The 43,374-nt window shown below is 67.8% G+C and carries 59 protein-coding genes and 1 tRNA gene (1 of these 60 only partly in view); 10 read left to right on the forward strand and 50 right to left on the reverse strand.

The window, feature by feature from the left end; genetic code table 11:
• Positions 1-467: the 5' portion of a YdcF family protein gene (locus ACT541_RS16295; protein ID WP_476138149.1), read on the reverse strand. The gene continues 337 nt to the left of window position 1, outside the view; the window shows 467 of its 804 coding nt (coding positions 1-467); its start codon is at positions 465-467; the stop codon falls past the left edge of the window.
• Between the two features lie 90 nt (positions 468-557).
• Positions 558-1,181 carry an ATP-dependent Clp protease proteolytic subunit gene (locus ACT541_RS16300; RefSeq protein ID WP_476138150.1) on the reverse strand — a complete coding sequence of 208 codons (624 nt, stop codon included), beginning with the start codon at positions 1,179-1,181 and terminating at the stop codon, positions 558-560.
• Positions 1,182-1,371: 190 nt separating this feature from the next.
• On the opposite strand from ACT541_RS16300, the gene ACT541_RS16305 reads away from it, so the two are divergent.
• Positions 1,372-2,319 carry a hypothetical protein gene (locus ACT541_RS16305; protein WP_476138151.1) on the forward strand — a complete coding sequence of 316 codons (948 nt, stop codon included), beginning with the start codon at positions 1,372-1,374 and terminating at the stop codon, positions 2,317-2,319.
• Positions 2,320-2,547: 228 nt separating this feature from the next.
• Here ACT541_RS16305 and ACT541_RS16310 read toward each other — a convergent pair whose 3' ends face one another.
• The gene (locus ACT541_RS16310; RefSeq protein ID WP_476138152.1) at positions 2,548-3,720 is read right to left on the reverse strand and encodes an isovaleryl-CoA dehydrogenase; all 1,173 of its coding nucleotides are present in this window, start codon (positions 3,718-3,720) and stop codon (positions 2,548-2,550) included.
• 167 nt (positions 3,721-3,887) lie between these two features.
• A complete protein-coding gene (mgtE, locus tag ACT541_RS16315) occupies positions 3,888-5,390 on the reverse strand; it encodes a magnesium transporter (RefSeq protein ID WP_476138153.1) in 1,503 nt (500 codons plus the stop codon).
• Positions 5,391-5,803: 413 nt separating this feature from the next.
• Here mgtE and ACT541_RS16320 point away from each other — a divergent pair, with 413 nt between their 5' ends.
• Together ACT541_RS16320 and ACT541_RS16325 are read left to right on the forward strand one after the other, a co-directional pair.
• Positions 5,804-7,276, forward strand: coding sequence for a polysaccharide deacetylase family protein (locus ACT541_RS16320; protein WP_476138154.1), 1,473 nt, complete (start codon positions 5,804-5,806; stop codon positions 7,274-7,276).
• Positions 7,277-7,364: 88 nt separating this feature from the next.
• Positions 7,365-8,141 (forward strand): polysaccharide deacetylase family protein, encoded by a 777-nt coding sequence (locus ACT541_RS16325; protein ID WP_476138155.1) that lies wholly within the window; start codon positions 7,365-7,367, stop codon positions 8,139-8,141.
• 60 nt (positions 8,142-8,201) lie between these two features.
• Here the strand turns inward: ACT541_RS16325 and ACT541_RS16330 are convergent, their stop codons facing one another.
• The 4 genes from ACT541_RS16330 to ACT541_RS16345 form a co-directional block, all read right to left on the reverse strand.
• Positions 8,202-8,723, reverse strand: a complete 522-nt coding sequence (locus ACT541_RS16330; RefSeq protein WP_476138156.1) for a hypothetical protein — start codon at positions 8,721-8,723, stop codon at positions 8,202-8,204.
• A gap of 155 nt (positions 8,724-8,878) precedes the next feature.
• Positions 8,879-9,388 carry a hypothetical protein gene (locus tag ACT541_RS16335; protein ID WP_476138157.1) on the reverse strand — a complete coding sequence of 170 codons (510 nt, stop codon included), beginning with the start codon at positions 9,386-9,388 and terminating at the stop codon, positions 8,879-8,881.
• 255 nt (positions 9,389-9,643) lie between these two features.
• A tRNA-Leu gene (locus ACT541_RS16340) sits at positions 9,644-9,728 on the reverse strand.
• A gap of 128 nt (positions 9,729-9,856) precedes the next feature.
• Complete coding sequence (locus ACT541_RS16345) at positions 9,857-10,123, reverse strand: FliM/FliN family flagellar motor switch protein (protein WP_476138158.1); 267 nt, start codon at positions 10,121-10,123, stop codon at positions 9,857-9,859.
• A 97-nt stretch (positions 10,124-10,220) separates the two neighbouring features.
• Between ACT541_RS16345 and lipB the strand changes: the two genes are divergently transcribed.
• Positions 10,221-10,979 carry a lipoyl(octanoyl) transferase LipB gene (gene lipB, locus ACT541_RS16350; protein WP_476138159.1) on the forward strand — a complete coding sequence of 253 codons (759 nt, stop codon included), beginning with the start codon at positions 10,221-10,223 and terminating at the stop codon, positions 10,977-10,979.
• Between the two features lie 19 nt (positions 10,980-10,998).
• On the opposite strand, the gene ACT541_RS16355 is transcribed toward lipB, so the two are convergent.
• From ACT541_RS16355 to ACT541_RS16385, 7 genes are all read right to left on the reverse strand, one after another.
• Positions 10,999-11,274 (reverse strand): acylphosphatase, encoded by a 276-nt coding sequence (locus ACT541_RS16355; protein ID WP_476138160.1) that lies wholly within the window; start codon positions 11,272-11,274, stop codon positions 10,999-11,001.
• 218 nt (positions 11,275-11,492) lie between these two features.
• The gene (locus ACT541_RS16360; protein WP_476138161.1) at positions 11,493-12,176 is read right to left on the reverse strand and encodes an HAD hydrolase-like protein; all 684 of its coding nucleotides are present in this window, start codon (positions 12,174-12,176) and stop codon (positions 11,493-11,495) included.
• Complete coding sequence (locus ACT541_RS16365; RefSeq protein WP_476138162.1) at positions 12,176-14,191, reverse strand: acetyl-CoA carboxylase biotin carboxylase subunit; 2,016 nt, start codon at positions 14,189-14,191, stop codon at positions 12,176-12,178. The genes ACT541_RS16360 and ACT541_RS16365 overlap by 1 nt, the downstream gene beginning before the upstream one ends.
• Before the next feature lie 90 nt (positions 14,192-14,281).
• A complete protein-coding gene (locus tag ACT541_RS16370; RefSeq protein WP_476138163.1) occupies positions 14,282-15,814 on the reverse strand; it encodes an acyl-CoA carboxylase subunit beta in 1,533 nt (510 codons plus the stop codon).
• 124 nt (positions 15,815-15,938) lie between these two features.
• A complete protein-coding gene (locus ACT541_RS16375) occupies positions 15,939-16,736 on the reverse strand; it encodes an ATP12 family chaperone protein (protein ID WP_476138164.1) in 798 nt (265 codons plus the stop codon).
• Between the two features lie 57 nt (positions 16,737-16,793).
• Positions 16,794-17,468, reverse strand: a complete 675-nt coding sequence (locus tag ACT541_RS16380; protein ID WP_476138165.1) for an HAD-IA family hydrolase — start codon at positions 17,466-17,468, stop codon at positions 16,794-16,796.
• Between the two features lie 186 nt (positions 17,469-17,654).
• Positions 17,655-18,575: an RluA family pseudouridine synthase gene (locus tag ACT541_RS16385; protein ID WP_476138166.1), complete on the reverse strand. Its 921-nt coding sequence runs from the start codon at positions 18,573-18,575 to the stop codon at positions 17,655-17,657.
• 108 nt (positions 18,576-18,683) lie between these two features.
• Here ACT541_RS16385 and ACT541_RS16390 point away from each other — a divergent pair, with 108 nt between their 5' ends.
• Both ACT541_RS16390 and ACT541_RS16395 read left to right on the forward strand, forming a co-directional pair.
• Positions 18,684-18,932 (forward strand): type II toxin-antitoxin system Phd/YefM family antitoxin, encoded by a 249-nt coding sequence (locus ACT541_RS16390; protein WP_476138167.1) that lies wholly within the window; start codon positions 18,684-18,686, stop codon positions 18,930-18,932.
• A complete protein-coding gene (locus ACT541_RS16395; protein WP_476138168.1) occupies positions 18,922-19,203 on the forward strand; it encodes a type II toxin-antitoxin system RelE family toxin in 282 nt (93 codons plus the stop codon). Before ACT541_RS16390 ends, ACT541_RS16395 begins: the two co-directional genes overlap by 11 nt.
• Before the next feature lie 12 nt (positions 19,204-19,215).
• Here ACT541_RS16395 and ACT541_RS16400 read toward each other — a convergent pair whose 3' ends face one another.
• Positions 19,216-20,217 (reverse strand): RluA family pseudouridine synthase, encoded by a 1,002-nt coding sequence (locus ACT541_RS16400; RefSeq protein WP_476138169.1) that lies wholly within the window; start codon positions 20,215-20,217, stop codon positions 19,216-19,218.
• Positions 20,218-20,619: 402 nt separating this feature from the next.
• Positions 20,620-21,021: a fluoride efflux transporter CrcB gene (gene crcB / locus ACT541_RS16405; protein ID WP_476138170.1), complete on the reverse strand. Its 402-nt coding sequence runs from the start codon at positions 21,019-21,021 to the stop codon at positions 20,620-20,622.
• A 72-nt stretch (positions 21,022-21,093) separates the two neighbouring features.
• On the opposite strand from crcB, the gene ACT541_RS16410 reads away from it, so the two are divergent.
• Genes ACT541_RS16410 through ACT541_RS16420 form a run of 3 tightly spaced genes read left to right on the forward strand, consistent with a single transcriptional unit; the run spans position 21,094 to position 23,125 of the window.
• Positions 21,094-21,903 carry an energy-coupling factor ABC transporter ATP-binding protein gene (locus ACT541_RS16410; protein ID WP_476138171.1) on the forward strand — a complete coding sequence of 270 codons (810 nt, stop codon included), beginning with the start codon at positions 21,094-21,096 and terminating at the stop codon, positions 21,901-21,903.
• Positions 21,900-22,526: a CbiQ family ECF transporter T component gene (locus ACT541_RS16415; RefSeq protein ID WP_476138172.1), complete on the forward strand. Its 627-nt coding sequence runs from the start codon at positions 21,900-21,902 to the stop codon at positions 22,524-22,526. Before ACT541_RS16410 ends, ACT541_RS16415 begins: the two co-directional genes overlap by 4 nt.
• Positions 22,527-22,570: 44 nt before the next feature.
• Positions 22,571-23,125: a biotin transporter BioY gene (locus ACT541_RS16420; RefSeq protein WP_476138173.1), complete on the forward strand. Its 555-nt coding sequence runs from the start codon at positions 22,571-22,573 to the stop codon at positions 23,123-23,125.
• 245 nt (positions 23,126-23,370) lie between these two features.
• Here ACT541_RS16420 and ACT541_RS16425 read toward each other — a convergent pair whose 3' ends face one another.
• From ACT541_RS16425 to ACT541_RS16440, 4 genes are all read right to left on the reverse strand, one after another.
• Positions 23,371-24,681 (reverse strand): replication-associated recombination protein A, encoded by a 1,311-nt coding sequence (locus ACT541_RS16425; RefSeq protein WP_476138174.1) that lies wholly within the window; start codon positions 24,679-24,681, stop codon positions 23,371-23,373.
• A gap of 10 nt (positions 24,682-24,691) precedes the next feature.
• Positions 24,692-26,086, reverse strand: coding sequence for a Do family serine endopeptidase (locus ACT541_RS16430; RefSeq protein WP_476138175.1), 1,395 nt, complete (start codon positions 26,084-26,086; stop codon positions 24,692-24,694).
• A 74-nt stretch (positions 26,087-26,160) separates the two neighbouring features.
• Positions 26,161-26,598, reverse strand: coding sequence for a hypothetical protein (locus ACT541_RS16435; RefSeq protein ID WP_476138176.1), 438 nt, complete (start codon positions 26,596-26,598; stop codon positions 26,161-26,163).
• Between the two features lie 106 nt (positions 26,599-26,704).
• On the reverse strand, positions 26,705-27,454 hold the full coding sequence (locus ACT541_RS16440) for an SDR family oxidoreductase (protein ID WP_476138177.1): 750 nt from the start codon (positions 27,452-27,454) through the stop codon (positions 26,705-26,707).
• Positions 27,455-27,556: 102 nt separating this feature from the next.
• On the opposite strand from ACT541_RS16440, the gene ACT541_RS16445 reads away from it, so the two are divergent.
• Positions 27,557-27,979: a winged helix-turn-helix transcriptional regulator gene (locus ACT541_RS16445; protein ID WP_476138178.1), complete on the forward strand. Its 423-nt coding sequence runs from the start codon at positions 27,557-27,559 to the stop codon at positions 27,977-27,979.
• A 43-nt stretch (positions 27,980-28,022) separates the two neighbouring features.
• On the opposite strand, the gene ACT541_RS16450 is transcribed toward ACT541_RS16445, so the two are convergent.
• The 29 genes from ACT541_RS16450 to ACT541_RS16590 form a co-directional block, all read right to left on the reverse strand.
• A complete protein-coding gene (locus tag ACT541_RS16450; protein WP_476138179.1) occupies positions 28,023-28,619 on the reverse strand; it encodes a thioesterase domain-containing protein in 597 nt (198 codons plus the stop codon).
• Complete coding sequence (gene rplQ / locus ACT541_RS16455) at positions 28,616-29,032, reverse strand: 50S ribosomal protein L17 (protein WP_476138180.1); 417 nt, start codon at positions 29,030-29,032, stop codon at positions 28,616-28,618. Before rplQ ends, ACT541_RS16450 begins: the two co-directional genes overlap by 4 nt.
• A 310-nt stretch (positions 29,033-29,342) precedes the next feature.
• The gene (locus tag ACT541_RS16460; RefSeq protein ID WP_476138181.1) at positions 29,343-30,386 is read right to left on the reverse strand and encodes a DNA-directed RNA polymerase subunit alpha; all 1,044 of its coding nucleotides are present in this window, start codon (positions 30,384-30,386) and stop codon (positions 29,343-29,345) included.
• Between the two features lie 147 nt (positions 30,387-30,533).
• Entirely contained in the window at positions 30,534-30,923 is a 390-nt protein-coding gene (gene rpsK / locus ACT541_RS16465) for a 30S ribosomal protein S11 (protein ID WP_476138182.1), read from the reverse strand.
• 87 nt (positions 30,924-31,010) lie between these two features.
• On the reverse strand, positions 31,011-31,379 hold the full coding sequence (gene rpsM, locus ACT541_RS16470; protein ID WP_476138183.1) for a 30S ribosomal protein S13: 369 nt from the start codon (positions 31,377-31,379) through the stop codon (positions 31,011-31,013).
• A 254-nt stretch (positions 31,380-31,633) separates the two neighbouring features.
• The gene (locus ACT541_RS16475; protein WP_476138184.1) at positions 31,634-32,215 is read right to left on the reverse strand and encodes an adenylate kinase; all 582 of its coding nucleotides are present in this window, start codon (positions 32,213-32,215) and stop codon (positions 31,634-31,636) included.
• Positions 32,212-33,543 (reverse strand): preprotein translocase subunit SecY, encoded by a 1,332-nt coding sequence (gene secY, locus ACT541_RS16480; RefSeq protein WP_476138185.1) that lies wholly within the window; start codon positions 33,541-33,543, stop codon positions 32,212-32,214. Before secY ends, ACT541_RS16475 begins: the two co-directional genes overlap by 4 nt.
• A 94-nt stretch (positions 33,544-33,637) precedes the next feature.
• Entirely contained in the window at positions 33,638-34,120 is a 483-nt protein-coding gene (rplO, locus tag ACT541_RS16485; protein WP_476138186.1) for a 50S ribosomal protein L15, read from the reverse strand.
• Positions 34,121-34,134: 14 nt separating this feature from the next.
• Entirely contained in the window at positions 34,135-34,335 is a 201-nt protein-coding gene (gene rpmD / locus ACT541_RS16490) for a 50S ribosomal protein L30 (protein WP_476138187.1), read from the reverse strand.
• A 69-nt stretch (positions 34,336-34,404) separates the two neighbouring features.
• Positions 34,405-34,953, reverse strand: coding sequence for a 30S ribosomal protein S5 (gene rpsE, locus ACT541_RS16495; protein WP_476138188.1), 549 nt, complete (start codon positions 34,951-34,953; stop codon positions 34,405-34,407).
• A 49-nt stretch (positions 34,954-35,002) separates the two neighbouring features.
• Positions 35,003-35,362 carry a 50S ribosomal protein L18 gene (rplR, locus tag ACT541_RS16500; protein WP_476138189.1) on the reverse strand — a complete coding sequence of 120 codons (360 nt, stop codon included), beginning with the start codon at positions 35,360-35,362 and terminating at the stop codon, positions 35,003-35,005.
• Positions 35,363-35,374: 12 nt separating this feature from the next.
• Positions 35,375-35,914: a 50S ribosomal protein L6 gene (gene rplF, locus ACT541_RS16505; RefSeq protein ID WP_476138190.1), complete on the reverse strand. Its 540-nt coding sequence runs from the start codon at positions 35,912-35,914 to the stop codon at positions 35,375-35,377.
• A gap of 26 nt (positions 35,915-35,940) precedes the next feature.
• A complete protein-coding gene (rpsH, locus tag ACT541_RS16510; protein WP_476138191.1) occupies positions 35,941-36,339 on the reverse strand; it encodes a 30S ribosomal protein S8 in 399 nt (132 codons plus the stop codon).
• Positions 36,340-36,349: 10 nt separating this feature from the next.
• Complete coding sequence (gene rpsN, locus ACT541_RS16515) at positions 36,350-36,655, reverse strand: 30S ribosomal protein S14 (RefSeq protein ID WP_476138192.1); 306 nt, start codon at positions 36,653-36,655, stop codon at positions 36,350-36,352.
• A 27-nt stretch (positions 36,656-36,682) separates the two neighbouring features.
• Positions 36,683-37,240 carry a 50S ribosomal protein L5 gene (gene rplE / locus ACT541_RS16520; RefSeq protein ID WP_476138193.1) on the reverse strand — a complete coding sequence of 186 codons (558 nt, stop codon included), beginning with the start codon at positions 37,238-37,240 and terminating at the stop codon, positions 36,683-36,685.
• A complete protein-coding gene (gene rplX / locus ACT541_RS16525) occupies positions 37,233-37,547 on the reverse strand; it encodes a 50S ribosomal protein L24 (RefSeq protein ID WP_476138194.1) in 315 nt (104 codons plus the stop codon). The genes rplE and rplX overlap by 8 nt, the downstream gene beginning before the upstream one ends.
• On the reverse strand, positions 37,547-37,915 hold the full coding sequence (gene rplN, locus ACT541_RS16530; protein ID WP_476138195.1) for a 50S ribosomal protein L14: 369 nt from the start codon (positions 37,913-37,915) through the stop codon (positions 37,547-37,549). Before rplN ends, rplX begins: the two co-directional genes overlap by 1 nt.
• Before the next feature lie 35 nt (positions 37,916-37,950).
• The gene (gene rpsQ, locus ACT541_RS16535) at positions 37,951-38,193 is read right to left on the reverse strand and encodes a 30S ribosomal protein S17 (protein WP_476138196.1); all 243 of its coding nucleotides are present in this window, start codon (positions 38,191-38,193) and stop codon (positions 37,951-37,953) included.
• 11 nt (positions 38,194-38,204) lie between these two features.
• Entirely contained in the window at positions 38,205-38,396 is a 192-nt protein-coding gene (rpmC, locus tag ACT541_RS16540; protein ID WP_476138197.1) for a 50S ribosomal protein L29, read from the reverse strand.
• 12 nt (positions 38,397-38,408) lie between these two features.
• Entirely contained in the window at positions 38,409-38,822 is a 414-nt protein-coding gene (rplP, locus tag ACT541_RS16545; protein ID WP_476138198.1) for a 50S ribosomal protein L16, read from the reverse strand.
• A gap of 40 nt (positions 38,823-38,862) precedes the next feature.
• A complete protein-coding gene (rpsC, locus tag ACT541_RS16550; protein ID WP_476138199.1) occupies positions 38,863-39,639 on the reverse strand; it encodes a 30S ribosomal protein S3 in 777 nt (258 codons plus the stop codon).
• Positions 39,639-40,016, reverse strand: coding sequence for a 50S ribosomal protein L22 (gene rplV, locus ACT541_RS16555; RefSeq protein ID WP_476138200.1), 378 nt, complete (start codon positions 40,014-40,016; stop codon positions 39,639-39,641). The genes rpsC and rplV overlap by 1 nt, the downstream gene beginning before the upstream one ends.
• Positions 40,017-40,021: 5 nt before the next feature.
• Positions 40,022-40,300: a 30S ribosomal protein S19 gene (gene rpsS, locus ACT541_RS16560; protein ID WP_476138201.1), complete on the reverse strand. Its 279-nt coding sequence runs from the start codon at positions 40,298-40,300 to the stop codon at positions 40,022-40,024.
• Positions 40,301-40,303: 3 nt separating this feature from the next.
• Positions 40,304-41,140: a 50S ribosomal protein L2 gene (gene rplB / locus ACT541_RS16565; protein ID WP_476138202.1), complete on the reverse strand. Its 837-nt coding sequence runs from the start codon at positions 41,138-41,140 to the stop codon at positions 40,304-40,306.
• Positions 41,141-41,159: 19 nt separating this feature from the next.
• Entirely contained in the window at positions 41,160-41,456 is a 297-nt protein-coding gene (locus ACT541_RS16570; protein ID WP_476138203.1) for a 50S ribosomal protein L23, read from the reverse strand.
• A gap of 2 nt (positions 41,457-41,458) precedes the next feature.
• The gene (rplD, locus tag ACT541_RS16575) at positions 41,459-42,088 is read right to left on the reverse strand and encodes a 50S ribosomal protein L4 (protein WP_476138210.1); all 630 of its coding nucleotides are present in this window, start codon (positions 42,086-42,088) and stop codon (positions 41,459-41,461) included.
• Positions 42,088-42,804 (reverse strand): 50S ribosomal protein L3, encoded by a 717-nt coding sequence (gene rplC / locus ACT541_RS16580; protein WP_476138204.1) that lies wholly within the window; start codon positions 42,802-42,804, stop codon positions 42,088-42,090. The genes rplD and rplC overlap by 1 nt, the downstream gene beginning before the upstream one ends.
• A 123-nt stretch (positions 42,805-42,927) precedes the next feature.
• Positions 42,928-43,236 carry a 30S ribosomal protein S10 gene (rpsJ, locus tag ACT541_RS16585; RefSeq protein WP_217927055.1) on the reverse strand — a complete coding sequence of 103 codons (309 nt, stop codon included), beginning with the start codon at positions 43,234-43,236 and terminating at the stop codon, positions 42,928-42,930.
• Positions 43,237-43,293: 57 nt separating this feature from the next.
• The coding region (locus ACT541_RS16590) for an EF-Tu C-terminal domain-related protein (RefSeq protein WP_369796697.1) at positions 43,294-43,374 on the reverse strand (81 nt) is incomplete at its 5' end.

Raw genomic sequence — 43,374 nt, forward strand, 5'->3', positions numbered from 1 at the left:
GCCTCCTCGAGCAGGCGGGCGAGCGAGGCGGCAGAGGAATAGTCCCCGCCGTCGGCGCCGACCGGACCGTCGCCGGTCGCCATCACCGGCACGTTCGGGAAGCGCTTCGCCAGACGCGCCGCCTCGACCACCGCCTCGGCGCCGATGTGATACTTGGTGCCGCCGGTGCGCATCTCGGCGATGGAATCGACGCCGCCACCGAGCAGGACGATGCCCTCTGGCGGCGGGGCGTCCGCCGCAGGCCTCGGGAAGCGCAGCTCGAGCGGGCGGGCGATCCAGGTGCCGAAGGGCGTCAGCGTCATCGTGACCAGCGCCGCGACGCCGACGGCGGCCATGATCCGCCCGGTGCGGACGAGGCCCGGCCGACGGGCGACGATCGGCAGCACGACGCCGAGGGTCGCCAAGACGAGCGCGATCATCGAGGGAAACAGCAGCCAGCCGACGAGCTTGCCGAGTTGGTAGGCCATGCGTCTCGCCCCCCGATACGGCCCCGCGCGGGGCCGGACGTGCGAAGGGGCCCGGAAGGGCCCCTTCTCATCATGCCATGGCGACGTCGATCAGGCGACTTCGCCGATCGTCTTCACGATCTTCTCGACCAGACCGTAGGCGATCGCCTCGTCCGGGCCCATCCAGAAGTCGCGGTCGGTGTCCTTGGCGATGCGCTCCAGCGACTGGCCGGTGGCATCGGCGAAGATCTGGTTCAGGCGGTCGCGCATCTTGATGATCTCGCGCGCCTGGATCTCGATGTCGGTGGCCGGGCCACCGGCGCCGCCGGACGGTTGATGCAGCAGGAAGCGGGTGTTGGGCAGGCAGAAGCGACGCTCCTTCGGCACCGACACGTAGATCAGCGCACCGGCCGAGGCGACCCAGCCGACGCCGATCATGTTCACCGGCACGCCGATGAAGGCGATCATGTCGTGGATCATGTCGCCGGACTCGACGTGACCGCCGGGCGAGCAGACGATGACGTTGATCGGGTCCTTCGACACCTGCGACAGAGCCAGCAGGCGGGCGGTGACGTCGCGGGCCAGCTCCTGGGTGATCGAACCGGTGATCAGAACGGTACGGCTGTCGAAGAGGTGCTTGTCGACCGGGACGGACTGAGGCGTCTTGGTCTTCTCTTCCTCTTCCTCTTCCTCGTCGAGGCGCGTGTACCAGTAGGTCTTGGGGGTCTTGATCATGGCGCTTCCCGAATGAGAGCGTTGCGAGTGGGTTGCCCCTAGATGTAGTCACCGGCGTGCCCCCTGTCGAGGCCGCTTTCCCGGCGAAGGGCTTCCGCGCACTTCGTGGTGAACGCATCGACGCCGTCGCGCGACCAAGGAACGACGGGCGTCGGACCGATGGGTGGCGCGCGCCCGAGGAGGTCGTCTCATGTGGGATTTCTCGGTTCTTCGCGCGGTCGGTCTGGTCCTGAGGACCTGGCCCTTCACCGTTCTGCGGCTGATCGTCTGGGGCGCGGTGACGGGCGCGATCGTCGCGTCGATGGGGGTCGGCGCCGGTCTCGGCTGGGGCGTCGGCCATGTCGGCGATGCCGACTTCCGCCATGCCGCGACCTTCTGGGGCGGTCTCGCCGGTCTCGGCGCGGCGTCGATCACCATCTGGGGCTTGCGCGAATATCTCCTCTACCTGACCACCGCCGGCCACGTCGCGGCGCTGGCGACCGCGTCCGCCGGTCGACCGATGCCGTCCGGCGTCGATCAGGTGCGATTCGCGCTGGCCGAGACCAGGGCGCGATTCGGCGAGATCCATCTCCTCTTCGTGCTCGATCAGGCGGTGAAGGGAGCGGTCGGCGCGGTGACCAGCCTCGTCTCGGGCATCGCCGCCTTCACCGGCGCACCCGGCCTCGACGGGCTCGCGCGGCTCGTCGGCGCGGTCGTGCGCATGTCGACCACCTTCGTCGACGAACTGGTGCTCGCCCGCGACATCCGCCTCGGCTCCGACGATCCCTGGACCACCGCGCGGCAGTCGATCGTGCTCTATGCCCAGAACGCGACGCTGGTGCTGAAGAATGCCGCGTGGCTGACGCTCTTCCGCTGGCTGGCGGCGGTGGTGATCTTCTTCCTCGTGATGGGACCGGCGGCGGCGCTGGTGTGGTTCGCGCCGGGCTCTGGGCCGGGCTGGACCTTCCTCGCCGCGCTGATCCTGACCGTCGGGCTGCAGAAGTCGCTGATCGACCCGTTCTGCATCGCCTGCCTGATGGAAGTGTGGGAACGCCGCATCGAGGGCCAGACGCCCGACCCGGCCTGGGACGCGCGTCTCGCCGAGGTCTCGGAAGCCTTCCGCGGCATCGTCGCGCGAGCGCGGTCGGCCTTCGCGTGAGAACGGGGCGAGAGGATCGACCGTCTGTTCGGCTTCATGTTGAGGTGCGAGCGAAGCGAGCCTCGAAACACGAAGCCACGACGGGCCGTGCCACTCGGTCCTTCGCCCTTCGAGGCCCGGCCGGTGGCCGGGCACCTCAGGATGAAGGACCTCTGCGCAAGGCCGAAAAGGTCGGTCGCTCGATGCGCCCAGCGAGATGCCTCGGCCGCCCGCCCCGATCCGCTCGACTCAGGCGGTGCGCTCGAACAGCTGGCGGCCGATCAGCATGCGGCGGATCTCGCTGGTGCCGGCGCCGATCTCATAGAGCTTGGCGTCGCGCAGCAGGCGACCGGTCGGGCTCTCGCTGACGTAGCCCATGCCGCCGAGCAGCTGGATCGCGTCGAGCGCCGCCTTGGTGGCGCGTTCTGCGGCGAACAGGATGGCGCCGGCGGAATCCTCACGCGTCGTGCGGCCACGGTCGCAGGCCTTGGCGACGGCATAGACATAGGCACGCGCCGCGTTGAGCTCGACATACATGTCGGCGACCTTGGCCTGCACCAGCTGGAACGTGCCGATCGGCGCGCCGAACTGCTGGCGCTGATGGATGTAGGGCAGCACCACGTCGAGCGCCGCCTGGGCGAGGCCGAGCGGACCGGCGGCGAGCACGGCGCGCTCGTAGTCGAGGCCCGACATCAGCACGGCGACGCCGCGGTTCAGTTCGCCGACGATGTTCTCGGCCGGCACCTCGCAGTCCTCGAACACCAGTTCGCCGGTCTCCGAGCCGCGCATGCCGAGCTTGTCGAGCTTCTGGGCGACGGAGAAGCCCTTGAAGCCCTTCTCGATCAGGAAGGCGGTGATGCCCTTGGGGCCGGCCGCCGGATCGGTCTTGGCATAGACGATCAGCGTGTCGGCGGAAGGCCCGTTGGTGATCCACAGCTTGGTGCCGTTGAGGACATAGCGATCGCCGCGCTTCTCGGCCCTGAGCTTCATCGACACGACGTCGGAACCGGCGCCCGGCTCGGACATGGCCAGCGCGCCCAGATGTTCGCCGGTGATCAGCTTGCCGAGGTAGCGCTCCTTCTGCTCCCGCGTGCCCCAGCGGCGCAGCTGATTGACGCAGAGATTGGAATGGGCGCCGTAGCTGAGGCCGATCGAACCGGAGGCGCGGGAGACTTCCTCCAGCGCGATGCAGTGCTCGAGATAGCCGAGGCCGGAGCCGCCCCACTCCTCCTCCACGGTGATGCCGTGGAGGCCGAGGGCGCCCATTTCCGGCCACAGCTCGCGGGGGAACCAGTCCTCGCGATCGACCTTCTCGGCGAGCGGCGCGATGCGCTCCGATGCGAAGCCGCGCACCGTGTCGCGCAGCATCTCGGCGGTCTCGCCGAGGTCGAAGTCGAAGAGCGAACCGGTGTTCGGAATCATGAGCGTCTCTCCCCGCGCGGCCGGATCCTCTTCGTCGGGATCTCGGTTTTCGCGGCATTATCGAACGGTCGTTTGTTTTTTGTCAATCGGCGATAGGGCGAGGCCGCGGGGAGAATTCGGGCGAAGGGACGGTAGCCGCGCGGGTGATCGCTTCGGAGCGAGGCCCCTCACGCGATGTGGTACCACCACGTGGCAAAGCCCAGCACGGCGAAGAAGCCGACGCAGTCGGTGACGGTCGTCACGAAGACGCCGGAGATCACCGCGGGGTCGCCGCCGATCTTGTCGATCACCAGCGGGATGCCGACGCCGGCCAGACCCGCGGCGATCAGGTTGGTCACCATCGCCCCGCCGATGACGATGCCGAGCTGCGGATCGCGGTACCAGCCCCAGACGCTCACGCCGACGATCACCGCGAAGGCGAGACCGTTGAGGAAGGCGACCATGACCTCGCGGTTGATGAAGCGCGTGATGTTGAGGCTGCCGACCTCGCGGGTGGCGAGCGCGCGCACCGCGACGGTCATCGTCTGGGTGGCGGCGACGCCGCCCTGCCCCGCCACCACCGGTCCCATGGCGGCGAGCGCGACGATCTTGGCGATCGTGTCCTCGAAGAGGCCGATGACGGAGGCGGCGAGGAAGGCCGTCAGCAGGTTCACGAAGAGCCAGGCGAAGCGGTTCTTGGTCGTGGTGGCGACGCTGTCGGAGATCTCTTCGTCGCCGACGCCGGCCAGCGCGCGCATGTCCTCTTCGGCCTCTTCCTCGACGACGTCGACCACGTCGTCGGCGGTGACGACGCCGACGAGGCGCTCGTTCTCGTCGAGAACCGGCAGCGAGATGAGGTTGTAATGGGTGAATCGGCGGGCGACGTCCTCGCGGTCCTCGTCGACATGGGCGGTGATGCGATCCTCGTCGACGAGATCGCCCATCGCCACCATGCGCTTGGAGCGCAGCAGCCGGTCGAGCGCCACCGTACCGACGAGGCGGAAGCCGCCGTCGACCACATGGACCTCGTAGAAGTCCTCCGGCAGGTCCTCGGTCTCGCGGCAGTAGTCGATCACCTGCCCCACCGTCCAGATCGGCGGCACGGCGATGAACTCCGTCTGCATCAGACGGCCGGCGGATTCCTCGGGATAGTCGAGCGAACGGACGAGGCCGACGCGCTCGGCCACGGGAATGCGATCGAGGATCGCCTCGCGGTCCTCGTCGTCGAGGTCCTCGAGGATGTGGACCGCGTCGTCCGAATCGAGGTCGCGCACGCCCTCGACGACGGTGTCCTGCGGCAGGTCCTCGATCAGCTGGACGCGGACCGTCTCGTCGAGGTCGACGAGGGCGGAGAAGTCGAAGTCGTCGCCCATCAGGCGGACGAGTTCGGGTCGCTGGTCGGCGGTCAGCGCGCCGAGCAGTGCCGCGAGGTCGGATTCGTGCAGGTCGGCGGCGAGGTCGTGCAGCCGGTCGACGTCCTGCGCCTCGATCGCCGCGGCGACGGCGGCGCGGAAGGCGCGGGTGAGGTCGCCGTCCTCGTCGTGCAACGGCGGATGCTCGTCGAGCACGGCCTCGTCGACCGTGCGGTCGGATGTGGTCTCGACCTTCGCCTCGTCCGCGACGGGCGCCACCGGCTCTGGGGCGGGCGCGTCGGGGCGGGGCGCGACACGCGCCTTTTCCTCGTCGGTCATGCTGCCCTCCCGCTCGTCGGCGGCCCGGCGCCGCCGCTCCGATCTAGCCCCGTCGAGGGCATCGCGCCAGCGCAAAAAACGCATGTCGACGCCTTTGGCGAGACGGTCGCGCGGGCCGGCGACTCGGATCGCCGACTCGGCGGGGATTCCCTTCGAATTCGCCATTGTCCGGCCATTTCATCACGCCAGAGTGTGACCTCGTTAACGCGGCGTTGAGAAAATCGGCGCCAGCATGCTTAACGAGACCTTGCGCGCGGAGGTGGTTCGGCGCATCCCGGATGTCGCATCACGACATACGGGGCGGACCCGGCACCGCGCGGGCGTCTCCACGAGAGCGTCGCGCTCCGCAAGGGCCGCGACGGCGTCGTCGTTTCGACCGATCGTCCGGACGGGACGAGGTTGCGGAGAAGATCATGCGTCGTTCGATCGAGCGGACCCTGTCCGCCATCATCGGTGGAACCCTCGTCTGCGGCGTCGCCGGCGCGGCGCTCGCACAGGACGGGGCTCCGGTCCTGCTCGGCGTTCCGCAGCGCCCGGCCGCTGCCGCGCAACCCGCCGTGCCGGCCAAGCCGAAGGTCGCGACGCCCGCCGTCAAACCGGTGGCCACCGCCAAGCCCGCGACACCGGCGAAGACGGCCGCCACCAAGCCCGGCACGCCGACCGCCAAGCCCGTGGCCGCCGCCAAGACCCCGAAGCCGGCCAAGCCCACGGTCGACGCCGCAGCGGCCGCCGCCGCCAAGCTCGCCGCGATGACCGGCCAGACGACGCCGCCGAAGCACGACCACGTCTTCGAGCAGCCGAAGCCGACGGCTTGCGCCAACCCGAACGCCATCGGCATCTCGCGCGTGATGAAGGTCGACACCACCGGCGGCTACTACGTCGGCACGACCTATCGCAAGCGCCTGCCGCTCGAGCCGAAGGAGGTCGTGCTGACCTTCGACGACGGCCCGATGGCCGGTCGCACCGACCGGGTGCTGAAGGCGCTCGACGACGAGTGCACCAAGGCGACGTTCTTCATCGTCGGCCAGATGGCGAAGGCCTATCCCGAGACGCTGCGCAAGACCGCGGCGGCCGGCCACACCATCGCCTACCACACCATGACCCACCCGCTCGGCCTCAACAAATGGCCGCTCGAGAAGGCGCAGAGCGACGTGCGCGGCGGTTGGCAGACGGTCGACCAGATCCTCTACGGCCAGGTCGCCGACCATCCGGCGACGCCGTTCTTCCGCTATCCGGGCCTGTTCAACTCGCGGCCGCTGAACGACTGGTTCAACGGCCTGAACATGGGCGTGTGGACGATCGACGCCGCCGGCAACGACTGGCTGCGCGGCTACATCACCATGGCCGACGGCCCCAACGTGATGAACGAGGCGCTGAAGGAACTCGAGGCGCGCCAGGGCGGCATCCTGCTGCTGCACGACATCAAGGACTCCTCGTCCTCGATCGTCGGCCCGCTGCTCAAGGAGCTGAAGGCGCGCGGCTTCAAGATCGTCCACATCCAGCCGAAGAACCCGCCGCCGAAGCTGGTCGACGGTCCGATCAAGGGCGTGATGCCGACGGTCGCCGAGACGACCGGCCCGGTCGAGCAACGCGCGCTGGAGAACTTCGACGCCACCCGCCAGTTGGCGCAGATCGGCGAAGGCCGCACCGGCAAGACCTCGACGGCGCCGCTGCCGGTCTACGGTGCCGCCGCCAAGCCCACCACCGTCGCCGCCGCCCCGGCCGCCGCCGCCGCGGCGCCCAAGCCGGTGATCCTGCCGCCCGCCCCGGCGCGCGCCGAGGAACCGGAGACCACCGCAACGGTGCCGGCGAAGCACGAGGAAGGCTGGTTCTCCTCCACCGCCTCGTCCTTCAAGGGGCTGGGCGGCGCGCTCGGCCTGTGGTGAGGCGCGGCCCTCGTCACCTCTACTCCGACGCCGCCGGTCCGCCCGGCGGCGTTTCGCGTTTCCGCCCCACCAGAGAGTTCGACCGTCGATGACCACCCTCGCCGCCCGCGCCGTCGCCCTGGCCGCCCTCGCCGTCCTGCCGTTCGTCGCGGCGGTGTCGGCGCAAGCCGCGAGTTGCCCGCGTGCCGATACGCTCGGGGTGTCGCGGGTGCTGCCGGTCGCCGTCGGGCCGGAGGGGCTCTTCGTCGGCACCAAGAGCTATCCCCAGACGCTGCCGCTGGGACCGAAGGAGATCGTGCTGACCTTCGACGACGGTCCGGCCGGCAAGACCACCGACGCGGTGCTCGCAGCGCTCGAGGCGGAATGCGTGAAGGCGACCTTCTTCGTCATCGGCGAGATGGCGGCCGCCCATCCCGACCAGCTCGAGCGCATGGCGGCGGCCGGCCACACCATCGGCCATCACTCGATGACCCATCCGATCATGACGAAGATCGCCGCCGAGAAGGGGCTCGCCGACGTCGAGAAGGGGTTCGAGACGGTCGACCGCATCCTGATCGGCACGCACGGGGCGCGGCCGTCGACGCCGTTCTTCCGCTATCCGGGCTTCGCCCCGACGGCACCGATCGACGCCATGCTGAAGGAGAAGCGGGTGGCGGTGTTCGGTGCCGACTTCTGGGGCTCCGACTGGAACCCGTCGACGCCGGAGGCGCTGCTGGCGCTGACGCTCTCGCGCGTCGAGGCACGCGGCTCGGGCATCCTGCTGCTGCACGACATCCACGCTCACACCGCCGCCATGGTGCCGGCGCTGCTCGCGAGCCTGAAGGCAAAGGGCTTCAGGATCGTCCACCTCGTCCCGGCGCCCTGAGACGAGAAAGGCCCCCGCCGCGGGGGCGAGGGCCTCGAACGAATGCGTCGATCGATCCGATCAGCGGCTGATCATGCAGACCTTGCGGCGGCCGTCCGCCGGATCGCCGAAGGTCTCGTTGCCGCAATAGACGCCGTCGCGAGCGCGGATCGTCGCCCAGCTGCCGCCGACGCCGTAGCGCACGGTCGCAGGACCGCGGAAATTGCAGTATTCGCCTTCGCGGGCGCAGTGGGCCCAGCCACCGCCGCCGTAGCCGCCACCGCCGCCCCACTGGGGCGGGGGCGGGGGCGGGGGCGGAGCCCAGCCGCCGCCGTAGCCGCCGCCCTGCGCCCGGTAGAAGCAGGCCTTGCGACGGCCTTCGGCCGGATCGCCGAAGACGTTGTTGTTGCAGGGCACGCCGCGATTGGTGTCGACCTCGGCCCAGCCGCCGCCGGCACCGTAACGCACGGTCGTGCCGTAGGGCACGCGGCAATAGCCGCCTTCGTTGGCGCAGGGCACCCAGCCACCGCGGCCCTGGGCGAACGCGCCGTCGGCGAAGGCCGCCGACAGGATCAGGGTTGCGAACAACGTACGTCCGAGCATGCGGGTCCCCTCCACGCGTAACCGGTTCGTTTCCTTCGAACCTCTCAACGAGTTACGCCGTCGCCGCGCCGCCCGCAAGCCTCCGCTCGCCGCGGTTCGCCGACCGGCGGGCCGCTCCTGGGGCTACCGTTCCCCCCGGAGCGGTCGACCTCGCGTCAGTCCGCCGCGATGGCGGCGGCGAAGCTGTCGATGATCTTCTGTGTCTCGGCGTCGTGCTTCTTGTCGCCGGCCGGCGTCGCCCAGTAGCTGACGATCAGGCGTGACTTGGCGGCGTCCTTCGGCTCGATGATCAGGTAGCGCAGCACCGTCGGGTCGCCCTTCCAGGTGGCCGGGAAGTCGAGCACGGCGACGCCGTACCTGTCGGCGCCCTGAGCCGTCATCTTCGGCTCACCGGTGATCTTGATGCCCTGCTCGTCGAGGTACTCGCCCATCTCCTTCTTGACCGCCTCGAACTGCGACGGGTCGTAGGCCTCGATCCAGAGATAGACCTCCTCGTCCTCGGTCGAGAGCTCGACGCCGCGCTTGACCTCGTCGTTGTCCCAACTGTCGGGGACCTCGACGACGAGCGGCTTGCCCTTGGTGGGGATCTCGACCTTCTCGGCCATCGCGGGCGCGCTGAGGCCGAGGAAGGCGGCGAGGAACAGGCTGGACAACGATCTGGACATGCGAGGATCCCCTCCCGTCGGGACACGCGGCGCCATCGGCGACGCCGCCGGCCGAACGTCCGGCCACTTTCAGGATGACGTGACGTCCGGTCCGTGTCGATGGAAACATTGCGGAAACCGAGATGGCCAATCGTCGGGGGGGGGACGCGCAGGCGTCCCGCATCGGCCGCGACACCGCGGACAAAGAAAAACCGGCCCGGAGCCGTTGGGCTACCGAGCCGGTTTTTTCTTTCCAGTTCCAATCACCAAAGTGATTGGTGCGGCCGAATGGACTCGAACCATCACCCCTCTCGGGACTAGCACCTCAAGCTAGCGCGTCTACCAATTCCGCCACGGCCGCGACCGGAGGAACCCTTCGATCGGCCGCCGGCCGTCCGAAGTGGCGCTCATGTAACCCATCGGATTCTCGGGATCAAGCACCCACGGGGAAAAATGTGGGAGTAAATTCAACAATGGCGGAAAACCGCCTCAGACGCGGCGCACGTTGTCGCGCGGACGGAAGCCCGGCGAGCGGAACAGCACCTCGGTGATGGCGATGCCGATGCGATCGCCGCGCAGCACCACCTGGCCCGTCGCGACGGGAACGTTGTTGGCGAGAATCTGAACGTCGTCGGTCTCGCGCGCATCGAGTTCGATCACCGCGCCGCGCCCCATCCGCAGGACCTGGTGGATGGGGATCTGCGTGGTCCCCAGCACCACCGAAATGTCCACGCCGATGTTGTCGAACGGTGTCATATGGTGTTCTCCTCGCGATGCCCGACGCACCGCCGAACGACAGGCAGAGTGGCAGGGTGGTGGTTAGCGAATGGTAAACGGGCCGTCCCGAAACGACATGACCGCATCCTCCGACACGCAGGCCTCGACGGCCTCCCGCCCCGACCGTGACCACGTCCTCGACGGCACGTTCTTCGCCCGTCCCGGCTCTCCGCCGGTCGCCTGGACCATCGCCGAGGGGTTGACGCCCTACGAGGCCGCCGTCGCCGAGATGGAGGCCCAGGCCGCCGCCATCGCCGCAGGCGAGGCACCGGAGCGGGTGTGGCTGGTCGAGCACCCTGCCCTCTACACCGCCGGCACCTCGGCGCGCCCCGAAGACCTCGTCCAGCCGGATCGCTTCCCCGTTCATGCGACCGGCCGCGGTGGCGAGTTCACCTATCACGGGCCCGGTCAACGGGTCGCCTATGTGATGCTCGATCTGACCCGACGCCGGCAGGACCTGCGCGCCTATGTCGCCGCGCTCGAGGAATGGATCATCGCCACGCTGTGGGACCACCACGTGCGCGGCGAACGGCGCGAGGACCGGGTCGGCGTGTGGGTGCGTCGGCCGGAGAAGCCGGAGATCGCGCCGGGCGTCGGCGCCGAGGACAAGATCGCCGCCATCGGCATCCGCGTGCGCCGCTGGGTGACCTATCACGGCATCGCGCTCAACGTGGAGCCGGACCTGTCGCATTTCGAGGGCATCGTGCCCTGCGGCATCCGCGGCTACGGCGTGACGTCTCTGGTCGACCTCGGCCTGCCGGTGACGATGACCGACGTCGACGTGGTGCTCCGGCGGAACTTCGAGACGGTGTTCGGGCCGACGGTCTCGGGGTGAGGTCGGCGGCGCCGATCTCTCACAGCGAGGTGCGAATCAGGAAGCCGGCGGGCGGCGGATCCTTTTCCTCGTAGCGCTCGAGCACGGCCACGGAGGCGCCCGAGGGGCCGCGGCGGCAGCGGCCGATCATCTCGTCGACCTTGTCGGCGGGACCGTGGAAGACGGCCTCGACGGTGCCGTCACGCAGGTTGCGCACCCAACCGGACAGGCCGAGTTCGCGGGCGCGTCTTTCGATCCAGGCGCGGAAGCCAACGCCCTGCACGCGACCGGAAATGACGATCCTGAACGTCGGCACCTTCGTCTCCCGTCGACGATCGGGGCGCGGCGTCACATCTGCCGGATACCGATCGAAACGACCAATCCATTGATCGCGTTGAACCTTCGCCGATCTCGAATCGACGAGCGAGCGTCGGCGACGAAGCCGACGGGCAAAGGTAAACCGCGGCGGCGCCGTCGCGCCAGCCGTGGAAACCCTGAGACGCAGAACATCTTACCGTGATGAAAGACCTGTCTTCATCGCCCGGCGAACCAATCGCCGAGCTCGACGACGCGGTCGACCACCGCCGCCGCACCGGCCGCCTCGAGCTCGTCGCGGCCGCCGAAGCCCCAGGCGACGCCGATCGTCGCCACGCCGGCCGAGTGGGCGCCGACGACGTCGTAGGCGCGATCGCCGACCATCACGGCGGTGGCCGGGTCGATCGTCTCGCGCTTCAGGATCCAGGGGATGAGATCGGTCTTGGCGGCGCGCCGGCCGTCGAGTTCGGAGCCGTGGATGGCGACGAATCGGCGGGCGAGGTCGAAGTGCTCGAGGATGCGGCGGGCGAAGACGTGCGGCTTCGACGTCGCCACGAAGAGGCGGCGCCCCGAGGCGACGAGCCCGTCGAGCAGCTCGGGGATACCGGGATAGACCTCGTTCTCGAACAGGCCCACCGTGCCGTAGCGGGCGCGATAGGCGGCGACGCCGGCCTCGGCCTTCGCGCGGTCGCCGTCGAACAGCGTGGCGAAGACGTCGATCAGCGGCGGGCCGATGGTCCAGTCGAGATCGACTTCGGGCGCCAAGGGGCGCCCGAGTTCGGTCATCGCGTTGCGGATCGACGTGGTGATGCCGACGTGCGGGTCGGTGAGCGTGCCGTCGAGGTCGAAGAGGACGGCGGCGATCCGGTCCGGCATCGCCACCGTCGCGTCTCCGTTCGCCATCATTCGAACTCGATGATGACGGCGTCGACGGCCAGGCTGTCGCCGGCCTTGGCCTTGATCGCCTTGACCTTGCAGTCGCGCTCGGCGCGCAGGACGTTCTGCATCTTCATCGCCTCGACCACCGCCAGCGTCTGACCGGCCTTGATCTCCTCGCCCTCGGCGACGTCGATCGAGATGATCAGGCCCGGCATCGGGCAGAGCAGATACTTCGAGGTGTCCGGCGGCGCCTTGAAGGGCATCAGCTTCTCGAGCGCGGCGATGCGCGGGCTCATGGCGCGGCCGATCGAGGTGGCGCCGCGATAGCGCATCTCGACGCCGTTCAGCACCGGGCGGATCTGCACGGTGATCGAACGCTCGCCGATCTCGCCGGTCCACAGCAGGTCACCCGGCTGATAGCGCGTCGAGACCGTCACCGGCTCGGCGTCGCCCGGGAAGGCGACCTCGAACTCGAGCGGCATGCCGACGAAGCCCGACGGCACGGAGACGTCGAGATATTCGCCGTCGACCTTGACCGTCCAGGCGTCCTGGAGCTGGCCGGAATGCGGCCGCAAGCGACCCGGCAGATTGTCGAGGCGATCCTTGCGCAGGATCTCGACCGACAGGGCCACGGCGGCGAGGAGCTTCTGGTCCTCGGCGTGCGGCACGTTGCCGGTGAAGCCGTCCGGGTATTCTTCCTTGATGAAGCCGGTGGAGAGCTTGCCGCTCTTCCAGCGCTCGTGGCCCATCAGCGAGGTCAGGAACGGGATGTTGTGCTGGATGCCGTCGATGACGAAGGCGTCGAGCGCGTCGGCCTGGGCCTCGATCGCCTCGAGGCGGGTCGGGGCATGGGTGACGAGCTTGGCGATCATCGGATCGTAGAACATCGAGATCTCGCCACCCTCGGTGACGCCGGTGTCGTTGCGCACCGTGATCTCGCCGTCGGTGCCTTCCTCCGGCGGACGATAGCGGGTCAGGCGGCCGATCGAGGGCAGGAAGTTGCGGAAGGGGTCCTCGGCATAGATGCGGCTCTCGACCGCCCAGCCGTTCAGCTTCACGTCCTTCTGCTCGATCGCCAGCTTCTCGCCGTAGGCGACGCGGATCATCTGCTCGACGAGGTCGATGCCGGTGATCAGCTCGGTGACGGGATGCTCGACCTGGAGACGGGTGTTCATCTCGAGGAAGTAGAAGTTCTTGTTCTGGTCGGCGACGAACTCGACGGTGCCGGCGCTGTCGTAGTCGACGGCCTTGGCGAGCGCCACGGCCTGCTCACCCATCTTCTTGCGGGTCTCGGCGTCGAGGAGCGGCGACGGCGCCTCTTCGATGACCTTCTGATTGCGGCGCTGGATCGAGCACTCGCGCTCGCCGAGGTAGATCACGTTGCCGTGCTTGTCGCCGAGAACCTGGATCTCGATGTGGCGCGGGTCGACGATGAACTTCTCGACGAAGACGCGGTCGTCGCCGAAGGAGGCGGCCGCCTCGTTCTTGGAGAGCGTGAAGCCCTCGCGGCACTCGGCGTCGTTCCAGGCGATGCGCATGCCCTTGCCGCCGCCGCCGGCCGACGCCTTGATCATGACCGGATAGCCGATCTCGTTGGCGATCTTCACGGCGTGCTCGCCGTCCTCGATCACGCCGAGGTAGCCCGGCACGGTCGAGACCTTGGCGGCGTTGGCGAACTTCTTGGACTCGATCTTGTCGCCCATCGCCTCGATGGCGCGGGTGTTGGGACCGATGAAGACGATGCCGTTGTCCTTCAGCGCCTGGCAGAAGGAGGCACGCTCCGAGAGGAAGCCGTAGCCGGGATGCACCGCCTCGGCGCCGGTCGCCTTGCACGCCTCGATGATCTTGTCGGCGAGCAGGTAGGACTGGGCGGCGGGCGGCGGGCCGATGTGGACGGCCTCGTCGGCCATCTCGACGTGCTGGGCGTCGATGTCGGCGTCGGAATAGACCGCCACGGTCTTGATGCCCATCTTGCGGGCGGTCTTGATGACCCGGCAGGCGATCTCGCCACGGTTGGCGATGAGGATCTTCTTGAACATGTGCGGCACCATCGAGGTACGAGAAGACGAGAAGCGAATTCCGAGGGCTCTACCGGGGCGGACGCAGGCGCCCGCCCGGTCGATGCCGCCTCACAGCGGAATGTTGTCGTGCTTCTTCCAGGGGTTCTCGAGCTGCTTGTTGCGCAGGAGACGAAGCGCGCGGGCGATGCGCGAGCGCGTCGCATGCGGCTTGATCACGTCGTCGATGTAGCCGCGCTCGGCCGCCACGAAGGGATTGGCGAAGCGGCGCTGATACTCGGCGGTGCGCGCCGCGATCTTCTCCGGATCGCCCAGTTCGGAGCGATAGAGGATCTCGACCGCGCCCTTGGCGCCCATGACGGCGATCTCGGCCGACGGCCAGGCGTAGTTGAAGTCGCCGCGCAGGTGCTTCGAGGCCATGACGTCGTAGGCGCCGCCGTAGGCCTTGCGGGTGATCACGGTGATCTTCGGAACGGTCGCCTCGGCATAGGCGAAGAGGAGCTTGGCGCCGTGCTTGATCAGGCCGCCGTATTCCTGGACCGTGCCGGGCAGGAAGCCGGGCACGTCGACGTAGGTGACGATCGGGATGTTGAAGCAGTCGCAGAAGCGGACGAAGCGCGCCGCCTTCTTGGAGGCGTCGATGTCGAGCACGCCGGCGAGAACCATCGGCTGGTTCGCGACGATGCCGACGGTGCGGCCCTCGATGCGGGCAAAGCCGACGATGATGTTCTTGGCGTGGTTCTGCTGGATCTCGAAGAAGTCGCCCTCGTCGACCGTCTTCAGGATCAGCTCCTTCATGTCGTAGGGCTTGTTCGGATTGTCCGGGATCAGGCTGTCGAGCGACAGCTCGACGCGATCGGGATGATCGCCGGTGTCGAGCTCGGGCAGATCGGCCTTGTTGTTCATCGGCAGGAAGTCGATGAGCCGGCGCATCTGGAGGAGCGCCTCGACGTCGTTCTCGAAGGAGCCGTCGGAGACCGAGGACTTGGTGGTGTGGACGGAGGCGCCGCCCAGCTCCTCGGAGGTGACGATCTCGTTCGTCACGGTCTTCACCACGTCCGGGCCGGTCACGAACATGTAGGACGTGTCGCGGACCATGAAGATGAAGTCGGTCATGGCGGGCGAGTAGACGTCACCGCCGGCGCAGGGGCCCATGATGACGGAGATCTGCGGGATCACGCCGGAGGCCAGCACGTTGCGTTGGAACACCTCGCCGTAGCCGCCGAGCGCCGCGACGCCCTCCTGGATGCGGGCGCCGCCGGCATCGAACAGGCCGATGATCGGCGCGCGATTGCGCAGCGCCATCTCCTGCAGCTTGACGATCTTGGCGGCGTGGCTCTCGGAGAGCGAGCCGCCGAAGACGGTGAAGTCCTTGGCGAAGACGTAGACGATGCGACCGTTGACGGTGCCGGAGCCGATCACCACGCCGTCGCCGGCGATCTTGCTCTCGTCCATGCCGAATTCGTTGCAACGGTGCTCGACGTAGATGTCGATCTCCTCGAAGGAGCTCTCGTCGAGGAAGACGTCGAGACGTTCCCGAGCGGTCAGCTTGCCGCGCTTGTGCTGCGCAGCGATGCGCTTCTCGCCGCCGCCCAGCCAGGCTTCGTTGCGACGACGCTCGAGTTCCGCGAGAATCTCTTTCATGGGAAGCCCCGTTTGCCACAGAGTTCGGAAGTCTATTCGGGCGCGGCTCTTAACACGCCCCCGTGTCGCGGGACAGTAATCCCAACGTCGTAAGGGAAGCGCGCGGCGACGCGCGCTCCGTTCTTCACAGGCCCGCGAAGACCACCGCGGCGTCCCATTCGACGCGTCGATGGGCGAGCCGCGCCTCGGCCTCGGCGTCGCGTCCCCAGACCTCGGCGCTCCAGTCTTCGTCCACGTGAGCGACGCTCCAGGCGGCATCCGGGGTCAATCGCCCCTCCATCACCGCCAGCGCCACGACGAAGGAACCCGACAACGTCGTCATCACGTGGAGGGCGGCGAGGCGCCAGGGGTCGAGATCGACGAGCGATGCAGAAAGTGCATCGAGCGCATCGCGGTCCTGCGTCACATGCATGACACCTTCGGCCACCAGCAGGCGCGCGCCGCGGGTCTCGTCGATCCAGTCGAGCAGCGGGTCCCACAGTTCGCTCTGGCGGACGACCAGCCGTTCCGGGCCCTCGGCACGGTAACAGAGGAGGTCGGAGCCGGCATATTTCAGCGCGTCGGCGGCGACCTCGTCGCGACGGTCGATCACCGCGTCGAGCACCGAGTTGGCGACGCGGGTGACCGGCATGGTGGCGGGGTCGAGGTGATCCACCTGCGCCCGCCACTCGGCCGCCGAGGCCTCGGCGACGGCGGGCGTGGGCAGGCGCAGCTCGCGCTTGCCGGGCGTCTTCACCGGCCGACCGTCGAGCAGGATGCGGAAGCCGCCCTCGACCGGCTCGACCGTGACGTCCTTCCAGAAGCGCTTCGGCAGGTGGCGCTTCTGCGCGGCCTGGGCGCGCTTCACCGGATCGGGATGGGAGAGGACCTGATCGGGCGCCTCGGCTTCGGCGGAGGGGTCGTACCAGAGGAGATCGCGCATGGTCGGTTCCGGCGTCGTTCTTCGTGATTGTCTTCTTCGGCTCGTCCGTTCGCGGCGTCAGGCCGTCCAGCCGAAGCGGGCGGCGAGGTCGGGGACGAGTTCGGCGTAATCGTCGAGCACGCGGGCGGCTCCCGCCTCGCGCAGGGCCTCGACCGGGTGGTAGCCCCAGGCGACGCCGATCGCAACGATACCTGCGGCTTTCCCCATGGTCACGTCGAAGATCGTGTCGCCGAGCATCACCGCGCAGGCGGGATCGACGCCGGTCTCGGAGAGCGCGGCATGGATCATCGCCGGGTGCGGCTTGGAGGGATGATCGTCGGCGCACTGGACGGTGACGAAGCGACCGTGGAGATCGTGCAGATCGAGCACGGCGCGGATGCCGCGGTGCGACTTGCCGGTGGCGAGGCCGAGCAGCACGTCGTCGCGGGCGGCGAGCGCATCGAGCGCCGCGCGGGCACCGGGATAGAGCGGCTCCTGCGCTTCGCCCGAGCGGCGCAGATCGAAATAGGACGCCTTGTAGGCCTCGCCGAGATCGCGCACCGCGGTCGGCTCGGCCGCGTCGCCGAGGAGTTCGGTCATCGCCTCGTCGAGCGACAGGCCGACCACCGAGAGCGCCGCCTCGCGGCCGGGACGCGCACGTCCGACGCTGTCGAAGGCGCGATTCATGGCGGCGACGATCATGTGCTGGCTGTCGACCAGCGTGCCGTCGACGTCGAAGAGAACGAGATGCATGGGTCCTCGGGGCTTCCTCGGTGGACGCCGGCCGGGAAGCGCGGGCCGGCGGATCGCCGCCGGCCCCGTTCGGGCCACGCGAAACGCGACCGGCGAACGGCACGGACGAACGTGGGTCAGACGCGCGGCCCGTGACGGGTCCGCTCTACACCCTTCCTTACGACGGAACGATGACGGCGGCGAGGATCATTTCGACGGAGGCAGGGACGCCGGCCGCGGCCCGAAGGCCTCCGGCCACGGCGTCTCGAAGCGGCGGCGCTGGCCGCCGGCGTCGACCACCTCGAGCCGCCAGGCATGGAGCATCAGCCGCGGCGCCGAGCCGGCCCGGCCGTAGAGCCGATCGCCGAGGATCGGGTGGCCGAGGGCGCTCATGTGGGCGCGCAGCTGGTGCTGGCGGCCGGTGTGGGGCGACAGTTCGACCAGGGCGCAACGTCCCTCCTCGCGGGTCTCGATCACCCGCCACGCGCTCTCGCAGGCGAGCGCGCCGGGCTCGGCCGGATCGACCACCACCATGCGGCCGCCGCGCGGCGTCTCGATCTTCTTCAGCGCCAGGCGGATCACCCCGTCGCCGCCCTCGGGCACGCCCTCGACCACGGCGAGATAGGTCTTCGACACCCCACGGCCGGAGAAGGCCTTGCCGAGGCGCGCCGCCTCGAGCGGGTGGCGCGCGGCGACGATCAGGCCGGAGGTCTCCTTGTCGAGCCGGTGGACGAGCACCGGGCGATGGCCCTCGGCATCGGTGAAGCGGGCGAGCAGCCGGTCGAGATCGTCGTCGGTGCGGCTGCCGGCATGGACGGCGAGGCCGGTCGGCTTGTCGAGGACGAGGATGTCGTCGTCGGAATGGAGCGTCAGCGCCGCGAGGCGGGCACGGTCGGCCTCGCTCGGGCCCCCGGCCACGGCCGGGCCGGGCGTCGGCCTGGCGGCCGGCTCGGCGATGCGGACGATCTGCCCGGCCGCCAGCGGATCGGCGACGCGGACCCTGCGCCCGTCGACGGTGAGGCGGCCCTGCTTCGTCAGGACGGCGGCGGAGGGCAGACGCGGGAAATGGATGCGCAGGAAGCGCTCGAGCCGCATGCCCTTCTCGGAAGCGTGGACGGTGCGTTCCATCGATCGGATCTCTCGTGACGCGGGATGGTTAGCCCAAACCGCCGGCGCTTGACAGCGGCTTTCCCGAGACCAAATATCAGTACCATCAAAAGCACTCGGGAGAGCACCATGGTCAGTCTCGTCCTTGCCGAGACGACGGCGAGCGTCTCGGAACTCAAGCGCAATCCGATGGGCACCGTGGCGGCCGGCGAAGGCTCGCCCGTCGCCATCCTCAACCGCAACGAGCCGGCGTTCTACTGCGTGCCGGCGAAGGCCTGGGAATCGCTGATGGAGCGGCTCGAGGACCTCGAGCTCAATGCGCTGGCCGATGCGCGGGCGAACGAACCGATCGTCCGGGTCACCCTCGATGAGCTATGAGCTCGGCTTTCTCGAACCGGCGCTGAAGGAGTGGCGCAAGCTCGCGCCCGACATCCGCGACCAGTTCAAGAAGAAGCTCGCCGAGCGGCTCGTGGAGCCGCGGGTGCCCTCCGCCAAGCTCTCCGGCGCCAAGGATCGCTACAAGATCAAGCTCCGGAGCGCCGGCTGGCGCCTCGTCTACGAGGTCCGCGACCAGGAGATCCTCGTCCTGGTGATCGCCGTCGGGCGACGCGACCGCAACGCGGTCTACCGGATCGCCGAGACCCGGTAGCCCCCTCCCCGCTCAATCCTCGTCGCCGTCGAGGTCCGGGTCGTAGCTCGACGCGTCGAAGCCGAGCAGGTTCCACGACTGCACCATGTGGGGCGGCAGCGGCGCCGTCACGTCGATCAGGCCCTTGCCCTTCGGGTGGGGCAGGACGATGCGGCGGGCGAGCAGGTGCAGCTTGTTCTGCATGCCGCCGGGCAGTTCCCAGTCGCGCTTGTCGAAATACTTCGGGTCGCCGACGATCGGGTGGCCGATGTGGGCGGTGTGGGCGCGCAGCTGGTGGGTGCGGCCGGTGACCGGCTTCAGGCTCAGCCACGACAGCGTCTGACCGGCATTGTCGACCACCGAGTAATGCGTCAGCGCGTGGGACGCGCCGTCCTCGCCGTGGCGGGCGATGCGCATCTTCTCGCCGTCCTTCTCCTCGTCGCGAGCGAGCCAGGTCGAGATCTTGCCCTGCTTGGGGTGAGGCACGCCGGCGACGAGCGCCCAGTAGGTCTTCTTGGCGGAGCGCGTGCGGAACAGCGCGGCGAGTTCGGCGGCGACCAGTCGGCGCTTGGCGATGACCAGACAGCCGGCGGTGTCCTTGTCGAGACGGTGGACGAGACGCGGCACGTTGCCCTTGCGGTCGACCAGCGACTGCAGCATGGCGTCGACGTGACGGTGGACGCCGGAGCCGCCCTGCACCGACAGGCCGGCCGGCTTGTTCAGCACCATGACGTCGTCGTCCTCGAAGAGGGCGAGCGACTTCAGATAGGCGGCGTCGCCCTCGAGCGGCTTCTCGACGCGCTCGGGCTTCACCGGCGTCTTGGCGTCGGTGGCGAGCGGCGGCACGCGCACGAGGTTGCCCGGCTCGACACGCGAGGCGGGCTCGCAGCGCTTGCCGTCGATGCGCACCTGTCCGGTCCGCGCCAGCTTCTGCAGCTGGATGAAGGACAGGCCGGGGTAATGGATCTTGAACCAGCGGTCGAGGCGCATACCGGCCTCGTCCTCGCCGACGATGATGGTCTCGACGGTCGCCATGGGAGTTGTTCCTTCCGGCCTTCGTCATGACGGAAACGGCGAGGCGACGCAAGCGCGAGCGCGGTCCGGCGGAGGTTCCGATTCCACCTTACGTTACGTCGCCTCCTCATCTTCCGATTCAGATTCGGGAAGCGGAGAGGTCGCTCGAAGTCGCGGAGACTTCGATTCACCCGAAATTCACCACTGGCGTGTCAGTGTGGTCCCAGGCGAAGACGCGCCTTTCGCGTCGTGATTCAAGTGCCTCGAGGATCGATTCCGCGGATCGCTCCAAGTCCTCGAGAGAGAATCGTTTTTCGCCCTTCTTCAAGTATCGATTCCGCTTCCTCACGTGACGATTCCGGCACTTCGCGTGACGAATCCTCATGTGGCGATTCCGGTTCTTCACGCGAAGATTCAGGCGCCTCAGGTGGCATACCAGCCGCGGAAGGCGAGGAGTGCGGCGACCAGGACCGCGAGCGAGACCACCACCGAGCCGACGGCATAGAGGATCGCCAGCGTCGTCGCGCCGCGCTCCCACAGCGCCACGATGTCGAGCGAATAGGCGGAGAAGGTGGTGAAGCCGCCGAGGATGCCGGTCATGAAGAACAGGCGGATCTGGTCGGAGCCGTCGCCGGGCGTGCGCGACATCAGGTAGCCGGAGAAGGCGCCCATGACCGCCGAGCCGACGACGTTGACGAAGAGCGTGCCCCAGGGAAAGCCGGCGCCGAGCAGCCGCAGCGCGGCGAGCGTCGAGAGATAGCGGGCGACCGAGCCGATGCCGCCACCGACGAAGACGAGACCGATGAGACCGAACTGCACAGGCATGCGCGACTCCTTCGCTGAGCCCCGCATCCTCGCGTCTCGGGCGGGCGCTGTCACCTCCCCGGCACGGCACCCGTGCTTGACAGGGTCCCCCCTCCTCCGCGAGATGAGCCCGCCGCCGGACAGGAGCGGCAGCCGAGCCACGGGGGACGGGCCTTGTCGGAACCTGCCGGCCACGCGCCGGGCGCAGCCGCGCCGGTCACGGGCCAGACCATCGCCTTCGCCGATCTCGCCGTCGAGCGCGACGGCCGCCGCGCCCTCGACGCCGTCACCGCGACGCTCACCGAGACCCGCGTCGGCATCGTCGGGCTGAACGGCTCGGGCAAGTCGACGCTGCTCAAGACCATCGTCGGCCTCGTCCGCCCGAGTGCCGGTGCCGTCACCGTCGACGGCGTCGACCCGACCGTCGACCCGCGCGCCGTCCGCGCCGCGACCGGGCTGCTGTTCCAGAATCCCGACAACCAGATCGTCTTTCCGATCGTCGCCGACGACCTCGCCTTCGGGCTGAAGAACCACGGCTGGGGCAAGGCCGAGACCGCCGCCCGCGTCGAGGCGGCGCTGGACCGGCTCGGCATCGCCGCGCTCGCCCGCCGGCGCATCCACGAACTCTCCGGCGGCGAGAAGCAGCTCGTCGCGCTCGCCGGCCTGCTGGCAGTCGAGCCGAAGACGCTGCTCTTCGACGAACCGACGTCGCAGCTCGATCTCCGCAACCGCAACCGCTTCGCCGATCTCCTCGCCGACCTGCCGGAACAGGCGATCGTCGTCGCCCACGACCTCGACCTGATCGCGACCTGCGGCCGCGTCCTCGTCATGGAGGCGGGACGCATCGCCTTCGACGGGGCGGCCGCCGATGCGGTCGCCTTCCATCGGGAGCTGGCGCGATGATCGAGGGGCTGGGCAGCATCGGCGCGACGCCGCTCCACCGACTGCCGGCCGGGGCGAAGTTCGCGGGCCTCGCGGTGATCGCCACCGCGCTCTTCTTCATCGGCTCGGTGCCGGTGCTGCTGGCGGCACTCGTCGGGGCCGCCGTCGTGGCGCTGTCGACCGCACGCGGGGCACGGCAACTCGCGCGCGATCTCGCGATGCCGAGCGTGGTGATCGCGGCGATCGGCGGCGTCCATCTCGTCGCCGGTGATCCACAGGCCGCTGCCGAAGTCGTGCCGCGGCTCCTCGCGCTCGCCCTCCTCGCCCATGCCGTGGTGTTGACGACGACGACCGCCGCGGCGATCGAGGCCTTCGAGGCCGGGCTGATGCCCTTCGAACGGCTGGGCCTGCTCGATGCCGCCCGCACCGCCCTGACGCTGACGCTGGCACTGCGCTTCGTACCGCTGATCGTCGAGGAGGCCGCCGCCATCCGCGAAGCGCAGGCGGCGCGCGGGCTGGGCTCTCATCCGATCGCCGTCGTGGTGCCACTGGTGGTGCGCACGCTGGTCCGGGCCGGCGAGGTCGCCGACGCGATCGACGCCCGTGGCTTCCCGCCGCGCGCGGTTTCGCGTAAATCCTCCTGACGCAGCGCCTCCGGCGCCCCTCGTGTCGTCAGGAGCCCGTCGTCATGAACACCCGCGATCTCGGATACGTCGCCCTCTTCGCCGCACTGATCGTGGCGCTCGGCATCGTGCCGGCCATCCCGCTCGCCGCCGGCGTGCCGATCACGCTGCAGTCGATGGGCGTCATGCTCGCCGGCCTCGTGCTCGGGCCGAAGCGCGGCGCGGCGGCCGTCCTCGTGGTGGTGGCGCTGGTCGCCATCGGCCTGCCGGTGCTCGCGGGCGGGCGCGGCGGCATCGGCGTCTTCGCCGGGCCGACCGCCGGCTACCTCGTCGGCTGGCTGCCGGGCGCCTTCGTCGCCGGCCTCCTCGCCGCCAAGCTCGAGCCGCGCGCCTCCGGCACGATCGGCCGCACCGCCTGGCTGGCGCTCGCGGCGATCATCGGCGGCCTCGGCATCGTCCATGCCGGAGGCATCGTCTGGCTCGCCTTCGCCACCAAGGCGGGGCTGGTGAAGGCCTTCTTCATCGACCTGCCCTTCGTCCCCGGCGACCTCGCCAAGGCGGTGATCGCCGCGCTGGTGACGGTCAAGGTGCGCGACGCGATTGCGATCGAGCGGAAGTGAGGATCGGCCGCTTCTCTCCCACCAATGGGCGTCTGTTGCGGAGCCCTTCATCCTGAGGTGCGAGCGTGAGCGAGCCTCGAAGGGCGAAGGGCCGTGAGGCACCGCCCGTCGTGGCTTCGCCCTTCGAGGCCCGACTTCGTCGGGCACCTCAGCATGAAGCCGAACACAGAGCAGACGGTCGGAACTCTCTGGGCTCGGCATGAGAGGGGCCGGGGAGCGTGGCGCTACGCCCCCGACGCGCGCCCTCACCCCTCGCCGCGCTCCCGCCTGAGCTTCGCCCACCAGTCGAGCCGCTTGCGGATCTCGCGTTCGAAGCCACGTTCCGCGGGATCGTAGAGGCGGAGGCGGCCGAGTTTTTCGGGGAAGTAGTTCTGCCCCGAGAAGGCATCCGGCTCGTCGTGGTCGTAGCGGTAGCCCTCGGAATAGCCCTCCTGCTTCATCAGCTTGGTGGGGGCGTTGAGGATGTGCTTGGGCGGCGGCAGCGAGCCGGCGTCCTTGGCCAGCCGGCGGGCGGCCTTCAACGCCATGTAGACGGCGTTCGACTTCGGCGCGGTCGCGACATAGACGAGCGCGTTGGCGATCGCCAGCTCGCCCTCGGGGCTGCCGAGGAAGTCGTAGGCGTCCTTGGCGTTGTTGGCGACGACCAGCGCCTGCGGATCGGCGAGGCCGACGTCCTCGGCCGCCATGACGACGATGCGGCGGGCGAGGAAGAGCGGGCTCTCGCCCGCCTCCAGCATGCGCGCGTACCAGTAGAGCGCCGCGTCGGGGTCGGACCCGCGCACCGACTTGTGCATCGCCGAGATCAGATTGTAGTGGCCGTCCTGCGACTTGTCGTAGATCGGCGCGCGCCGCTGGACGACCTCGGCCAGACCCTTCTCGTCGAAGACCTCGCCCTCGCGGGCGGCGCGGATGACGTCCTCGGCGAGCGTCAGCGAGGCGCGGCCGTCGCCGTCGGCCATGCGCACGAGGAGCGCGCGGGCGCCCTCGTCGAGCGGCAGCGGGTGGCCGAGTTCCTCCTCGGCGCGGGCGAGCAGACGCGCGATCGCCGCCTCGTCGAGCGACTTGAAGACCAGCACGTGCGAGCGCGAGAGCAACGCCGCATTGAGTTCGAACGACGGGTTCTCGGTCGTGGCGCCGACCAGCACGATGGTACCGTCCTCCATCACGGGGAGGAAACTGTCGAGCTGGGCGCGGTTGAAGCGATGGATCTCGTCGACGAAGAGCAGCGTGCCGCGCCCCATCGCGCGCTTCGCCCGCGCCGCCTCGAAGACCTTCTTCAGATCCGCGACGCCGGTGAAGATCGCCGAGACCTGTTCGAACTCGAGATCGGTCTCGCCCGCGAGCAACCGCGCCACCGTCGTCTTGCCGGTGCCGGGCGGGCCCCAGAAGACCAGCGAGCCGAGGCTGCCGGAGCGCAGCATGCGGGTGATGGTGCCGTCCGGGCCGACGAGATGGTCCTGACCGACGACGTCCGACAGCTTCTTCGGGCGCAGCCGGTCGGCGAGCGGCCGCGGGGTCGCCCGTTCCAATCCGGCGGCGGCGAAGAGGTCGGTCATCGCCCGCTCCTCACCTGAGCGCCAGCCGCAGCACCTGACCGTCGCGGCGCACGGCGATGCGCCAGAAGGACGGGTCGGAGGCGGCGAGACGGGCGAGGCTCGCGGTGTCGCGGACCTCGACGCCGTTGACCTCGAGCACGACGTCGCCCTTCTGGAAGCCGACGCGGGCGGCCGGCGAGCCGGCGGCGACCGAGGCGATCGCCACGCCGTTGGCATCGAGCGATATGCGCAGCTCTTCCGCCGCGGCGGGCGAGAGATTGACGATGGTCGCGCCGGCGAAGGGCGAGGCGGTCTCGATGGTGCGGGCGTCGCGCGGCGGGGTCTCGGGCGCGGCGACCGAGGCGAGTTCCAGCTGCTGCCGCTTGCCGGCGCGCACGACGTCGAGTTTCACGATGCCGCCCAGCGTGCGGGTGCCGAAGCGGAAACCGAAGACGTCCGGATCGTCGACCTCGTGGCCGTCGACGGCGACGATCAGGTCGCCGATCCTGAGGCCCGCGGCGGCGGCCGGCCCCTTCGGGGCGAGGCCGGTCACCAGCGCGCCGAAGGGCCGGTCTAGGCCGAGACCCTCGGCGACGTCGGCGGTGACGTTCTGCACCGTGGCACCGAGCCAGGGGCGGCGAACGACCGAACCGTTCTTCGCCTGTTCGAGAACGAACTTGACCACCGTCGAGGGGATGGCGAAGCCGATGCCGATCGAGCCGCCCGACGAGGAGTAGATCGACGAAGGCACGCCGACGAGGCGGCCTTCGAGATCGACCAGGGCGCCGCCGGAGTTGCCGGGATTGATCGCCGCGTCGGTCTGGATGAAGTAGCGGCTCTCGCCGGCGCCGACCTGGGTGCGGGCGAGCGCCGAGACGATGCCCTGCGTCACCGTCTGGCCGACGCCGAAGGGATTGCCCATGGCGAGCACCAGGTCGCCGACCTGCAGGCTCTCCGAATCGCCGATGCGGGCGAAGGGATAGGTGCCCTTCTCGCGGATCTTGATCACCGCCACGTCGGTGCGCTCGTCCTTCAGCACGATGTCGGCCTCGAACTCGCGCTTGTCGGCGAGTGCCACCTTCACTTCCGTCGCGTCGGCGATGACGTGGACGTTGGTGACGATGATGCCGGAGGGATCGACGATCGTGCCGGAACCGAGCGACGACTGGACACGCGCCGGCGGCTCCACCCCGCCGCCGAAGAACTGGCGGAAGAAGGGATCGGCGAAGAGCGGATTGGTCGGCGCCTGGACGCGCCGCGTCGCGTAGACGTTGACGACCGCCGGGGCGACCGTCTTGACCACCGGCGAAAACGAGAGCTGGACCTGCGCCCGGCTCTCGGGGACGACGGTCGTCTGGGCCGACGCAGGAAACGCCGCGGTCACGAGCATCAGGGAAGCGAGGAGCGAAAGGGAGGTCGGCTTCATCGGTCGGGTTCTCTCGAATGGTCGCCGAGATTTAGGCGCTCAGGACACGGCGCGCCAGTCGCAACGCCGTCACGTCATCCGATCAGTGCGTCGAATCCCGACGAATTCACGGCACGGCTCGAAATCGCCCGTGAACCCGCGAAGGAATCGGGTGCCCCCGGCAGCGGCGGGGCGAATGCCGAACCCTCGAAGAGACAGTCGAGCAGGCGCGAGTCGGAGATCTCGCAGCCGTCGTCGAACCGGGTGTCGACGAAGACGCAATCGACGAAGAGCGCACGACGGAACGCCGTGTCGGCGAAGACGCAGGCCTCGAAGCGGCAGCCGGCGAAGATCGTGGCGTCGAAGAACCCGGTGGCGCAGTCGAACCGCCGGAACAGGCAATTGCGGAAGATGCCGGCGAGATGGAGGCTCGTCGCCTCGACACCGCCGAAGGTGCAGCCGTCGAAGACGTTGTCCTTGCCCCAGACGCCGAGGCCGACGTAGCGACGATATTCCGTGTCCTCGACGTGCATGGCCGACCGCTCCACGACCCCGCTAGGGTCGCGATCGATGGTGCCTCCGTGCCGAGCGCGACGCAACCGGGGGATCCCCTCCGGTCGCGTCGCGCTCGAAGAGCGCTCAGCGGGCGGCGAGGGCGGCGAAGATCTCCGCCGTCTTGCCGTCGCGCTCGGCGTGGCGCAGCGGTTCGCAGCGGCCGACGATCACCTCGGAAGGCGTCGGATCGCGGTCGAGGATCGCCATCACCTCGGCGATGAAGTCGGCGAGCGGCATGGCGCGCGGGTCGACCGCCTGATGCGGGCCCATCAGCTCGGTCTGGACATAGGGCGGCGCGATCTCGATCGCCTCGACCGCGGTCTCCTTCAACTGATGGCGGAGCGACATGGTCCAGGAGTGCAGCGCCGCCTTGGTCGCCGAGTAGGTCGGCGTCAGGGCGAGGGGCACGAAGGCCAGACCCGACGTGACGGTGAGGATCGCCGCCTTCGGCCGGGTCAGGAGATGCGGCAGCAGCGCCACGGTGAGGCGGATCGGGCCGAGCAGATTGGTGGCGACGGTCGCCTCGGCGGTCGCCAGCCAATCGTGTCCCGCGACGTCCTCCGCCCGCATGATGCCGGCGTTGTGGAGGACGACGTTCAGATCCGGGTGGTTCGCGACGATCTCGGCGGAGAAGGCCGCGATCGAGGCGGGATCGGCGACGTCGAGCTCCATCGCGATCATGCCGGGATTGGCGGCGACGACTGCGTCGAGCGCCGCGCGCCGACGGCTCGCGACGATCACGGTGTTGCCGCGGGCGTGGAACTGCTCCGCCAGACGCCGGCCGATGCCGCTGGCGCCGCCGGTGACGAGGATGCAGTTGCCGGTCTTGTCCATGGGGAGACCCTTTCTTCGGTTGCGTGAAGACAGGATAGGGTCCACCCTCTCTTCTGGTAAGAAGGCACCGAAAATATCCATACTTACCGAATGGAGAGTGTCATGGCGGACGCGACGACGACCGACAGCCTGTTCGCGGCGAGCTGCGTCCACCCGACGCCGGAGGACCCGGCGGTCGAGGCGCTGGTGACGGCGATCATTGCGCAGGTGGCGGACAAGTGGACGCTGCTGGTGCTCGAGGCGCTGACCGAACACGGCACGATGCGCTTCGGCGAGATCGGCCGGGCGGTCGAGGGCATCAGCCAGAAGATGCTGACCAAGACGCTGCGCGACATGGAGCGGATCGGGCTGGTCTCGCGCACGGTGCATCCGGTGGTGCCGCCGCACGTCGACTATGCGCTGACCGATCTCGGCCGGACGCTGGGCGCGGCCTTCTGCGGGGTTTGGACCTGGGCGGCGGAGAACCGCGAGCGGATCGAGGCGGCACGCGCCGCCTTCGACGGACGCGAGAGCGCCCGGGGGTGAGCGAGCGACCGTTCCGCTCGATCGACGCCGGAGCGATCCCCTCTCAGGCCCGAGGAGAGCGACGAAGCGCGACGAAGCTTCCCGTCAGGCGGCCGACGACGATGCCGCCGCAGGTCAGCACCGATCCGATCTCCAATCGCGCTCGCCCCTTGCGATCGAACATCGTCAGGAACCGTGGCCATGCGCTCGGGTCGGCCAGTGCCGCGCGGGCCTCGAACGCCGACCCGATCGGCTTCTCGTAGGCCATCTCGTTGCTCTGAATCACGATCTCGCCGTCGCGGCCGGCGCCGGTCAGGCGAAGGTGCAGGACCGACCAGGCCGCGAGAATCGCCACCGCCGACGCGCTGCCCCCGAAGACCGTCTTCTTGTGATTGACGTTCGGCCCCAGCGGCGCCCTCAGGACGACGCCGTCGCCGTCCGCCGACACGACCGACACGCCCATCGCCGCCGACAGCGGGATCTGTGCGTGGAGATAGTTCTGCAGTGCCCGTTCGTCGAACATCGCCCACCTCGTCTCCGATCTCCGCGCCGCGGCGCGGTCGCGCGCCCCGCATCGAACGCCCTCGTCGAGGCACGAAAAAGGCGGCCTCTCGCGAGGCCGCCTCTCGTAGACTCTACCGTGCCCGAAGGCGCCGATCACGCGGCGGCTTCGTCGGCCTCGCGGCGAGCGCGGTCCTCGGCGCCCTTGGCCGAGACGTCGCGGTCGACGAACTCGATCACGGCGACGGCGGCGTTGTCGCCGTAGCGGAAGCCGGCCTTGAGGATGCGGAGATAGCCGCCGGCGCGGTCCTTGTAGCGCGGGCCGATGACGTCGAAGAGCTTCTTCACGGCCTTCTCGTCACGGATCTGGCCGACGGCCAGACGACGCGAGTTGAGGTCGCCACGCTTGGCGTAGGTCACCAGCTTCTCGACGATCGGACGCAGGTCCTTCGCCTTCGGCAGGGTGGTCACGATCTGCTCGTGGGTGATGAGGGAAGCCGCCATGTTGGCGAACATCGCCTTGCGATGTTCCCAGGTGCGGTTGAGCTTGCGGCCAGCCTTGCCGTGACGCATCGGTCTTCTCCGGGTGCGGAGCAGGTTGCCCTGCCCTCGTTGGCGGCGATCGTCTCGATCGGCGCTTCGGTGATCGGTTCTCCCGCACGCGACGGGAGCCCCGGCTCGTCACCGTGGCACCCCGGGTATTGTGCGTCCGGGCTTGGAAGTCTTTGTCACGAAGGGACCTCGGCCCGCTTCGCGTAGTCCTGAACCGGAGCTGTCGCTCCGGTTCGAAAGTCCGGGACCGGAGCCGTGGCTCCGATCCGTAATTCGAGAGGCGTCATACAGCCTCGGACCGCTCTCGAGAAGCCCCCGGAGGGACGAAATCTCAGAGCTGGTGATCCTCGTAGCGCTTGGCGAGCTCTTCGATGTTCTCCGGCGGCCAGTTGGTGACCTCCATGCCGAGATGGAGACCCATCTGGGCGAGAACTTCCTTGATCTCGTTGAGCGACTTGCGGCCGAAGTTCGGGGTGCGGAGCATCTCGGCTTCGGTCTTCTGGATCAGGTCGCCGATGTAGACGATGTTGTCGTTCTTCAGGCAGTTCGCCGAACGCACCGACAGCTCGAGCTCGTCGACCTTCTTGAGCAGCGCCGGGTTGAAGGCGAGCTCCGGGATCTTCTCCTCGACGGCTTCCTTGCGGGGCTCCTCGAAGTTCACGAAGATCGCCAGCTGGTCCTGCAGGATGCGGGCGGCATAGGCGACGGCGTCGTCCGGAGCGACCGAACCGTCGGTCTCCAGGCTCAGCGTCAGCTTGTCGTAGTCGAGAACCTGGCCCTCGCGGGTGTTCTCGACCTTGTAGGACACCTTCTTGACCGGCGAATAGAGGCTGTCGACCGGGATGAGACCGATCGGCGCGTCCTCGGGACGGTTGCGGTCGGCCGGGACGTAGCCCTTGCCGGTGGCGACCGTCAGCTCCATGCGGATCTCGGCACCGTCGTCGAGGGTGCAGATCGCGAGCTCGGGGTTCAGGATCTCGATGTCGCCGACGGTCTGGATGTCACCGGCGGTGACGACGCCCGGACCGGTCTTGCGGACGACCATGCGCTTGGGCAGGTCGCCGTGCATCTTCACCGAGATCTCCTTGATGTTCAGGATGATGTCGGTGACGTCCTCGCGCACGCCGGGGATCGAGGAGAACTCGTGCAGGACGCCGTCGATCTGCACCGCGGTCACGGCCGCGCCCTGCAGCGACGACAGCAGGACGCGACGCAGCGCGTTGCCGAGGGTCAGACCGAAACCGCGCTCGAGCGGCTCGGCGACGACGGTCGCCTTGCGGCGCGCGTCTTCGCCCGGCTTCACCTCGAGCTTGTTCGGACGGATGAGTTCCTGCCAATTCTTGTGAATGGTCACGGGGTCGTACCTTTCGGGCAATGCGGCGGGATATCGGTGGCGCCCACCACCCTGCCCGCGCCGCCGGAGGGAGAAACGAGAGAAGCGGCGGGTGGACGACCCGCCGCTTCCGAGGGCTGCCCGCCCTCGATGGGATGTCGATCCCCGGCCGGGCCAGGGATCGCGCGATCAGACGCGACGACGCTTGCGCGGACGGCAACCGTTGTGCGGGATCGGGGTCACGTCGCGGATCGAGGTCACCATGAAGCCGGCCGCCTGGAGAGCGCGCAGCGCGGATTCACGGCCCGAACCGGGGCCACGGACTTCCACCTCGACGGTACGCATGCCGTGCTCGGACGCCTTGCGAGCGGCGTCCTCGGCGGCGACCTGCGCGGCGTAGGGGGTCGACTTGCGCGAGCCCTTGAAGCCGAGAGCGCCGGCCGACGACCAGGAGATCGTGTTGCCCTGAGCATCGGTGATGGTGATCATCGTGTTGTTGAACGTGGAGTTCACGTGCACGACGCCGGAGGTGATGTTCTTGCGTTCGCGCCGCTTGACGCGAGTGGCTTCCTTGGCCATGTGACTTACCTACTCGAGATATCTACACCGCCGTAATTCCGGCGGCTCCACCGGGACGGGCGTCTCACGACGCGCGCCCGAAACGAATTACTTCTTCTTGCCCGCGATCGCCTTCGCCGGACCCTTGCGGGTGCGAGCGTTGGTGTGCGTGCGCTGGCCGCGGACCGGAAGGCCGCGACGATGACGCAGGCCGCGGTAGCAGCCCAGGTCCATGAGACGCTTGATGTTCATCGCGACCTCGCGACGCAGATCGCCTTCGACGAGGTAGTCGCGGTCGATCACTTCGCGGATCTGAAGAACTTCGGCATCCGACAGCTCGTTCACGCGACGGTCATACGCAATGTTGACCTTCTGCATGATCTCGTCGGCCTTCTTCTGGCCGATGCCGTGGATGTACTGAAGCGCGATGACGACGCGCTTGTTGGTCGGAATATTGACGCCTGCGATGCGGGCCACGGTTTCTCTCCAGTCAAATCACGGGAACGCCTCGCGACGCTCCCGATTCGAGCCCGGCCATCCCTCGCGTGACGGACAGCCGTTCACGACGAAAGGATCGGTGGCCGAAAACCCTTCGGTTCCGGCCCCGATCGCTCACCATCGCGATGTGGGCCGGTCGATACAGGATTCCGCGGCCGAGCGCAACCGCCCGGCCGCGGAACCTTGTCCTTTCGTCGAACGGGTGGCCCCCGTCCGACGAATCTCTTCGCCGTTCAGGCGCCCAGGATGGCGCCGATCGCGGCGGTGACCTCGTCGATCGACTTCATGCCGTCGACGGTCTTCAGCTCGCCGGTCGAGGCGTAGTAGCCCGACAGCGGAGCCGTCTTTTCCTGATACTCGCCGAGGCGCTTGCGGAAGCTCTCGGGATTGTCGTCGGCGCGCGGCGTGCCGCCGGCGGCGATCGTCTCGGCGACGCGGTTCTCCATGCGGGCGACCAGCGCGTCGACGTCGACGATCAGTTCGATCACCGCGTCGAGCTTCAGGCCCTTGGAGGCCAGCATCCTGGTGAGCGCCTCGGCCTGCGGAACCGTCCGCGGGAAGCCGTCGAGGATGAAGCCCTTCTGGCAGTCCTTCTCGTCGATGCGGTCGGAGACCACGCCGATGACGATGTCGTCGGAGACGAGACCGCCCGATTCCATCACCGCCTTGGCCTTGAGGCCCACGTCCGTGCCGGCCTTGACGGCGGCGCGGAGCATGTCGCCCGTCGAAAGCTGCACGATGCCGTGCTTCTCGACCAGACGGGCGGCCTGCGTACCCTTGCCGGCGCCCGGCGGTCCCAGAAGAATGAGCCTCATCGACGTCCCCCCTTCAGCTTCGCCCGCTTGATCAGACCTTCGTACTGATGCGCGAGCAGGTGTCCTTGGATCTGCGACACCGTGTCCATGGTCACGGAGACCACGATCAGCAGCGACGTGCCGCCGAAATAGAACGGAACGCCGGTCCAGGAAATCAACAGTTCGGGTAACATGCACACCAGGACGATGTAGATGGCGCCGAGAACCGTGATGCGGGTGAGGACGTAGTCGATGTACTCGGCGGTGCGCTCACCCGGGCGGATGCCGGGGATGAAGCCGCCGTGCTTCTTCAGGTTGTCCGCGGTGTCGACCGGGTTGAAGACGATCGCGGTGTAGAAGAAGGCGAAGAAGACGATCAGCGCCGCATACATGAACATGTAGAGCGGCTGGCCGTGGCCGAGCAGCGCCGTCACCGTCGTCAGCCAGCCCGAGGTCTGGCCCTGCTGGAAGTTGGCGATGGTCGCCGGAACCAGCAGCAGCGAGGACGCGAAGATCGGCGGGATGACGCCCGAGGTGTTGAGCTTGAGCGGCAGATGCGAGCTCTGGCCCTGCATGATCTGGTTGCCGACCTGTCGCTTCGGGTACTGGATCAGGAGCCTGCGCTGGGCGCGCTCCATGAAGACCACGAAGCCGATCACCAGGATCGCCACGACGACGATCGCGAAGATCGCGAAGGTCGAGATCGCGCCCTGACGGCCGAGTTCCAGGGTGCCGGCGATGGCATGCGGCAGGCCCGCGACGATGCCGGCGAAGATGATCAGCGAAGTGCCGTTGCCGATGCCGCGCGAGGTGATCTGCTCACCCAGCCACATCAGGAACAGCGTGCCGCCGACCAGCGTCACGGTCGCGGTGAAGCGGAAGAAGAAGCCCGGCGCGGCGACGACGCCCGAGGCGCCCTCGAGACCGACGGCGATGCCCCAGGCCTGGAAGATGGCGAGGAGCACGGTCAGGAACCGGGTGTACTGGTTCAGCTGCTTGCGACCCGACTCGCCTTCCTTCTTGAGCGCTTCCCAAGAGGGCACGACCGTCGTCATCAGCTGCACGATGATCGAGGCGGAGATGTAGGGCATGATGCCCAGCGCCAGGATCGCCATGCGGCCGACGGCGCCGCCGGAGAACATGTTGAAGAGACCGATGATGCCGGTCTGGGCGTTGTTGAACGCCTTGGCGAGGGCGCCGGCGTCGATGCCCGGCAGCGGCAGGTAAGTGCCAAGCCGATAGACGAGAAGCGCACCCAGCGTGAACCAGATGCGCTTCTTCAGTTCCTCGGCCTTGCCGAAGGCACCCCAGTTGAGATTGGCCGCGAGCTGTTCGGCAGCAGACGCCATGTCGGTCTCCGGTGCTTCGTAAGGGAGTATGTCCGATGGTTCGAAAGCGGCCGATCGCTCGGCCGCTCCCGTCAATCCCGATGGGCGGGGCCGATCACTCGGCCGCGTCCGCCTTCTTCTTCTCGGCGACGACGACCTTGCCGCCGGCCTTCTCGACCGCCGCGATCGCGGGGGCGGAGCCACCGGCGATCTCGAACGACAGCGCGCCCTTCGGCTCGCCCGGTCCGATCAGACGGACGCCGTCCTTGACCCGACGGATCACGCCGGCAGCCTTCAGCGCGTCGGCCGAGATGACCGAGGCGGCGTCGAGCTTGCCCGCATCGATCGCCGCCTGAACGCGGGCGATCGAGACCTCGTTGTAGTCGAGGCGGAAGATGTTGTTGAAGCCGCGCTTCGGCAGGCGGCGATGCAGAGGCATCTGACCACCTTCGAAGCCCTTGATGGCGACGCCGGAGCGCGCCTTCTGGCCCTTGACGCCCTTGCCCGAGGTCTTGCCCAGGCCCGAGCCGATGCCGCGACCGAGGCGCTTGCCGGTCTTGGCGGCGCCGACGTTGTCGCTGATCTCGTTGAGCTTCATCGCTCGGATCCTTCTCAGTTCTCTTCGACGATGCGAACGAGGTGGGCGACCTTGGCAATCATACCGCGCACGGCCGGAGTGTCCTCCAGCGTGGAACGGCGATGCCGCTTGTTGAGGCCGAGACCGATCAGGGTCTTCTCCTGAACGTCCGGGCGACGGATCGGCGAGCCGATCTGCTCGACCGTGACGGTCTTGACCGTGGCGTTGTTCGACATGGGGTTCACCCTAGCTTTCTTCAAGACCGACGCCCCCTCGCCTCACGACGGGAGAGCGGCCGGTTCGTCTCACGCCTCGGCCGACGCGTCGGCGCCTTCGGCACCGCGACGGCTCTGGAGGGTCGACACCTTCATGCCGCGGCGAGCGGCGACGGAACGGGGGCTGTCCTCGGCCTTCAGGGCATCGAAGGTCGCGCGAACCATGTTGTACGGGTTCGACGAGCCCATCGACTTCGCCACGACGTCCTGGACGCCGAGCGTTTCGAAGACCGCGCGCATCGGGCCGCCGGCGATGATGCCGGTACCGGCCGGGGCGGCACGGACGATGACGCGGCCGGCACCGTGATGGCCGACGACGTCGTGGTGGAGCGTGCGGCCCTCGCGGAGCGAGACGCGGATCAGACCGCGCTTCGCCGCCTCGGTGGCCTTGCGGATGGCTTCCGGCACTTCACGAGCCTTGCCGTGGCCGAAGCCGACGCGGCCCTTCTGGTCGCCGACGACGACGAGCGCGGCGAAGCCGAAGCGACGGCCGCCCTTCACCACCTTGGCGACGCGGTTGATGTGCACCAGCCGGTCGACGAATTCGCTGTCGCGTTCTTCCCGCTCGAGCTTTGCCATGTCGAATGATCCCTCGTGCGCAGCCTTCCCGGCGCGCCTCGTTTGTTGATCAGAACTCGAGACCGCCCTCACGGGCGGCTTCGGCGAGGGCCTGGACGCGGCCGTGGTAGATGAAGCGGCCGCGATCGAACACGACCTCCTTCACACCCGCGGCGACAGCGCGCTCGGCGACGAGCTTGCCGACGGCTTCCGCCGCGGCCTTGTCGGCGCCGGTCTTCAGGCTGCTCTTGAGCGAGGCGTCCAGGGTCGACGCGGCAGCGAGGGTGACACCCGCCGCGTCGTCGATGATCTGGGCATAGATGTTCTTCGACGAGCGATGAACCGAGAGCCGCGGGCGGCCGTTCGCCGCCGCCTTGACGGCACGGCGCACGCGAGCCGCACGACGCTCCGTAGTGGTCTGATGGGCCATGGCGGCTGCTCCTTACTTCTTCTTGCCTTCCTTGCGGAAGATCTTCTCGTCGGCATACTTGACACCCTTGCCCTTGTAGGGCTCGGGGCCGCGCCACTCGCGGATCTCCGCGGCGACCTGACCGACCTGCTGCTTGTCGATGCCAGTCACGATGATCTGGTCCTGCTTCGGGCCGGCCACCTGGATGGTGATGCCTTCCGGAACCGGGAACAGCACGTCGTGGCTGTAGCCGAGCGACAGCGTCAGGGTCTTGCCGTTGAGGGCAGCCTTGTAGCCGACGCCGTTGATCTCGAGCTTCTTCTCGAAGCCCTTGGAGACGCCGACCACGAGGTTCGAGATCATCGTGCGGGACATGCCCCACAGCGAGCGAGCCTGCTTGGACTCGTCGCGCGGCTTGACCGCGATGCCCTCGTCACCCTTGGTGACTTCCACGAGATCGTGGACGGTGAAAGAAAGGGCACCCTTGGGGCCCTTGACGTTGACGGCCTGTCCCGCGACTTCCGCGGTGACACCGGCGGGAACCGGCACGGCCTTCTTTCCGATGCGTGACATGGGACTACCCCGTATCGTTTCCGGCCTCAGAAGACCTTGCAGAGCACTTCGCCGCCGACATTCGCTTCGCGAGCGGCGTGGTCGGCCAGAACACCCTTCGGCGTGGACAGGATCGTCACACCGAGGCCGTTGGCGACACGCGGGATATTCGCGACCGAGGTGTAGACGCGGCGGCCGGGCTTCGACACGCGGGCGATCTCACGGATCACCGGCTGGCCGTCGAAGTACTTCAGCTCGACTTCGAACTCGGACTTGCCGCCGTCGAACTCGACCTTGGTGTAGCCGCGGATGTAGCCCTCGGCCTTCAGCACGTCGAGAAGGTTGGCGCGCAGCTTCGAGGCCGGCGTCTTCAGCGAGGACTTCTTCCGCAGCTGCGCGTTGCGGATACGGGTGATCAGATCGCCCAGAGGATCAGAGAGGCTCATGGTACTTTCCTCACCAGCTCGACTTCACCAGGCCCGGGATCATGCCCATGTTGCCCAGTTCACGAAGCGCGACGCGCGACATCTTCAGCTTGCGATAGAACGCGCGCGGACGGCCCGTCACTTCGCAACGGTTGCGAATGCGGACCTTGGCGCCGTTGCGCGGCATTTCGGCGAGCTTGAACACCGCCTGCATGCGCTCCTCCAGCGAGGACTCGCGATTCATGATCACCGCCTTGAGGTCGGTGCGCTTCTTGAGATCGCGCGCCGTCATGTTGCGACGGCGGTTGTTCTTCTCGATCGAGCTCTTCTTGGCCATGTCTTTCCTATCCTCTGCCGTAACGGCTCACTGACGGAACGGGAAGTTGAAGAGCTTGAGCAGCTCCCGGGCTTCGTCGTCGGTCTTCGCCGTCGTACAGACGATGATGTCCATACCCCAGATCTGATCAACCTTGTCGTAGTTGATCTCGGGGAATACGATGTGTTCCTTGACGCCCATGGCATAGTTGCCGCGGCCGTCGAAGCTCTTGGGGTTCAGGCCGCGGAAGTCGCGGACGCGCGGCAGCGCGATCGTGACCAGGCGGTCGAGGAACTCGTACATGCGGGTCTTGCGAAGGGTGACCTTCGCGCCGATCGGCATGTTCTCACGGATCTTGAACTGCGCGATCGCCTTGCGGGCTCGCGTGATGACCGGCTTCTGGCCGGCGATCTGCGCGAGGTCCGCCGCAGCGGTCGTGGGCTTCTTGGAGTCGGCAGTCGCCTCACCCACACCCATGTTCAGAACGATCTTGTCGAGCGTCGGCACTTCGAACGCGTTCTTGTAGCCGAACTTCTCGATCATCGCCGGGCGCACCACGTCCTCGTAGTGCTTCTTCATCCGCGGCGTCAGGGCAGCCTCAGCCATCGATCACTTCTCCCGAACGCTTGGCGAAACGGACCTTGCGGCCGTCCTCCAACTTCTTGAAGCCGACGCGCGTGGGCTTGCCGTCCTTGTCGGCGATGGCGAGGTTCGAAAGGTGGATCGGAGCCTCTTTCGAGATGATCCCGCCTTCGTTCACGCCCTGCGGCTTCTGATGCCGCTGCACCATGTTCACGCCACGGACGAGCGCACGCTCTTCCGTCGGCATGACCTGAACCACTTCGCCGGACTTGCCCTTGTCACGGCCGGCGAGCACGACGACCTTGTCGCCCTTCTTGATCTTCGCGGCCATCACAGCACCTCCGGCGCCAGCGAAAGGATCTTCGTGTGGTTCTTGGCGCGAAGCTCGCGCGGAACCGGTCCGAAGATACGAGTACCGATCGGCTCCTTCTGATTGTTGATCAGAACGGCCGCGTTGCGGTCGAAACGGATAACCTGTCCGTCCGCCCGATGAATGTCCTTGCTGACGCGAACGACGACCGCCTTCATGACGTCGCCCTTCTTCACGCGTCCGCGCGGAATGGCCTCCTTCACCGACACCACGATGATGTCGCCGACGGTGGCGTACTTGCGCTTCGAACCGCCGAGTACCTTGATGCACATGACGCGCTTGGCACCCGAGTTGTCGGCGACGTCGAGGTTGGTCTGCATTTGAATCATGACCGACCGCCTTTCCTAGTTAGTGTCGCCGAGCCTCAGATCGCGCCGACCGGACCGAGGACCACCCAGCTCTTGTTCTTCGAGAGCGGACGGGTCTCCTCGATCGCGACCTGATCGCCGACCTTGAAGCGGTTCTCTTCGTCGTGAGCGTGGTACTTCTTGGAACGACGCACGGTCTTCTTCAGAAGCGGATGGGTGAAGCGACGCTCCACCTCGACCACGACGGTCTTGTCGTTCTTGTCGCTGACGACGACGCCCTGCAACACGCGCTTCGGCATTGCCGTCTCCCTCAGTTACCGCTCTTGGCGGTGATGACGGTCTGGATCCGCGCGATGTCGCGACGGACCTGGCGCACACGCGCCGTGTTCTCGAGCTGTCCGGTGGCCTTCTGGAAGCGAAGGTTGAACTGCTCTTTCTTCAGCTTCTCGAGCTCGTCGGCGAGTTCGTCGGCCGTCTTCGTCCGGATGTCGGCGATCTTCATCGGTCAACCCTCTCAGTCGGCGATACGCTCGATGAAGCGCGTGCGGATCGGGAGCTTGGCGGCTCCCAGACGCAGCGCTTCTTCGGCGATCTCGTGGCTCACGCCGTCGATCTCGAAGAGAATGCGGCCAGGCTTGACACGGCACGCCCAATATTCGGGAGCGCCCTTGCCCTTACCCATGCGCACTTCGGTCGGCTTCGAAGAAACCGGCACGTCGGGGAACACGCGGATCCACACGCGTCCCTGACGCTTCATCTGACGGGTGATCGCGCGGCGGGCCGCCTCGATCTGACGGGCGGTGACCCGCTCCGGTTCCAGCGCTTTCAGGCCATAGGACCCGAAGTCGAGGGAGAAGCCACCCTTGGCGTCGCCCTTGATCCGGCCCTTGAACTGCTTGCGGAACTTCGTGCGCTTCGGCTGCAGCATCGTCGTTCTCTCTCGTTATCTGTCAATGCGCCGCCGGCCGTCAGGCCCGCTCGCCGTCACGGTCGCGATCGCGGCGACCACGGCCACGACGCTCACCGTCGCGCTCCCGATCACGCTCGCGTCCTTCCGGACGGTCGCGGCGGGTGTTGTCCGGCTCGAGCGCACGGCGCTCGGAAGCCATCGGATCGTGCTCGAGGATCTCGCCCTTGAAGATCCAGACCTTGAGGCCGCAGGTGCCGTAGGCCGTGACCGCGGTGGCGACACCGAAGTCGATGTCCGCACGCAGGGTGTGCAGCGGAACGCGACCTTCACGGTACCACTCGAGGCGAGCGATCTCGGCGCCGCCGAGACGGCCCGAAGCGTTGATGCGGATGCCTTCGGCACCGAAACGCATCGCCGACTGAACGGCGCGCTTCATGGCGCGACGGAAGGCGACGCGACGCTCGAGCTGCTGGGCGATCGAAGCGGCCACCAGGTTGGCATCGATCTCGGGCTTGCGCACCTCGACGATGTTGATGTGCACTTCGGAGTCGGTCAGCTTGGCGACGCCCTTGCGGAGCTTGTCGATGTCGCCGCCCTTCTTGCCGATCACCACGCCCGGACGGGCGGTGTGGATCGAAACCCGGCACTTCTTGTGCGGACGCTCGATGACCACCTTGGAGACGGCCGCCTGCTTGAGCTCGGCGAGCAGATACTTGCGGATCGCGAGATCCTCATGCAGCAGCTTGCCGTACTCGCCCTTGCCGGCGTACCAGCGGGAATCCCAGGTCCGGTTGATGCCGAGCCGGAGACCGATCGGGTTGACCTTCTGTCCCATCAGGCGGACTCCACTTCGCGGACGACGATCGTCAGGTTCGAGAACGGCTTTTCGACGCGCGAGGCGCGACCGCGGGCACGAGCGTGGAAACGCTTCATGACCAGGGCCTTGCCCACGAAGGCTTCGGCGACGACCAGGCTGTCGACGTCGAGCTCGTGGTTGTTCTCGGCATTGGCGATGGCGCTCTCCAGCGTCTTCTTGACGGTGCCGGCGATGCGCTTGCGCGAGAAGGTGAGTTCGGCCAGAGCGGTCGAGACCTTCTTGCCACGGATGAGGGCGGCGACGAGGTTGAGCTTCTGCGGCGAGACGCGGATCATCCGCGTCAGCGCCCGAGCTTCGGTGTCCTTCAGCGCCCGTTCGGTCTTCGGCTTCGACATGGGGCTTACTTCCTCTTCGCCTTCTTGTCGGCAGCGTGACCGTAATAGGTCCGGGTCGGCGAATACTCACCGAACTTCTGGCCGACCATTTCCTCGGAGACGAGGACGGGGATGTGCTTCTGACCGTTGTACACGCCGAAGGTCAGACCGACGAAGTGCGGCAGGATCGTGGAGCGACGGCTCCAGATCTTGATCACTTCGGCGCGGCCCGAAGAACGCGCCTTCTCGGCCTTCTTCAGGAGGTAACCGTCGACGAACGGGCCTTTCCAGACAGAACGAGCCATGGATTACTTACCCTTCTTGGCGTGGCGCGAGCGGACGATGAACTTGTTCGTCGCCTTGTTCGACCGGGTCTTCTTGCCCTTGGTCGGCTTGCCCCACGGCGTCACCGGATGACGGCCGCCGGAGGTGCGGCCTTCGCCGCCGCCGTGCGGATGGTCGACCGGGTTCATGACGACACCACGGTTGTGGGGACGACGACCGAGCCAGCGAGAGCGACCCGCCTTGCCGATCGAGGTGTTCATGTGATCCGGGTTCGACACCGCACCGACGGTCGCCAGGCAGGTGCCGAGGATCAGGCGCTGTTCACCCGAACCGAGGCGGACGATGACGTAGCCCTGGTCACGGCCGACGATCTGAGCGTAGGCACCGGCGGAACGGGCGATCTGACCGCCCTTGCCGGGCTTCAGTTCGACGTTGTGCACGATGGTACCGACCGGGATGTTGCCGATCGGCATCGCGTTGCCGGGCTTCACGTCGACCGAGGCGCCGGAGATCACCGAGTCGCCCACGGCCAGACGCTGCGGCGCCAGGATGTAGGAGAACTCGCCGTCGGCGTACTTGATCAGCGCGATGAACGCCGAACGGTTCGGATCGTACTCGAGACGCTCGACCGTCGCCGACACGTCGACCTTGCGACGCTTGAAGTCGACGATGCGGTAGGTCCGCTTGTGACCGCCGCCCTTGAACCGGGCGGTGATGCGGCCGAGGTTGTTGCGGCCGCCGGACTTGCTCAGACCCTCGGTGAGGGTCTTGAGCGGCTTGCCCTTGTACAGGCCGGATCGGTCGACGATGACCAGCTGGCGAAGGCTGGGCGTGACCGGGTTGAAGGTCTTAAGAGCCATTGTTTCTCTACCCCTGCCTTCAGAGACCGGTCGTCACGTCGATCCGGTGGCCTTCGGCCAGCGTCACGATCGCCTTCTTGACGTCGTCCTGCTTGCCGACGAAGCCCTTGAAGCGCTTCACCTTGCCCATGCGGACCAGGGTGTTCACCTTCTCGACCTGCACCTTGAAGAGCGCCTCGACGGCGGCCTTGATCTCGGGCTTGGTCGCGGACTTGGCGACGTTGAACACCACCTTGTTCTGCTCGGCGGCGATGGTGGACTTCTCGGTGATGACCGGCGAGCGGATCACGTCGTAGTGCGAGAGCTTGACGGTCATGATCACGCCTCCGCCCGGAACCGAGCTTCGATCGCCTCGACCGCGTCCCTGGTGAGGACGAGGGTCTTGCGACGCAGGATGTCGTAGACGTTGATGCCCTGGATCGGGAGAACGTCGACGTTCGGGATGTTGCGAGCAGCGAGACCGAAGTTGGCATCGATCTCGGCGCCGGCGACGACCAGGACGTTCGCGAAGCCGAGCTTCTCGAACTGATCGGCGAGCGTCTTGGTCTTCGGCTCGGCCGCAGTAGCCGATTCGAGGACGACGATCGAGGCCTCCGCGGCCTTGGCCGAAAGCGCATGCTTCAGACCGAGGGCGCGCACCTTCTTCGGCAGGTCGTGCTCGTGCGAGCGGACGACCGGGCCGTGGGCGCGGCCACCACCACGGAAGATCGGCGCGCGCGCCGAGCCGTGACGGGCGGAACCGGTGCCCTTCTGCTTGTAGATCTTCTTGCCCGTCCGGGCGATCTCGGAGCGGCCCTTCACCTTGTGGGTGCCGGCGCGGCGCTTGGCGAGCTGCCACTTGACGACGCGCTGGATGAGATCCGCGCGGGGCTCGAGGCCGAAGATCTCGTCGGAGACGGTGATCTTGCCGGCGTCGGTGCCGTCCAGCTTCTTGACCTGGAACTCCATCACTCGGCCCCCTTCTCTTCAGTGGCGGCGACCGGAGCAGCGGCCATGCGGAACGCGCCCGGAAGCGGCAGGTCGCTCGGCGCCTTGCGCTTCACGGCATCGCGAACGATGATCCAGCCACCCTTGGAGCCGGGAACCGAACCCTCGACGAGGATCAGGCCGCGCTCGACGTCGGTGCGGACGACCTTGAGGTTCTGCGTGGTGACACGCTCGGCGCCCATGTGGCCGGCCATCTTCTTGTTCTTGAAGGTGCGGCCCGGGTCCTGACGGTTACCGGTCGAACCCAGCGAACGGTGCGAGACCGACACGCCGTGGGTGGCGCGCAGACCACCGAAGTTCCAGCGCTTCATACCGCCGGCGAAGCCCTTGCCGATCGAAGTGCCGGTGACGTCGACGAACTGGCCGACGACGAAGTGATCGGCGGTGAGCTCGGCGCCCACTTCGATCAGCTTGTCCGGGTCGACGCGGAACTCGACGACCTTGCGCTTCGGCTCGACGTTCGCCTTGGCGAAGTGGCCGCGCTGCGCCTTGGTGGTGTTCTTCACCTTGGCGAGGCCGGCACCGAGCTGCAGCGCGGTGTAGCCGTTCTTCTCTTCGGTACGGTGGGCGACGACCTGGCAGCCGTCGAGACGCAGGACCGTGACCGGAACCTGCTCGCCCGCATCCGTATAGATGCGGGTCATGCCCAGCTTCTGTGCAATCACACCTGAACGCATGGCGTTCTCTCTTCTTGTGGCGTGTCACCTGAGTGATACACACCTGATTTAGTCAGAGGCTCGGAAGAACTCACGTTCACCGAGCATGGCTGTCGAACCAGAGGCTCTCGATCGGTTGCCCGATCAGAGCTTGATCTCGACGTCGACGCCCGCGGCGAGATCCAGCTTCATCAGCGCGTCGACCGTCTGAGGGGTCGGATCGATGATGTCGAGGAGACGCTTGTGGGTGCGGATTTCGAACTGCTCGCGGCTCTTCTTGTCGACGTGCGGCGAGCGGTTGACCGTGAACTTCTCGATCCGCGTCGGCAGCGGAACCGGGCCACGAACCGAGGCGCCGGTGCGCTTGGCCGTGCTGACGATCTCGCGCGTCGAGGCGTCGAGGACCCGATGGTCGAACGCCTTGAGGCGGATTCGGATGTTCTGACCGTTCATTGATGAACCCTCTGAGGTCGGAAGCGGGCGGGGTCGCCGCCCACTCGACCGATCCCGTTACGCGATGATCTTGGCGACGACGCCGGCGCCGACGGTGCGACCGCCTTCACGGATGGCGAAGCGGAGCTTCTCTTCCAT

Source organism: Pinisolibacter sp. DMC100 (assembly GCF_056313705.1).

Coding starts and splice junctions, on each gene's coding strand:
- ACT541_RS16475 (WP_476138184.1), bottom strand. CDS start 32,215: ATGAGGCTCATTCTTCTGGGACCGCCGGGCGCCGGCAAGGGTACGCAG.
- ACT541_RS16360 (WP_476138161.1), bottom strand. CDS start 12,176: ATGGCGAACGGAGACGCGACGGTGGCGATGCCGGACCGGATCGCCGCC.
- rplR (WP_476138189.1), bottom strand. CDS start 35,362: ATGGCCCATCAGACCACTACGGAGCGTCGTGCGGCTCGCGTGCGCCGT.
- ACT541_RS16390 (WP_476138167.1), top strand. CDS start 18,684: ATGGTCAGTCTCGTCCTTGCCGAGACGACGGCGAGCGTCTCGGAACTC.
- ACT541_RS16435 (WP_476138176.1), bottom strand. CDS start 26,598: ATGCACGTCGAGGACACGGAATATCGTCGCTACGTCGGCCTCGGCGTC.
- rpmD (WP_476138187.1), bottom strand. CDS start 34,335: ATGTCGAACAACGCCACGGTCAAGACCGTCACGGTCGAGCAGATCGGC.
- ACT541_RS16305 (WP_476138151.1), top strand. CDS start 1,372: ATGTGGGATTTCTCGGTTCTTCGCGCGGTCGGTCTGGTCCTGAGGACC.
- ACT541_RS16380 (WP_476138165.1), bottom strand. CDS start 17,468: ATGCATCTCGTTCTCTTCGACGTCGACGGCACGCTGGTCGACAGCCAG.
- ACT541_RS16570 (WP_476138203.1), bottom strand. CDS start 41,456: ATGACCGTCAAGCTCTCGCACTACGACGTGATCCGCTCGCCGGTCATC.
- ACT541_RS16330 (WP_476138156.1), bottom strand. CDS start 8,723: ATGCTCGGACGTACGTTGTTCGCAACCCTGATCCTGTCGGCGGCCTTC.
- rplQ (WP_476138180.1), bottom strand. CDS start 29,032: ATGCGTCACGGCAAGGCTGGCCGCAAGCTCAACCGCACCTGGGAACAT.
- secY (WP_476138185.1), bottom strand. CDS start 33,543: ATGGCGTCTGCTGCCGAACAGCTCGCGGCCAATCTCAACTGGGGTGCC.
- ACT541_RS16370 (WP_476138163.1), bottom strand. CDS start 15,814: ATGAAAGAGATTCTCGCGGAACTCGAGCGTCGTCGCAACGAAGCCTGG.
- ACT541_RS16375 (WP_476138164.1), bottom strand. CDS start 16,736: ATGCGCGATCTCCTCTGGTACGACCCCTCCGCCGAAGCCGAGGCGCCC.
- rplC (WP_476138204.1), bottom strand. CDS start 42,804: ATGCGTTCAGGTGTGATTGCACAGAAGCTGGGCATGACCCGCATCTAT.
- ACT541_RS16420 (WP_476138173.1), top strand. CDS start 22,571: ATGAACACCCGCGATCTCGGATACGTCGCCCTCTTCGCCGCACTGATC.
- ACT541_RS16325 (WP_476138155.1), top strand. CDS start 7,365: ATGACCACCCTCGCCGCCCGCGCCGTCGCCCTGGCCGCCCTCGCCGTC.
- rpsJ (WP_217927055.1), bottom strand. CDS start 43,236: ATGAACGGTCAGAACATCCGAATCCGCCTCAAGGCGTTCGACCATCGG.
- ACT541_RS16430 (WP_476138175.1), bottom strand. CDS start 26,086: ATGAAGCCGACCTCCCTTTCGCTCCTCGCTTCCCTGATGCTCGTGACC.
- rpsK (WP_476138182.1), bottom strand. CDS start 30,923: ATGGCCAAGGAAGCCACTCGCGTCAAGCGGCGCGAACGCAAGAACATC.
- rplN (WP_476138195.1), bottom strand. CDS start 37,915: ATGATTCAAATGCAGACCAACCTCGACGTCGCCGACAACTCGGGTGCC.
- rplO (WP_476138186.1), bottom strand. CDS start 34,120: ATGAAGCTCAACGAGATCAGCGACAACGTCGGCGCCGCCAAGACCGGC.
- rpsQ (WP_476138196.1), bottom strand. CDS start 38,193: ATGCCGAAGCGCGTGTTGCAGGGCGTCGTCGTCAGCGACAAGAACGAC.
- rplD (WP_476138210.1), bottom strand. CDS start 42,088: ATGGAGTTCCAGGTCAAGAAGCTGGACGGCACCGACGCCGGCAAGATC.
- rpmC (WP_476138197.1), bottom strand. CDS start 38,396: ATGAAGATCGCCGACATCCGGACGAAGACGGCCGACGAACTCGCCGAC.
- crcB (WP_476138170.1), bottom strand. CDS start 21,021: ATGCCTGTGCAGTTCGGTCTCATCGGTCTCGTCTTCGTCGGTGGCGGC.
- rplF (WP_476138190.1), bottom strand. CDS start 35,914: ATGTCACGCATCGGAAAGAAGGCCGTGCCGGTTCCCGCCGGTGTCACC.
- ACT541_RS16335 (WP_476138157.1), bottom strand. CDS start 9,388: ATGTCCAGATCGTTGTCCAGCCTGTTCCTCGCCGCCTTCCTCGGCCTC.
- ACT541_RS16400 (WP_476138169.1), bottom strand. CDS start 20,217: ATGGCGACCGTCGAGACCATCATCGTCGGCGAGGACGAGGCCGGTATG.
- ACT541_RS16310 (WP_476138152.1), bottom strand. CDS start 3,720: ATGATTCCGAACACCGGTTCGCTCTTCGACTTCGACCTCGGCGAGACC.
- rpsC (WP_476138199.1), bottom strand. CDS start 39,639: ATGGGACAGAAGGTCAACCCGATCGGTCTCCGGCTCGGCATCAACCGG.
- ACT541_RS16415 (WP_476138172.1), top strand. CDS start 21,900: ATGATCGAGGGGCTGGGCAGCATCGGCGCGACGCCGCTCCACCGACTG.
- ACT541_RS16445 (WP_476138178.1), top strand. CDS start 27,557: ATGGCGGACGCGACGACGACCGACAGCCTGTTCGCGGCGAGCTGCGTC.
- rplX (WP_476138194.1), bottom strand. CDS start 37,547: ATGGCCGCGAAGATCAAGAAGGGCGACAAGGTCGTCGTGCTCGCCGGC.
- lipB (WP_476138159.1), top strand. CDS start 10,221: ATGACCGCATCCTCCGACACGCAGGCCTCGACGGCCTCCCGCCCCGAC.
- ACT541_RS16320 (WP_476138154.1), top strand. CDS start 5,804: ATGCGTCGTTCGATCGAGCGGACCCTGTCCGCCATCATCGGTGGAACC.
- ACT541_RS16300 (WP_476138150.1), bottom strand. CDS start 1,181: ATGATCAAGACCCCCAAGACCTACTGGTACACGCGCCTCGACGAGGAA.
- rplP (WP_476138198.1), bottom strand. CDS start 38,822: ATGCTGCAGCCGAAGCGCACGAAGTTCCGCAAGCAGTTCAAGGGCCGG.
- rpsH (WP_476138191.1), bottom strand. CDS start 36,339: ATGAGCCTCTCTGATCCTCTGGGCGATCTGATCACCCGTATCCGCAAC.
- rpsN (WP_476138192.1), bottom strand. CDS start 36,655: ATGGCCAAGAAGAGCTCGATCGAGAAGAACAACCGCCGTCGCAACATG.
- rplV (WP_476138200.1), bottom strand. CDS start 40,016: ATGTCGAAGCCGAAGACCGAACGGGCGCTGAAGGACACCGAAGCTCGG.
- ACT541_RS16395 (WP_476138168.1), top strand. CDS start 18,922: ATGAGCTATGAGCTCGGCTTTCTCGAACCGGCGCTGAAGGAGTGGCGC.
- ACT541_RS16425 (WP_476138174.1), bottom strand. CDS start 24,681: ATGACCGACCTCTTCGCCGCCGCCGGATTGGAACGGGCGACCCCGCGG.
- rplE (WP_476138193.1), bottom strand. CDS start 37,240: ATGGCTGAGGCTGCCCTGACGCCGCGGATGAAGAAGCACTACGAGGAC.
- rplB (WP_476138202.1), bottom strand. CDS start 41,140: ATGGCTCTTAAGACCTTCAACCCGGTCACGCCCAGCCTTCGCCAGCTG.
- ACT541_RS16385 (WP_476138166.1), bottom strand. CDS start 18,575: ATGGAACGCACCGTCCACGCTTCCGAGAAGGGCATGCGGCTCGAGCGC.
- ACT541_RS16345 (WP_476138158.1), bottom strand. CDS start 10,123: ATGACACCGTTCGACAACATCGGCGTGGACATTTCGGTGGTGCTGGGG.
- rpsS (WP_476138201.1), bottom strand. CDS start 40,300: ATGGCTCGTTCTGTCTGGAAAGGCCCGTTCGTCGACGGTTACCTCCTG.
- rpsE (WP_476138188.1), bottom strand. CDS start 34,953: ATGGCAAAGCTCGAGCGGGAAGAACGCGACAGCGAATTCGTCGACCGG.
- ACT541_RS16440 (WP_476138177.1), bottom strand. CDS start 27,454: ATGGACAAGACCGGCAACTGCATCCTCGTCACCGGCGGCGCCAGCGGC.
- mgtE (WP_476138153.1), bottom strand. CDS start 5,390: ATGACCGACGAGGAAAAGGCGCGTGTCGCGCCCCGCCCCGACGCGCCC.
- ACT541_RS16365 (WP_476138162.1), bottom strand. CDS start 14,191: ATGTTCAAGAAGATCCTCATCGCCAACCGTGGCGAGATCGCCTGCCGG.